Origin of the sequence: Kluyvera sp. EC_51, assembly GCF_019584505.1 — a bacterium.
Classification (GTDB): Bacteria; Pseudomonadota; Gammaproteobacteria; order Enterobacterales; family Enterobacteriaceae; genus Kluyvera; species Kluyvera sichuanensis.
On sequence record NZ_VDAG01000115.1, the window covers coordinates 1 to 57,476 of the forward strand.

Consider the following 57,476-nt stretch of genomic DNA (forward strand, 5'->3'; position numbering starts at 1 on the left):
ACGTTGCATAGGTCGGGTCTCAGTCCAGGGCATAGCGAGTCTCCTCTTCTATGCCAGTTATAACTGTTACCCATGTATCCGGTCTAAAGTGTTACCTATGTTTCCGGTTTGTACCTGCGTTCGCCCGGGCTACAGACGGTGCTGGTAGCCCGGACGAGGCGTGTTACGCCGACTCCGGGATGGTGCACACTGCCGGATGGCGGCGTGAGCGCCTTATCCGACCTACAATAAATAGTATTCCTGTCTCATTGAAATATCCCTTTAGAAATAAACTCGGTGCTGAAAATAAGGCAGTGCTCGCTATCTCTTTATTATGATGAGGTATTTAGATTACTGACTGGAATTAAATGATGGGGGCTAAGTTGGTTAGAAATAAAAGCTGCGCCTATGCCATTCTGACGCTGCCAATAAGTAAGGGAAAGGGCCAGAAAGCGGGCGCCTTCTGGCCGTTGTGTTATTTGGTCAGTGCAACGATACCCAGCGTCAGGCCCGCGAGGGCAGCTGCACCACCGGCGATAGCACCCGCGGTTTCCCAGTTGTCCTGCGTCGTTCCTTTCATGCAGGTGTTGGTGTGAACCAGACGGCCCTGATCGTCATAAACGGGTACACAAGGGGAGTCATGCGCACAGCCAGCAAGCAGCGTTGCCAGCAGTGTCACCAGAATAAATTTTTTCATGATGTTGCCTCTAAATAATCCGTTTCATTACGCCAGAAATATGTCGTATTACGGAATGGCTTATTTTATCACCTGCGCTATAGCCTATAGATAGGGGGATTTATCTCAATTTATGTGGTTCGTAAATATCGTGGAGAAGAGAGGCTGAAAACGGTGGAATTATGCAGAAATGATGCAGAGGAAAATAACGAAATGACGAGTCGCGTAGCGTAACTGATGGTCTGGTGGCCTAACGCATTGAGCCCGCTGAACTAATCTTCCTGACTCACCGGCAAAAAGAAAGGCGCCTACAGGCGCCTTTTATCATGAGTACTCGTATTACTCAGAGTGTTTGGTAAAGCGGCGTTTAACCACCACAAAGAACACCGGCACGAAGAAGATTGCCAGCAGCGTCGCGGTCAGCATCCCGCCCATCACGCCGGTACCGACGGCGTTCTGCGCACCGCTGCCCGCGCCGTGGCTGATAACCAGCGGCATAACGCCGAGAATAAAGGCCAGAGACGTCATTAGAATTGGACGCAGACGCATACGTGATGCCTCGAGGGTGGCCTCGATGATGCCTTTCCCCTCTTTATCCATCAGGTCTTTGGCAAACTCGACGATCAAGATGGCGTTCTTCGCCGATAGACCGATGGTGGTCAACAGACCCACCTGGAAGTAAACATCGTTATTCAGTCCGCGTAGTGAGGCTGCCAGCAGCGCACCGACAACGCCCAGTGGCACAACCAGCATAACGGAGAATGGAATCGACCAGCTCTCATAGAGCGCGGCCAGGCACAGGAAGACGACGATCAGCGAGATGGCATACAGCGCAGGGGCCTGGTTGCCCAACAGACGTTCTTGATAGGACATTCCCGTCCAGTCGAAGCCGATGCCAGAAGGCAGCTTGCTGGCCAGCTGTTCCATTAGCGTCATCGCCTCACCGGTACTTTTACCCGGTGCCGCTTCACCGAGGATCTCCATGGATGGCAGACCGTTATAGCGTTCCAGACGCGGAGAACCATACACCCAGCGTGAAGTGACAAAGGCAGAGAATGGCACCATCTCACCGTTTGAGCTACGGACGTACATGTTGTTGACGTCGCCTGGCAGCATGCGGAATTTTGCGTCTGCCTGAACGTAAACCTTCTTCACGCGACCGTGGTCAATAAAGTCGTTTACGTAGTAGCCGCCCAACGCCGCAGAAATAGTCTCGTTGATGTCAGACAGCGAAACGCCCAGCGCCTGTGCTTTTTCCTGGTCGACATCGAGTTTGAACTGCGCGGTATCTTCGAGGCCGTTTGGACGCACGCGAACCAGCTGATCCGGATGCTGTTGTACCATGCCAAGAAGCTGGTTACGCGCCTGAGTCAGTGCCGTATGACCAAGGTTGCCCTGGTCAATCAGCTCAAAGTCGAAGCCGGTCGCCGTGCCCAGCTCGATAATCGCTGGCATGTTGAACGGGAAGACCATCGCATCTTTAATCTGGCTGAAGGCCATGGTGGCACGCTTGATAACTGATTCCGCGCTGTTTTCATCGCCGCTACGCTCATCCCACGGCTTCAGGCTTACGAACGCCATACCGGAGTTCTGTCCCTGGCCGCTGAAACTGAAACCGTTAACCGTAAAGACGCTCTCAACGTTCGACTTTTCGTTATTGAGGTAGTAGTGGGTCACCGTATCCAGTACCTTCTGAGTACGCTCCTGCGTCGCACCAGCCGGTAGCTGTACCATGGTCAGGAATACGCCCTGATCTTCATCCGGCAGGAAGGAGGTGGGCAGGCGCATAAACAGTACCGCCATCCCCACAACGATCAGCAGGTAGATAAGCAGGTAGCGCCCGGTGGCGCGCAGAATGCCGCTGACGCTATTGGTATAGTGGTTAACGCTCTGATCAAACTTATTGTTAAACCAGCCGAAGAACCCTTTCTTCTCGTAGTGATCTGCAGAAGCTGGTTTCAGCAGCGTGGCGCACAGCGCCGGAGTAAGGATCAGAGCCACCAGTACCGACAGCGCCATGGCGGAAACGATGGTTATCGAGAACTGGCGATAGATAGCCCCGGTTGAGCCGCCGAAGAAGGCCATCGGTACGAATACCGCCGACAGCACCATCGCGATCCCAACCAGCGCACCCTGGATCTGCTCCATCGACTTCTCGGTGGCCTCGACGGGCGATAGCTTCTCTTCGACCATCACACGCTCGACGTTTTCCACCACCACGATGGCATCGTCGACGAGCAGGCCTATCGCGAGCACCATCCCGAACATGGTGAGGGTGTTTATCGAGTAGCCGAACATCGACAGCACGGCAAAGGTTCCGAGAAGCACCACCGGTACCGCAATCGTCGGGATCAGGGTCGCACGAATGTTCTGCAAGAACAGATACATGACGAGGAAGACGAGAATAATCGCCTCAAATAACGTCTTAATCACTTCGTGAATCGAGATGGTTACGAACGGCGTGGTGTCGTACGGATAGACCACCTTCATCCCCTGAGGGAAGAACGGTTGCAGCTCTGCGAGCTTAGCTTTAATCGCATTGGCGGTATCCAGTGCATTCGCCCCGGTAGCCAGCTTGATCCCGAGGCCTGATGCAGGCTTACCGTTAATACGTGCGACCACGTTGTAGTTTTCGCCGCCGAGCTCAATTCGCGCGACGTCACTCAGATGAACGACCGAACCATCCGCGTTCACGCGCAGGGTCACTTTACCGAACTCAACCGGGTCTTTCAGACGCGTCTGCGCAATAATCGAGGCGTTCAACTGCTGGCCTTTCACTGCCGGCGTACCGCCCAGTTGGCCTGCTGCGATCTGGTCGTTCTGCACCTTCAACTGGTTGATAACGTCCACCGGCGTCAGGCTGTATTTGTTCAGCAGGTTGCCGTCGAGCCAGATACGCATCGCATATTGCGCACCAAAGAGCTGCACGTCGCCCACACCGTTCAGGCGACTAATAGGGTCTTTAACGTTAGAAGCAATATAGTCTGAAATATCGTCCTGTACGGTCGTTGGGTTATCAGAGATAAACCCGGCCACCATCAGGAAGCTGCTGCTCGACTTCTCTACGCTGATACCCTGCTGTTGTACTTCCTGCGGCAGTAGCGGCGTTGCCAGAGAGAGCTTGTTCTGTACCTGCACCTGGGCAATATCCGGATCGGTCCCTGATTTAAAGGTCAGGGTGATGGTCACGGAACCCGCAGAGTCACTGGTGGAGGACATGTACATCAGGTTATCGATACCGTTCATGTTCTGTTCGATAACCTGGGTGACGGTATCCTGTACGGTTTGCGCATCAGCGCCCGGATAGGTCGCGGAGATAGCCACCGCAGGCGGGGCGATCGTCGGGTACTGGGCGATAGGCAACTGCAGTATCGCCAGGCCGCCGGCAATCATCATGATGATGGCCAGAACCCAGGCAAACACCGGTCGATGGATAAAAAACTTAGACATTTAATCGGTACCTTATTGCGCAGCCGGAGCCGCGGTATCCTCTTCAGCCTTCACGGTGGCGCCAGGGCGAACCTTCTGCAGGCCGCTGACGATAACTTTGTCGCCGGCTTTCAGACCGCTGGTAATCAGCCACTGGTCGCCAACGGCCTGGGCCGCCACCACGCTGCGCGTTTCCACCTGGTTCTTATCGTTTACCAGCAGAACCGTTGCATCGCCGCGCGGTGTACGGGTGACACCCTGCTGCGGAACCAGCATAGCGTTTGGATTCACACCTTCATCAATACGAGCGCGAACGAACATCCCCGGCAGCAGTACGTGCTGTGGGTTCGGGAAAATCGCGCGCAGGGTGATGGAACCCGTGCTCTCATCGACGGTGACGTCAGAGAACTGCAGAGAACCTTTCAGCGCATAAGGCTGGCCATTTTCCATGAGCAGTTGAACGCTTTTTGCGTCGCCGCCCTGCTGCAAACTTTCTTGCTTGAGGCGCATAAAGTCGCTGCTGGACTGAGTCACATCAACGTAGATCGGGTCAAGCTGCTGTACCGTGGCCATGGCATCAGACTGGCCGTTGGTGACTAGCGCACCTTCGGTAACGCTGGATTTGCCGATACGGCCGGTAATTGGCGAGGTGACTTTGGTGTAGGCCAGATTAATGCGTGCGCTCTCCACGGCTGCCTTTGCCGCCATCACATCCGCATCGGCCTGACGTGCGGTAGCGACCGCCTGGTCATAATCCTGCTGACTGATGTACTGGGTGCCCAGCAGAGGGACATAGCGCTTTACCGTCAGGTGAGCGATTACCGCAGCGGCTTCTGCTTTAGTTTGATCGCCTTTAGCGCTGTCATAGGCTGCCTGGTAGGTTGCTGGATCAATTTGATAGAGAGATTGCCCGGCCTCAACATCGCTACCTTCGACAAAGTTGCGTTTGAGAATAATCCCGCTGACCTGCGGGCGAACTTCAGCAACGCGAAACGCGGAGGTCCGGCCCGGTAATTCTGTGGTGATGGACAATGGCGCGTTGTTCACGGTGTGAACGGTAACCTGAGGTGTTGGCGCATGCGCTTGTTGGCTTCCAGAATTATCGCAGCCGCTAAGTAATGCCGCAGAGATAATTAAGCTGGATAAGAGTGTAACCCTGGCGTGACTCGTCATTGCTGTTCCTTATAGATTGATAGCCAGGTTTGACTAAAAATCTGTGAAAGAAAGGGTGAATAAAAAAAGCAGTTCGTTATCCTACAAATAAACATCGGTGGATGTAAGGGATAGTTATTTTTGGACAATCACCAAAGGCACGGAAACGCAAAAATAGCAGGATTAGAGAATTTACGCAGAGAGAAAAGGAAAAGAATGCATTCATTGTGTGAATGTTAATTAATGATTCATGCATTGAGTGGATTTATTTATTTTAAGTATTTATCAAACTTTTTGGTAAATATTACGGTTAGTCTCAATGGTAAATTGAATTAATTGATTTTCCATCCACCGTGAATGTTGCGGTAAGTGACGCAGGCTATGGCCAGAAAAACGAAAGAAGAGGCGCTCAAGACGCGCCAACTGCTGCTTGATTCGGCAATCGAGCAGTTTGCACTGCGGGGCGTAAGTAACACCACGCTGACCGATATTGCTGATGCCGCTGGGGTAACGCGCGGCGCGGTGTATTGGCATTTTGCCAGCAAAAGTGAATTATTTAATGCAATGTGGGAAGAACAATTGCCGCTGCGTGATTTAATTCATCATAAATTGATACAAATAGAAAGCACTAATCCGCTATTAAACTTAAGAAATAAATTTGTCGTTGGTTTGCAATATATCGCGGAGACACCACGCCAGCGCGCCTTAATGCAGATTCTGTATCATAAATGCGAATTTAGCTGCGATATGATGCCGGAGCATGAAATCAGAGGGAGGATAGGTTTTAGCTATGATGCTATGCGAAATATATTGCAGGCCTGCGTACGTAACAGAATATTACCCATTGATACAAACGTTGAGATTGTATTGATCGTATTACATAGCGCATTTAGCGGTATTATCAAAAACTGGCTAATGAGCCCTCAGTCGTTCGATCTCTACCAGCAGGCTCCGCTACTGGTCGACAATATTATGGCAACCATCTGCGCCCAAAGTCTGTGGGCTGCCCGGCCCGCGCTGGTCGTTAACCAGTAACCGCCCGTCCTCTCAGGCAGGGAAGCCTGAAGATAATTCATCTGGCCTCGCTTGTGCTGTTCTCAGCTTTCGGCTTCTGTCATCTTATTATTCTACTCATCATCCCCGTAACGAGGTGTTTATGAACGTGATTTCCCGTCAGATTGGCGATTTTCTGGTGACGCCGCTCAGCGACGGTAATATGGCCGCGAGTCTCGAACTCTTGTCTGGCATTAGTACCACAGAGGCCGGAGAGATCCAGCGGCAGGCGGGGATTGCTGAGCCCGGAAATCTGCATATCTACGGTTATCTTATCCGCGGACGCGGACGAACGATTCTGGTGGATTCAGGAACCGGTGGCGTCAATAACGTAGGTGGGCAGTTGAAAACCAATTTGCAGGCCGCAGGCGTCCTGCCAGAAACGGTGGATACGGTGCTGTTGACCCACGCCCATCCTGACCATCTGGGGGGCTTGCTGGACGAGGAGGGCCTGATGGTTTATCCCAACGCCGAACTCTATCTACATCCGCTTGAGAAGGCATTCTGGCTGGACGATGCGCGATTTGCGCAGGCCAATGAACGTCAGCAGCGTAATTTTATTCGCGCGCGCCAGACGCTGGCCGCCTACGGTGAGCGTGTGCGCCTGCTGAGCGATGCGCCGATTGCTGAGGGGATTCACCCCGTTCCTCTGCCAGGGCATACACCGGGGCATACCGGGTTCAGAATTGATACTCCAGAGGACAGCTTGATTATCTGGGGTGACATCGTTCACTTCCCCTATATTCAGACCGCGCATCCTGGCGTGAGCATCGCTTTTGATATCGATAGAGAACAGGCGGAAGCGTCGCGTAAACGCATTCTGGCACAGGCGGCAGCGGAACAGTGGTTGGTGGCGGGGATGCACTTCGGTGGATCGGGCTTTGCGCGGGTGATTCCTGAGGCTAAAGGTTACCGAATCGTCTACGCTGAGGCGTAACACTGGCAATAAAACAGGCAATAAAAAAGGCGCTTCCCCATGCCGAGTAGCGCCTTCAAAATCAAGCAATTAACTGATTAGTATCAGTTCATGCCGTATTTTTTCAGTTTCTTACGCAGAGTACCGCGGTTGATGCCCATCATCAGGGCTGCGCGGGTCTGGTTACCACGGGTGTATTGCATCACCATGTCCAACAGGGGCTGTTCTACTTCAGCCAGTACCAGCTCATACAGGTCATTAACGTCCTGACCGTTCAGTTGAGCAAAATAGTTCTTCAGTGCCTGTTTAACCGAGTCACGCAGGGGTTTTTGGGTTACCTGATCCTGAGAGTTAACGGTAGAAACGGTCAGTACGTCAGAATTTACGCGTTGTTCGAACATAGTTCTGTCAGCTCTTTATTTCATTACGCAAGATTTTCGAAGTATGCCTCCAACGCCTCCAGCTGTACGCTGGCATCCTCTATGGCGTTGAATGTGCGCCGAAACTGGTCATTTGGAGCGTGCTCCTGGAGATACCAGGATACGTGTTTACGCGCAATTCGGTACCCTTTTGCCTGACCATAAAAGTCATGCAGTTCCCGAACATGCGAACAAAGCAAGCGCTTAACCTCTGCCAGTGGCAGCGGAGCAAGCAGCTCTCCAGTGTCCAGATAATGCTGGATTTCCCGAAAGATCCAGGGTCTTCCCTGAGCGGCACGTCCTATCATCAGGGCATCAGCCCCCGTATAGTCGAGTACAGCTCTGGCTTTAAGCGGGTCAGTAATGTCACCATTCGCGATAATCGGAATGGAAACTTTCTGCTTAACTGCCCGAATGCTGTCGTATTCAGCTTCACCATTGAACAAACAGGCGCGGGTGCGTCCATGAATGGTCAGGGCCTGAATGCCACAGTCTTCGGCCAGTTGGGCAATCTCTACACAGTTACGGTGTTCCGGCGACCAACCCGTGCGAATCTTTAACGTAACAGGAACGTCCACTGCGCTGACAACCGCCGTCAGGATTGACTTCACCTGATCGGGGTATTGCAGAAGGGCTGAACCTGCAAGCTTGCGATTCACTTTTTTGGCCGGGCAACCCATATTGATATCAATAATCTGGGCGCCACTTTCCACGTTGATACGCGCGGCATCCGCCATCTCTTCAGGCACGCTTCCGGCAATTTGCACGGTGCGAATACCTGGCTCATCAATGTGCACCATCCGAAGGCGGGACTTATCGCTTTCCCAGACCTGTGGGTTAGACGACATCATCTCGGAAACGGTTAAACCTGCTCCCATCTCGTAGCACAACGTCCTGAACGGCCGGTCGGTAATACCTGCCATAGGCGCTGCGATCAGTCGATTTCTGAGCTGGTGTTGTCCGATACGCATGAGTTAAGAAATGACCATACTGTGACTGCAAGGCGGCGTATATTACGCATTTTTTGCACGAGATGAAAGGCCAAACTTTAACCAATCCTCTGAGGTGGATCAAAGAATCGTAGTAAGCGTAAACGGTAATTAGGAATTAGTTATATAAATCATTGCATTAGAAATATATGATTATTTTATCTACGCGCATATTTTTGCGTAACTTCTCATTTTTTCTTCATCAGCAGGAGATTTGGCAAGATAATCTGCTGATTAAATCAGCAGATTATTGTGACATAGTGTGACTATGCTCCCATATTCAGAATATGATCGTGATGCTTTTCAGGCTACTCAACGACCACACGGCCGTTAAGCGGCTGGGTCGGCCGGTTGTTGTCATGATGCATCGTCTGGGCGAATTTTTTCAGCTGCGCTTCGGAAAGGGTCATCGGCTGCTTCAGGACAATCCAGGTCACGCCTTCAGAGCATGGCGGTGTGGTCAGGGAACCGCTGAATCGCCAGTAATGCTTATCGGTAGGCAGAAGCGTATTGAGGTCTAACTGCGCAGGTATACTCACTTCCTGTTCTGTTTTCTCCGGCACTGCGGCCCACAGTGCCTTCAGCGCCGCATTTTCTGCTCCTACGTCAAACATCACCGCCACGACCGCGGTGTTACCCTTTGCATCTTTGTGCACCAGATGAGCCTCCATGGCGTAGTGTTTGCCGTGAACGGTGTTTTCGCTTGGCGCATGGAAGTGGACCTGCTGGAGGGTAAACGGCGTGCCGTCAATCGCGACGGTATCGCTGGTGGTGCTCTTCAGGCCAGCCTGGACGGTATGTCCGTTATTGATGAGCGTGACCGGGCCGTCGGTATAGCGGACGTCCAGCGGCGAGAGATGTGCCGCCAGCGCGGTATCGATGTTAATCGGGGATTGGTTCATGCCGGTCTGGCAGGTTTTGAACTCCTCGCTGAGTGCGCCCCAGTGCTCGGGGGAGCCTTCTCCTTCGTAGCTCCAGTGGGAAGCAAAAACCGAGATGGGCATGATGCTGAGGGCCAGGATCGCCGCCTTGCCAAACGTTGTTTTCATACAATTCGTCCAATGAATAGTTAATGTGAATTTATGTTTTAACTTCAATGAGTTAAGTTTTTATTTTAACGCGTGGCGGTGGGCGATGGTGTACAAAAAGAGGGAAAAATGTGGCCTGCAAAGAGGCCACGGGAGGAGATTACTTCTTACGCCCGGTAATGCGGCACCACTCTTCTTTCTCAACGACAACGTCGAGGTCAAAGAGATCGGCGTAGGCTTCACAGACGCTTTCCGCCTGGCTTGCCAGGATACCGGAAAGCCCCAGCAGGCCGTCTGTAACCGGCAGCACGCTGATTAACGGTGCCAGCTCGCGTAATGGGCCTGCCAGGATGTTAGCGACCACCACGTCGGCTTTCATGGCCTCTGGCTGGTCCTGCGGCAGATACAGCTCCAGACGTTCGGAAACGCCGTTGCGCTGAGCGTTGTCGCGGCTGGCCTGAATCGCCTGCGGATCGATATCGATCCCGATCGCTTTGGCGGCACCCAACTTCAGCGCGGCGATCGCGAGGATCCCGGAACCGCAGCCAAAGTCGATCACCGTCTTGCCGGTTAAATCCAGCCCGTCCAGCCACTGCAGGCACAGAGAGGTGGTTGGGTGCGTGCCGGTACCGAAGGCCAGGCCTGGATCGAGCATCACGTTAACGGCGTTAACGTCCGGCACATCGCGCCAGCTTGGGCAGATCCACAGACGCTCGCCGAAACGCATCGGGTGGAAGTTATCCATCCACTCGCGCTCCCAGTCTTTATCCTCTAGCTGCTCAATTTTGTGGGCGAAGCCTTCACCCAGCAGCGGATGCTGTTCCAGGATGGCAACCACCTCTTTCATGTCGGTTTCTGCGTCGAACAGGCCGATAACGTCGGTATCGCCCCACAGACGCGTTTCACCCGGCAGCGGCTCAAAGACCGGCGTGTCATGCGTATCCTGGAAGGTAATGGAGACCGAACCGGCCTCCATCAGTGCATCGCTAAGATCTTCGGCATTGGCGCCGGTTGTGTTCAGTTTCAGTTGGATCCACGGCATGGCAAAACTCTTTATTTATCAGAAGAAATGACGGCAGCCTGTACGACGGGTTGACCAAAACGGTTCCCGACGACAAACGCCAGCAAACTTAGCAGCAGCGAGGGCACAATCGGATGGAAGCCCAGGTACTGAATATTAAATGTGGCCAGCACGGCATACAGCACGCCGCCGACGATCATCGCGCTCAACGCCCCAGCAGCGTTCGCACGCTCCCAGTACAGGCCGAGCACCAATGGCCACAGGAATACTGCTTCCAGCCCGCCAAAGGCGAGCAGGTTCAGCCAGATAATCATCTCTGGCGGACGCCAGGCGGCGAGCATCATCAGAATACCGAGCACCAGCGTCGTCCAGGTGGAGATGCGCTTAATGCGGTGCTCATTACGAATTTTAGTCGGGCTCGCGCTGAGCCACAGATCTTTAATGATGGTCGCCGACGCTTGCAGTAAGTGGGCGTTCACGTTCGACATAATAGCGGCCATCGGCGCGGCAAGGAACAGGCCAGCCGCCCATGGCGGTAATACCTGCACCATCAGCGTTGGGATCACCAGATCCGGCACGGTCAGGTGCGGCAGCACGGCACGGCCCAGCGCGCCTGCCAGGTGCATCCCCAGCATCAGCACCGCCACAACGATAGTGCCGATGATAATCCCGCGATGCACCGCCTTACTGTCTTTATACGAGATACAGCGTACGGCGGTATGTGGCAGGCCAATCACCCCGAAGCAGACCAGCACCCAGAAAGAGGTCATAAAGGTCGGTGTCAGGATGTCATCTGCGCCGTGCGGCGAGACCAGCTGCGGGTTTATCTGCTCCAGCGTATCCACCGCGTTATGCAGCCCGCCTGCGGCATGCACCACACCAACCAGCAGCACGATGGTGCCAATCAGCATCACCATGCCCTGCATGGTGTCGTTGAGCACGCTGGCACGGAAGCCGCCGAAGGCAGTGTACAGGGCAATGGTAATGCCGAAGATCAGCAGGCCGTTTTCATACTTAATGCCTGCCGCCGTCTCCAGCAGGCGTGCGCCGCCGATAAACTGCACCGCAATCGCCCCGACGAAAGCCACCAACAGACTAATACTGGCAATCCACACCACCGCACGGTTTTGGTAGCGCGCCTGCAGCATGTCATTGAGAGTAATGGCGTTATAGCGTCGCGCCAGAATAGCGAACTTCTTACCGAGTACCCCCAGCGACAACCAGATCGTCGGCACCTGGATCAGCGCCAGCAACACCCAGCCCAGCCCGTATTTATAGGCGGCACCCGGCCCACCGATAAACGAACTGGCGCTGATGTAGGTCGTCGTCAACGTCATGGCCAGCACAAAGCCGCCCATCGAGCGGCTGCCGAGGAAGTATTCGCTGAGGAAGGAACCGGTGCTGCGCTTACGCATGGCATACAGCGACAGGCCGAATACCACGAACAGGTAAAGCACGAGAACGACGATAATCTCAGTTTGCATCTTTATCCTCCAGCGGGATGTCGCGGAAGATAAAGCGGACCATCAGCCAGCACAGCAAAATAAAAACCAGCGGCATCAGCAGGCAGGCCATTTCAAACCAGTGCGGCAGGCCGGTGATACCCTGCGTGGAATCAGGTAAGTAAGCACACGCTAACCACGCAGCAAGATAGAGAAGGGTTAGCCACAGCGCCCAGCGCGCCTCTTTATGGGCCTGAACAAAACGCTTGTCCATTTTTTGTCCCTTGTGGATGAAGAAAGCGGGGATTGTACCGCAAGGCAAAGATGAGGGGAGAGAAAAAGAAAAAAGGCCGGAAAATCCGGCCTTTTGCTGCGATAACAGGATTATTTTTCCTGTAATCCGAGTTTTTTCTCAAGATAGTGGATGTTGGTACCACCATGCTGGAAGTTCTCGTCGGCCATGATACGCATCTGCAGATCAACGTTGGTTTTGATACCGTCGATGATCAGTTCCTGCAGCGCGTTCTTCATGCGAGCAATTGCCACGTCACGGGTCTCACCGTAACAGATGAGTTTGCCGATCATTGAGTCATAGTACGGTGGTACGGTGTAGCCAGCGTAGATATGAGATTCCCAACGAACGCCAAAGCCGCCCGGCGCGTGGAAGCGGGTAATTTTACCCGGGCTTGGCAGGAAGGTGTCTGGGTCTTCGGCGTTGATACGGCATTCTACCGCATGGCCACGGACATGGACTTCTTCTTGCTTGATGGACAGCGGCTGACCGGCAGCGATACGCAGCTGCTCTTTGATAAGGTCAACGCCGGTGATCATCTCGGTAACCGGGTGTTCTACCTGGATACGGGTGTTCATTTCAATGAAGTAGAACTCGCCGTTTTCGAACAGGAACTCGAAAGTACCTGCGCCGCGGTAGCCGATATCCACACACGCTTTCGCGCAGCGTTCGCCGATGTAGCGACGCAGTTCCGGGGTAATGCCCGGTGCTGGTGCTTCTTCGACAACTTTCTGGTGACGACGCTGCATGGAGCAGTCACGTTCAGCCAGATAGATAGCGTTGCCCTGACCGTCAGCCAGTACCTGAATCTCGACGTGGCGAGGATTTTCCAGGTATTTTTCCATGTAAACCATGTCGTTGCTGAAAGCCGCTTTGGCTTCCGCTTTGGTCATGGCAATGGACTGCGCCAGGTCTGCGTCGCTGCGCACGACGCGCATGCCGCGACCGCCGCCGCCGCCAGAGGCTTTGATGATAACCGGGTAGCCGATGCGTTTAGCATGAGCGCGGTTAACATCCATATCTTCGCCCAGCGGGCCGTCAGACCCCGGAACGGTTGGTACGCCTGCTTTCTTCATGGCGGTGATTGCGGACACTTTGTCGCCCATCAGGCGGATAGTGTCGGCTTTCGGGCCGATGAAGATAAAGCCGGAACGTTCAACCTGCTCGGCAAAGTTGGCGTTCTCGGAGAGGAAGCCATAGCCTGGGTGAATTGCAACAGCCCCGGTGATTTCAGCAGCGCTGATGATAGCCGGGATGTTCAGATAGCTTTTTACGGACTGAGCCGGGCCAATACAGACCGTTTCATCCGCCAGCAGTACGTGTTTTAAATCGCGGTCCGCAGTGGAGTGCACAGCCACGGTCTTGATGCCCAGTTCTTTACAGGCACGAAGAATACGCAGTGCAATCTCGCCGCGGTTGGCGATGACAATTTTATCCAGCATCTTCGCCTCGTTACTCGATGACGACCAGAGGCTCGTCAAATTCAACTGGCTGACCGCTTTCTACCAGGATTGCTTTCACAGTCCCTGCTTTGTCAGCTTCGATCTGGTTCATCATTTTCATCGCTTCAACGATGCACAGGGTGTCGCCCACGTTAACTTTCTGACCAACTTCCACGAATGCTTTAGCATCCGGGCCTGGAGTGCGATAGAAAGTACCAACCATCGGGGAACGTACGATGTGACCACTGATTTCAGCTTTAGCCGGAGCTTCAGCTGCAGCTGGTGCAGCTGCTGCAACAGGTGCTTGCGCTTGCATTACAGGTGCTGCGTAGGCCTGCTGCATCACTGGAATACCGGTGTTTGGAGCAGAGCGGCTGATGCGCACTGACTCTTCACCTTCAGAAATTTCCAGTTCGTTGATGCCAGACTCTTCGACCAGCTCGATCAGTTTTTTAATCTTACGAATATCCATGAGTGGGTTCCGTACTCTTTGTTTAGTTTGATTGTGACAGGCGTTTTACCGCCGTCTGTAAAGCGTATGAATAGCCGTCAGCGCCGAGTCCGCAGATAACGCCAGAAGCGATATCAGACAGATACGAATGATGGCGGAATGGTTCGCGCGCATGAACGTTGCTCAGGTGGATCTCGATAAACGGGATGCTCACCGCCAGCAACGCATCGCGAAGGGCAACGCTCGTGTGCGTGAACGCGGCCGGATTAATCAGGATATAGTCAATATTGTCTTTAGCCTGATGAATACGGTCGATGAGGACGTACTCGGCGTTGGACTGCAGGCTGTCGAGCGTGACGTTCAGGGTTTCAGCTTCCGCGGTTAAGCGGCTTACGATCTGGGAAAGCGTCAGCGTGCCGTACTTCTCTGGCTCACGGGGGCCTAACATATTCAGGTTCGGACCGTTCAAAAGCAAAATGCGAAACTTGTCAGTCATTGTGCTGCTATCTCCTGCAATTCTCGGGTAAAAAACAAAATATACCTTCGATGCGCGATTGTCACCTTTTCAGGGGGGTAAAAACCCTGTCAGGAAAACCAAGGTCGCACATTATAACTATTTCGTAGCATTTGGCAGCTAAATACTGGTCTTATCAGGGAAGATTATCAACTGCTATCGTGTAAAGAACGTCTGACTATAAGAGAATTGCGGTAAACCGCACATATCACGAAACTAGCGCCACCACTGGCGAAACTTCTTATAACGGCAGGCTAAAAGCACGATCGCGATGGCCGCGTAGATAACCGGTTGTGGTGAGATAATCTTTACCGACCACAGGAAATGTATCGGCGCGAGGATCGCCACAAGATAGACGAAGTTATGCAAAAGCTGCCAGCGTCGGCCTAATTTTCGCTGCATAGCCTGGGTCGATGTTACCGCCAGAGCCAATAAAATCAGCCAGCAGGCAAATCCCAGCAGAAGATAGGGGCGAGTCACAATTTCCTGACCTAATAGCGACAGATTGCGAATACCCAGTTCCAGAACGCTGTAGCTGGTGAGGTGGATGCTCGCCCAGGCAAAGCACCACAGTCCCAGTAGTCGACGGGTGCGAATCAACAACGGTTGTTTAGCGTAGCGCGCCAGCGGGGAGACCAACAAGGTCGCCAGCAGCAATTTCAGAGCCATCCTACCGGTAAAATGTTGAATGTCCTTTACCGGGTCGGCGCTTAGCTGGCCCTGAGAGACGGCCCAGAACAGCCAGACGAACGGCAAAAATGCCGCAAGATGCAGGAAAACCTTCAGCCAGGTGACCTGTGTCGCCGTTAAACGCATTAAAAATTCTCCCGCAAATTCATCCCACGATAGAGCGAAGCCACTTCATCGGCATAGCCGTTAAACAGCAGCGTTGGTTGACGCTGTACGTCGAGAATGCCGCCAGAACCGATAAAACGCTCCGTCGCCTGAGACCAGCGCGGGTGATCGACGTGTGGGTTTACGTTGGCAAAGAAGCCGTATTCATCCGGCGCGGCCAGGTTCCAGGTGGAATCCGGGCGCTCGCGGGTCAGCATAATGCTGACAATCGACTTGATTCCCTTAAACCCGTATTTCCACGGCACGGTCAGACGAATCGGCGCACCGTTTTGCGGCGGCAGCGCTTTGCCGTAAACGCCGACGGTCAGGAGCGTAAGCGGGTTCATGGCTTCGTCCAAACGCAACCCTTCTATATAAGGATAGGCAAGACCGCCACCGATAAATCGGTCCTTCTGTCCAGGCATGTTTTCTGGGGAGTAGAGCGTTTTAAAGGCCACGTACTTCGCGTTGCTGGTGGGTTCGACGGCGGCGAGCAGTTTATGCAGCGGGAAACCGATCCACGGCACCACCATTGACCAGGCTTCCACGCAGCGCATGCGGTAGATACGCTGTTCCAGCGGGAAGCGTTTGGTTAAATCGTCATGATCGAGCGTCAGCGGTTTTGCCACCTCGCCGCCGATGGTCAGTTTCCACGGATTCATGGGCAGGCTTCCGGCGTTCGCGGCAGGGTCGGCTTTATCGAGGCCGAATTCATAGAAGTTGTTGTAGCCGGTGACTTTGTTTTCTGGCGTCAGCGTCAGCTTGTTCTGCCATTCATCGGGCTTGCTGAAGGTCAATGGCTGCCCGGAAGGCGCTGGTGGGCGATCGTTTCCTTTAAACCAGTCCGTCAGGCTGGAGGCATGCAGTGGAAGTGAGGCAGCAGCGGTGCTGATACCAAGCATCTTCAGCACCTGGCGGCGCTGGAGCATAAAAACAGACTCGGCGGTGACATCTGCTTCAGTTAATTTACGGGCTTTCATGACTTCCTCCGGCAGGCTTTTGGTAAGCATGGCGGAGGAGTCAAATTAACGCGAGTGTGCTTTGAAAAATAAGTGCTTAGTCAATTTTGACCAGGGTGCGGCCCTGAATCTGGTTGCTGATGATTTTATCTGCAAATTCAGGTGCTTGAGAAAGGATTATCTCCGTTGCGCTCTGGGCGAAGAAGGACTCAGGCAAATCGGTAACCAGACGTTTCCAGGCCTCGGCGCGACGTGCTGCCGGGGTCATGACCGAATCCACGCCCTGCAGGCGAACATTACGCAGAATAAATGGCATCACGGTAGTCGGCAACGCAAAACCGCCGGCCAGGCCGCAGGCCGCCACGCATCCGCCGTAGTTCATCTGCGCCAGCACTTTAGCCAGCACTTTATCGCCCACGGTATCGACCGCACCTGCCCAAATCTGTTTTTCCAGCGGGCGGGTTTCCGCGAACTCGTCACGGCCCAGAATACGGCTCGCGCCCAGCGCGCGCAGATAGCTATGGGTGCTTTCACGGCCTGACACCGCTGCCACCTGGTAACCGAGCTTGTGCAGCAGGGCGATAGCGGTACTGCCCACGCCGCCGCTGGCGCCGGTTACCACGATTTCACCGTCTTCAGGACGTACGCCTGCATCTTCCAGCGCCATTACACACAGCATGGCGGTGAAGCCTGCGGTGCCGATGATCATGGCTTTACGACCATCCAGGCCTGCCGGCAGCGGTACCAGCCAGTCGCCGTTCACGCGTGCGCGCTCGGACAGACCGCCCCAATGGTTTTCGCCCACGCCCCAGCCGGTCAGCAGCACCTGCTGGCCTGGGGTAAAGCGCGCATCATCGCTGGTATGCACCGTACCGGCGAAGTCGATGCCTGGCACCATTGGGAAGTTACGGATGATTTTCCCTTTCCCGGTGATGGCGAGCGCGTCTTTATAGTTCAGGCTGGACCACTGAATATCGACGGTGACGTTACCCTGCGGCAGCAGGCTGTCGTCGACGGCCTTCACTGCGGCGATAGTTTTGCCATCCTGCTGTTCTAAGATGAGTGCCTGCATAACCCTTCCTTACATGGACTGATAGTGAAAAAAGTTACCGGGGACTATACTCGGTTATCATTATTTGTTGGCGATTTGGCGCAATAAATTGCCAGATCCTCCAGGTTTGGTAGTATGCCGCCCTGGTTTGATATGTTAGTGCTTACTTCTAATCGTAATGTACTGGCGCAGGCGCCCGACACTCATCGGGGACGATTAACCTACGGAGTTAACACAGGGATGCGATTAACGACGAAGTTCTCAGCCTTTTTTACGCTCTTAACCGGGCTTACCATCTTTGTGACGTTAATCGGCTCCTCGCTGAGTTTTTATAACGGCATACAGTACAAGATAGCCAATCGCGTGCAGGCTGTGGCGACCGTGCTGGATAACCGCCTGGTTAATACGCCGTTCGACAAGCTCGACCATCAGCTTGATGAGATCATGGTGCCGCTCGATATTGTCCGCGTCGATTTCACGCTCAACGGCAAAGCGCTGTTCCACCATAGCCGCGGCAGCAGCTATCAGCCGGCTGGCAGCCACTATCAATTCCGCGAAATGGAAGTCCCGTCGCTCAAACATCCCGGCATGATGATTCATTTGGTCTATCAGGACCCAATGGCCAACTACTTTCGCTCGCTCATGACCACCGCGCCGCTGACTATCACCATTGCCTTTATGGTGCTGGTGGTATTTATCGCCGTACGCTGGCTACGGCGACAGCTGGCCGGGGAAGAGCTGCTGGAGCTGCGCTCTATTCGCATTCTTAACGGCGAGCGCGGGCCGAAAGCCAAAGGCAATATTCATGAATGGCCCGCCCGCACCAGTTCGGCGCTGGATATGCTGCTTTCGGAAATTCAGTTTGCCGGCGAGCAGCGCAGCCGCCTGGATACGCTGATCCGCTCCTATGCGGCCCAGGATTCGAAAACTGGCCTCAGTAACCGTTTGTTCTTTGATAATCAGCTGGCGACGCTGCTTGATGACCAGGAAAACGTTGGCTCCCACGGTATCGTGATGATGATCCGTCTGCCGGACTTCGACTTCCTGCGTGACAACTGGGGCCGTGCCGCAGCGGAAGAGCATGTCTTTACCCTTATCAATCTGCTCTCTACCTTTATTATGCGTTACCCCGGCGCGCTGCTGGCACGCTATCGCCGCAGCGACTTTACCGTTCTGCTGCCGCACCGCACGTTAAAAGAAGCGGACAGTATCGCCGGGCAATTACTCAAAGCCATTGATGGGCTGCCGCTGGCGAAGATCCTCGATCGTGATGACATGATGCACATCGGCATTTGCGCCTGGCGTAGCGGGCAGACGACCGAGCAGGTGATGGAACACGCGGAAGCGGCAGTGCGCAATGCCGTGCTGCAGGGCAGCAACAGCTGGGCGATTTATGATGATTCATTACCGGAGAAAGGGCGCGGTAACGTCCGCTGGCGCACCCTGATTGAGCAGATGCTCAGCCGTGGCGGCCCACGCCTGTATCAAAAACCGGCGGTCAACCTCGACGGCAGCGTTCACCACCGTGAACTGATGTGCCGTATCTTTGACGGTAAAGAAGAGGTGATTGCCGCAGAATACCTGCCGATGGTGCTGGAGTTTGGCCTTGGCGAAGAGTACGACCGCCAGCAGATCACCCGCCTGATCCCATTCCTCGGCTTCTGGCCGGAGGAAAACCTGGCTATTCAGGTAACGGTTGAGTCGCTGATCCGCCCGCGTTTCCAGCGCTGGCTGCGCGATACCTTGATGCAGTGTGAAAAATCGCAGCGCCGACGGATTATTTTTGAACTTGCAGAGGTAGATGTCTGTCAACATATGACGCGTTTACAGCCAGTCGTCCGTTTAATCCATGCATTAGGCGTTCGGGTTGCAGTAACGCAGGCAGGTTTAGCCTTAGTCAGCACCACCTGGATTAAGCAGCTCGACGTTGAGCTGATTAAGATAGATCCGGTGCTGGTGCGAAATATTGAAAAGCGCAGTCAAAACCAGCTGTTAGTACAAAGTCTGGTGGAGGCCTGTAAAGGAACATCGATACAGGTTTTCGCGGCGGGCGTGCGCAGTCGGGGCGAATGGCAGGAGCTGACCAAATGCGGAGTTTTCGGCGGTCAGGGCGATTTTTTTGCTGCTTCCCAGCCACTTGACTCAAATGTGAAAAAATATTCGCAAAGATATTCGGTTTGACCTGCTGTTTAACGTGTTTATCACGTAGAATAACGCGCGCGGTTTTTTCCGGGAGTGTGCATGTCTGCTCGCCGGGAAAAAAGACGCACCATGCATGTGGCGACCTTTGACAGGTACAAATCCAGGATGGAGCGGCAGTGAGTCTTCCTGCACTGAAGGACTCAGGTTGGATTTGTAACAGAGGTAACGAACTGCACTAATTTTCACCGTTGCAGATGATTTTTGCGCCTTGTCGCTGCTGCGTGTGGTTGGTAAAGTAAGCGGATTTTATTTTTCCGCCCCAGCTTTCAGGATTATCCCTTAGTATGTTGAAAAAATTTCGTGGCATGTTTTCCAATGACCTGTCCATTGACCTGGGTACCGCGAATACCCTGATTTATGTAAAAGGACAAGGCATCGTATTGAATGAGCCTTCCGTAGTCGCCATTCGTCAGGATCGTGCCGGTTCGCCGAAAAGCGTAGCCGCCGTGGGACATGACGCAAAACAGATGCTGGGCCGTACGCCAGGTAACATCGCGGCTATTCGCCCGATGAAAGACGGCGTTATCGCTGACTTCTTCGTGACCGAAAAAATGCTCCAGCACTTCATCAAACAGGTTCACAGCAACAGCTTTATGCGCCCAAGCCCGCGCGTACTGGTCTGTGTACCGGTTGGCGCAACGCAGGTTGAACGCCGTGCGATCCGTGAATCTGCTCAGGGCGCTGGCGCCCGTGAAGTGTTCCTGATTGAAGAACCGATGGCCGCAGCAATTGGTGCAGGCCTGCCGGTTTCTGAAGCAACCGGCTCCATGGTTGTGGATATCGGTGGTGGTACCACTGAAGTGGCCGTAATCTCCCTGAACGGCGTGGTTTACTCCTCCTCCGTACGTATCGGTGGCGACCGCTTCGACGAAGCGATCATCAACTACGTTCGTCGTAACTACGGCTCTCTGATCGGTGAAGCAACCGCAGAACGTATCAAGCACGAAATCGGCTCCGCTTATCCGGGCGACGAAGTGCGTGAAATCGAAGTTCGTGGCCGTAACCTGGCAGAAGGCGTTCCGCGTGGCTTCACGCTGAACTCTAACGAAATTCTCGAAGCGCTGCAGGAGCCGCTGACCGGCATCGTGAGCGCAGTGATGGTTGCACTGGAACAGTGCCCACCAGAACTGGCTTCCGACATCTCCGAGCGCGGTATGGTTCTGACCGGTGGTGGCGCACTGCTGCGTAACCTCGACCGTCTGTTAATGGAAGAAACCGGTATTCCAGTTGTCGTTGCTGAAGATCCGCTGACCTGCGTAGCGCGTGGCGGCGGCAAGGCGCTGGAAATGATCGACATGCACGGCGGCGACTTGTTCAGCGAAGAGTAGTCAGCATGAGGTTCAGGGTAGCCAGAAGGCTACCCTCAATTTCACTGACACGAGAATACGCATAGCCTATGAAGCCCATTTTTAGCCGTGGCCCGTCGCTGCAGATTCGCCTTATCCTGGCGGTGCTGGTGGCGCTGGGTATCATTATTGCCGACAGCCGTCTCGGTATGTTCAGTCAAATTCGAACGTACATGGATACTGCCGTCAGTCCTTTCTACTTTGTTTCCAATGGTCCTCGTGAACTGCTCGATAGCGTCTCGCAAACGCTGGCTTCACGCGATCAGCTCGAACTCGAAAACCGTGCACTGCGCCAGGAACTGCTGCTGAAAAACAGCGACCTGCTGATGCTCGGTCAGTACAAGCAAGAAAATGCCCGTTTACGTGAACTGTTAGGTTCACCGCTGCGCCAGGACGAACAGAAAATGGTGACGCAGGTGATCTCAACGGTTAACGATCCCTACAGCGACCAGGTGGTTATCGACAAAGGCAGCGTGAACGGCGTTTACGAAGGCCAGCCGGTGATCAGCGATAAAGGCGTTGTGGGTCAGGTTGTGGCCGTCGCTAAGCTCACCAGCCGCGTGCTGCTGATTTGCGATGCCACTCACGCGCTGCCGATTCAGGTTCTGCGTAACGATATTCGCGTGATCGCCGCCGGTAACGGCTGCACGGACGATCTGCAGCTGGAGCATCTGCCGGCCAACACCGACATTCGTGTGGGTGATGTGCTGGTAACATCCGGCCTGGGCGGACGTTTCCCGGAAGGCTATCCGGTTGGCGTCGTCTCGTCTGTTAAGCTGGATACGCAGCGCGCGTACACGGTGATTCAGGCTCGTCCAACGGCAGGCCTGCAGCGTTTGCGCTATCTGTTGCTGCTGTGGGGTGCGGATCGTAACGGAACTAACCCGATGACCCCGGAAGAGGTGCATCGCGTCGCCAATGAACGTCTGATGCAGATGATGCCTCAGGTGCTGCCGTCTCCTGAAACCATGGGGCCGCAGCTTCCCGCTCCGGCAACCGGGTTAACCACGCCGCCTGCGGGTACGCCGCCACCGCAACCCTCCGCAGGGGGGCAATAGTGGCAAGTTACCGTAGCCAGGGACGCTGGGTAATCTGGCTCTCGTTTCTTATCGCACTGCTGCTACAGGTTATGCCCTGGCCGGACGACCTTATCGTTTTCCGGCCAAACTGGGTGCTGCTTATCCTGCTTTACTGGTCACTGGCGCTGCCGCACCGCGTGAATGTTGGCACGGGCCTCGTGATGGGTGCCATACTGGATCTCATCAGTGGTTCAACGCTTGGCGTGCGTGCGCTGTCGTTGAGCATCGTGGCGTATCTGGTGGCGCTGAAGTATCAGCTGTTCCGCAATCTGGCGCTCTGGCAACAGGCGCTGGTAGTTATGCTGCTCTCGCTCGCGACGGATATTATTGTTTTCTGGGCAGAGTTTTTAGTGATCAACGTCTCTTTCCGACCTGAAGTGTTCTGGAGTAGTGTAGTAAACGGCGTGCTCTGGCCGTGGATATTTCTTCTGATGCGGAAAGTTCGCCAGCAATTTGCCGTTCAATAAGGTCGTTATGGTATCTCTCTATCTTGCTTCAGGTTCCCCGCGTCGTCAGGAACTTCTCACTCAGCTAGGCATGACGTTTGAGAAAGTGGTTCCCGGCATTGAAGAGCAGCGTCGTCCACAAGAGCCGGCGCAGCAGTACGTGGCGCGCCTGGCGCGAGAGAAAGCGCAGGCTGGCGTCGCGTTAACTCGCCACGACCTTCCTGTTCTCGGGGCTGATACGATTGTTGTCCTCAACGGTGAAGTGCTGGAGAAACCGCGCGATACGGCTCATGCGGCAGCGATGCTGCGTAAGCTATCAGGGAAAACCCATCAGGTGATGACCGCCGTTGCGCTGGCTGATAGTCAGCACACGCTCGACTGTCTGGTGATGACTGAAGTGACCTTCCGGACGCTTTCCGAAGAAGACATTGCAGACTATGTTGCGAGCGGCGAACCTTTAGATAAAGCAGGTGCATACGGTATTCAAGGGCTGGGTGGCTGTTTCGTCAGGAAGATAAATGGCAGCTATCACGCCGTAGTCGGCTTACCGCTGGTGGAAACGTATGAGTTGCTGAGTAACTTTAACTCGCTACGTGAAAAAAGGGATACACATGACGGCTGAACTATTAGTGAACGTGACGCCATCGGAGACGCGAGTGGCGTATATCGATGGCGGCATTTTGCAGGAAATTCATATTGAGCGTGAAGCGCGACGCGGAATAGTAGGCAATATCTACAAAGGTCGTGTTAGTCGTGTCTTACCGGGTATGCAGGCGGCTTTTGTAGATATTGGTCTCGATAAGGCGGCGTTCCTTCATGCCTCCGATATCATGCCGCATACCGAATGCGTGGCGGGTGAAGAGCAAAAGCAGTTCACCGTCCGCGATATTTCTGAACTGGTGCGTCAGGGCCAGGACCTGATGGTTCAGGTGGTGAAAGATCCGCTGGGAACCAAAGGCGCGCGTCTGACCACCGACATCACCTTACCCTCCCGCTATCTGGTCTTTATGCCCGGCGCCTCGCACGTTGGCGTATCGCAGCGTATTGAAAGTGAAGCCGAGCGTGAACGCTTAAAGAAGGTGGTCGCGGATTATTGCGATGAGCAGGGCGGCTTTATCATTCGTACCGCAGCAGAAGGGGTATGTGAAGAGGATTTGGCCTCTGACGCCGCCTATCTTAAGCGCGTCTGGACCAAGGTCATGGAGCGTAAGAAGCGCCCACAGACTCGCTACCAGATGTACGGTGAACTGGCGCTGGCGCAGCGTGTGCTCCGCGACTTTGCTGACGCCCAGCTGGATAAAATTCGCGTTGACTCCCGTCTAACCTACGAAGCGTTAATGGAATTCACGGCTGAATATATGCCTGAAATGACCAGTAAGCTTGAGCACTATAGCGGTCGTCAGCCTATCTTTGATCTCTTCGACGTTGAGAATGAAATCCAGCGTGCGCTGGAGCGTAAGGTTGAGCTCAAGTCTGGTGGCTATCTGGTTATCGACCAGACCGAAGCAATGACCACCGTTGACATCAATACCGGAGCCTTTGTTGGCCACCGCAATCTTGATGACACGATTTTCAACACCAACATCGAAGCCACTCAGGCGATTGCGCGTCAGCTGCGTCTGCGTAACCTTGGCGGCATTATCATCATCGACTTTATCGATATGAATAATGAAGACCATCGCCGCCGTGTGCTGCACTCGCTGGAACAGGCGCTAAGCAAAGATCGTGTCAAAACCAGCGTTAACGGCTTCTCACCGCTGGGGCTGGTGGAGATGACTCGTAAGCGCACGCGTGAAAGCGTCGAGCACGTGCTGTGCACCGAATGTCCGACCTGTAGTGGTCGCGGTACGGTGAAAACCGTTGAGACGGTATGCTATGAAATTATGCGCGAAATCGTCCGCGTGCATCACGCTTATGATTCCGATCGCTTCCTGGTGTACGCTTCTCCTTCCGTGGCCGAAACGCTGAAAGGCGAAGAGTCCCACGCGCTGGCGGAAGTGGAAATTTTTGTCGGTAAGCAGGTTAAAGTCCAGATTGAACCGCTCTATAACCCGGAGCAGTTTGATGTGGTTATGATGTAATTACGCAGCCTGCTGCGACCCAAGGAGAGATGCGTGAGGCGATTGCCGGGGATTTTGCTGCTCACCGTAGCCACACTGATTGTCGTTGTCGCGCTGCTGGTGAGCGGCCTGCGTCTCGCCTTGCCGCATCTGGATAAATGGCGCCCTGAACTGCTGAGCAAAATTGAAGCGGTGACCGGGCTGCCGGTGTCCGCTTCACAGCTGCACGCCAGCTGGCAAAACTTTGGTCCTACGCTGGACGTGCGCGATATTCATGTCGCCATGCACGATGGCGGCACGCTGGATATCAAACGCGCTTCCATGGCGCTCGATGTCTGGCAAAGCCTGCTGCACATGCGCTGGCAGTTTCGTGAGCTGACCTTCTGGCAGCTGCAAATCCACACCAATACCCCGCTGCAAAATAACGACGGTGGCGATAGCCTTAAGAGCGATCGCCTTGGCGATCTGTTCCTGCGTCAGTTTGACCACTTTATTCTTCGCGACAGCCACTTAAGCTTCCTGACCCTCTCCGGGCAGCGCGCCGAGCTGGCCATTCCCCAACTGACCTGGGTGAACGATGACAACCGTCACCGTGCCGAAGGGGAGTTGAGCCTCTCCAGCCTTACCGGGCAGCACGGGGTGATGAAGGTTCGTATGGATCTGCGCGATGAAAACGGCCTGCTGAACAAAGGGCGCTTATGGCTTCAGGCCGACGATATCGACGTGAAGCCGTGGCTCGGGCAGTGGATGCAGGACAACATTGCGCTGACCAGCGCCCGCTTCAGCCTTGAAGGCTGGGCTTCGCTGGATAAAGGCGAAATCGCCAGCGGCGACGTTCTGCTTAAGCAGGGCGGTGCCAGCTGGCAGGGCGATCAGCAGGAACATCATCTGGCGGTAGATAACCTCACCGCGCACCTGTCGCGTGAAAAAGAGGGCTGGGAAGTTCGCATCCCTGATACCCGTATTACCATCGACGATACGCCGTGGCCACGCGGTGCGCTGGCGCTGGCGTGGATCCCGGCGCAAGAGGTGGGCGGCCCGAATCATCAGCGTAGTGACGAATTGCGCATTCGCGCCAGCCATCTTTCACCTGCAGGGCTGAACGGCCTGCTGCCGATTGCTGAAAAACTCTCGCCTGAGGTTGCCGATATCTGGCGCACCGCCCAGCCTGCGGGCATGGTCGATACGCTGGCAATTGATATTCCGCTGCAGGACACCGGCAAAACGCGCTTTAACGCGAGCTGGAATGACCTCGGCTGGAAGCAGTGGAAGCTGCTGCCCGGCGCAGAGAATGTCTCCGGGTACGTTACCGGCGGCGTAGAGAATGGTTCGCTGCATGTGGCGATGAAAGACGCGAAGATGCCGTACGAACACGTCTTCCGCGCGCCGTTGGAGATTGCCAAAGGCGCCGCGACCCTCAACTGGGTCAATGACGATAGAGGGTTCATGCTCGATGGGCGTGACATTGACATAACGGCGACGGGCGTTCGCGCCGCTGGTGGTTTCCGCTATCTGCAACCGAAGGACGATCAGCCGTGGCTGGGCATTCTGGCCGGTATCAGCACCGACGACGGCGGGCAGGCCTGGCGCTACTTCCCGGAAAACCTGATGGGGACGAAGCTGGTTGACTACCTGAGCGGCGCCATCAAAGCCGGTAAGGCGGAGAACGCCACCCTGGTTTACGGCGGCAACCCGCATCTGTTCCCGTACGAGCATAACGAAGGTCAGTTCCAGGTCTATGTGCCGCTGCATGATGCGACCTTCGCCTTCCAGCCGGACTGGCCTGCGCTGACCAACCTGAATATCGAGCTTAACTTTATCAATGCTGGTCTGTGGATGAAGGCGGATAAAGCGGCGATCGGCGGCGTAACCGCCAGCAATCTTGACGCGGCGATCCCGGACTACGCCAAAGAGAAGCTGCTGATTGATGCTGATATCAACGGCCCAGGCAAAGCCGTCGGCCCGTATTTCCAGCAGACGCCGCTCGACAAATCCCTCGGCGCGACCCTTGAGGAACTCCAGCTTGATGGCGATGTGAGCGCCCGCTTACATCTTGATATTCCGCTGGACGGCGAACTGGTAAAAGCGACCGGTAACGTCGCGCTGAACAACAACAGCCTGTTTATCAAACCGCTCGATAGCACGCTGCATAACCTCAAAGGCCGCTTTAGCTTTGACAACGGCAACCTGACGAGCGAACCGCTGACAGCGACCTGGTTCAATCAGCCACTGAACGTCGATTTCACCACCAAAGAGGGCGAGAAATCTTATCAGGTGGGCGTCAACATGCAGGCGGACTGGCAGCCAGCGAAAACGGGCGTGCTGCCAAAACAGCTTAACGATGCGCTTAAAGGCAGCGTGCCGTGGAAAGGTAACGTCGCTATTGAACTACCGTATCACGGCAGTGCGAGCTACAAGGTGGGCATCACCAGCGATCTGCAAAATCTGAGCAGTAGCTTACCGTCTCCGGCAGATAAAGCGGCGGGTAAATCGTTGCCCGTGAAGCTCAACGTCGACGGCAACCTGCACAGCTTTGATCTGACTGGGAACGTCGGGCCAGAAAACCATCTCAATAGCCGCTGGCTGCTGGGGAAAAAGCTGACGCTGGAAAGCGCTATCTGGGCTTCGGATAGCCGGACGATTCCGCCGCTGCCGCAAACGCCGGGCGTGGAGCTGAATATGCCGCCGATGGACGGCGCGCAGTGGCTGGCGCTGTTCCAGCACGGCGCGGCCGATGGCGTGAGCTCCGCGGCGGCGTTCCCGGAGAACGTCACGCTGCGCACCCCGTCACTGACCTTTGCGGGCCAGCAGTGGAATAACCTGAGCGTGGTGTCCCAGCCGACGGTAGACGGCACCCGCGTGGAAGCGCAAGGGCGTGAAATTAACGCCAGCCTGACGATGAAAAATCACGCGCCGTGGCAGGCTGCCGTGCGCTATCTCTACTATAACCCGTCGGCGAACCCGCTGGCACAGGCCGCCTCAGACAAGATGCTCAGCACCGCCGCCGCCAGCAGCGCCATTGATTTCCGTGGCTGGCCCGATCTGCAGCTGCGCTGCGCCGAATGCTGGCTGTGGGGGCAGAAATATGGCCGCATCGACGGTGATTTCAACGTGAAGGGCGACACCCTAACGCTTGCCAATGGGCTGGTGGATACCGGCTTTGGCCGCTTAACCGCCGATGGCGTCTGGGTAAACTCGCCGTCCGGGCAGCGCACCTCGCTGAAAGGCAAAATTCATGGCAACAAGATTGATGATGCGACGGCTTTCTTCGGGGTTTCGACGCCGATTCGCGATTCTTCCGTTGATGTAGACTACGATTTACATTGGCGCGATAAACCGTGGCAGCCAGACGTCGCTTCGCTTAACGGCATTCTGAAATCGCACGTTGGCAAAGGGCAATTCACCGATCTGTCGACCGGACATGCCGGGCAGTTGCTGCGTCTGCTGAGCGTCGATGCGCTGTTGCGTAAGCTGCGTTTTGACTTTAGCGACACCTTCAGCGAAGGCTTCTACTTTGATTCCATCCGCAGCACCGCATGGATCAAAGACGGCGTACTGAATACGGATGATACGCTGGTGGACGGCCTGGAGGCGGATATCGCCATGAAAGGGTCGGTTAACCTGGTGCGCCGCGAGCTGGATATGGAAGCCATCGTTGCGCCGGAAATTTCGGCGACGGTCAGCGTGGCGACGGCGTTCGCGGTGAACCCGATTATTGGCGCAGCGGTGTTTGCTGCGACCAAAGTGCTGGGGCCGCTGTGGAACAAAGTGTCGATACTGCGCTATCGCATCACCGGCCCGATTGATAAGCCTCAGATTAACGAAGTGCTACGCCAGGCGCGCAGCGACAAAAAGCCATGATTTGACGCAAGCCTTGAATTGCCTCAATCTCATAAGACAAACACCCGGAATACCGGCCCGAAATGCGTGAGGCGCGCGGGCCATTAACGAGTAGCGAAATAATGAGTCTAAACCTGGTAAGTGAACAATTGCTGGCAGCGAACGGCCTGAACCATCAGGATCTGTTCGCCATTCTTGGTCAACTCACGGAGCGTCGTCTGGACTATGGCGATCTCTATTTTCAGTCCAGCTACCACGAATCCTGGGTTTTAGAAGATCGCATCATTAAAGATGGTTCTTACAATATCGACCAGGGTGTTGGGGTGCGTGCGGTGAGCGGTGAGAAAACCGGCTTCGCCTACGCCGACCAGATTAGCCTGCTGGCGCTGGAACAGAGCGCGCAGGCAGCGCGTACCATCGTGCGCGATGCGGGCAACGGTAAAGTGCAGACGCTGGGTGCGGTTGAGCATCCTGCGCTCTATACCTCGCTGGATCCGCTGCAAAGCATGACCCGCGAAGAGAAGCTGGATATTCTGCGCCGCGTTGACAGCGTCGCGCGCGCGGCGGACAGTCGCGTGCAGGAAGTGACGGCGAGCCTGACCGGCGTCTATGAACTGATTCTGGTTGCCGCGACCGACGGTACGCTGGCTGCCGATGTACGTCCGCTGGTACGCCTGTCAGTTAGCGTGCAGGTGGAAGATGACGGTAAACGCGAGCGCGGCGCCAGCGGTGGCGGCGGTCGCTTTGGCTATGACTACTTCCTTGCCGACCTCGACGGTGAAGTGCGCGCCGATGCCTGGGCGAAAGAAGCGGTGCGCATGGCGCTGGTGAATCTCTCTGCGGTGGCTGCGCCTGCGGGTACGCTGCCGGTGGTGCTGGGCGCGGGCTGGCCGGGCGTACTGCTGCATGAAGCGGTCGGTCACGGTCTGGAAGGCGACTTCAACCGCCGCGGCACCTCGGTCTTCAGCGGCCAGATGGGCCAACTGGTGGCTTCTGAACTCTGTACCATCGTGGATGATGGCACAATGTCCGATCGTCGCGGCTCCGTAGCGATCGACGATGAGGGGACGCCGGGCCAGTACAACGTGCTGATCGAAAACGGGATCCTCAAAGGCTATATGCAGGACAAGCTTAACGCACGTCTGATGGGCGTTGCGCCTACCGGTAACGGCCGCCGCGAATCCTACGCGCACCTGCCGATGCCGCGTATGACCAACACCTACATGCTGGCCGGGAAATCCACGCCGCAGGAGATCATTGAATCCGTCGAGTACGGCCTTTACGCGCCAAACTTTGGCGGCGGCCAGGTGGATATCACCTCCGGTAAGTTTGTCTTCTCCACCTCGGAAGCCTACCTGATTGAAAACGGTAAGGTGACCAAGCCGGTGAAAGGGGCGACGCTTATCGGTTCCGGTATCGAAACCATGCAGCAGGTCTCGATGGTTGGTAACGATCTGAAGCTGGATAACGGTGTGGGCGTCTGCGGCAAAGAAGGCCAGAGCCTGCCGGTTGGCGTTGGCCAGCCAACCCTGAAAGTGGATAATCTGACGGTGGGCGGTACCGCCTGACCTGAAAAAAATGCACCTCATTTTGAGGTGCATTGATGTCTGTTTGTAGGCCGGATGGCGCTTCGCTTGTCCGGCCTGTCACTATTCCTTTCTTCTTCCCCGCATCCCCTGGAACAGCCTCGCCACTTCGACAAAATAGTCGGTCAGATAGTTAATACAGACCTGCACCTTGAGCGGCAGCTTGTCCTTTTCGGTATACAGCGCGTACACCGGGCGAGGATCGGACTGATAGCGTGGGAATAAGATCTCCAGCTCACCGCTGTTGATCTCATTGATCACCCACATCAGCGGCACGTAGGCAATGCCCGCACCGGCCACCAGCCAGCGGGAGATGGTCATCGGATCGTTAGTGACAAATCGGCCTTCCGGCAGCAGCTTGGTCGACAACCCTTCGGGGGCAATCAGCTCAAATTCGTTATCGGGACGCACGCTATATTCCAGCCATGAATGGTTACTCAGGTCCGCCGGCTTTTCGGGCACGCCATACTGCGCGAGGTATTTCTTCGACGCGCAGACGACCATCGGCATGCTGCCAAGGCGTCGGGAGAAGAGGCTGGAATCCTGCAGCGCGCCCACGCGGATCACCACGTCCAGGCCGTCGGCAATCAGGTCCGGCGCCGGAATGCCCGTCACCAGATTCACCGTTAAACCTGGATACTCTTTCAGCATCTCCGCCGTCATGGCAGCGAGGACATTTTGTGCCATAGTTGAAGAACAACCAATGCGCAGCGTGCCAATTGGCGTGTTGTTAAAAGCGTAAAGCTGCTCGTGAACATCCTGAACTTCGAACAGCATGCGGCGGCAACCCTGGTAGTAAATTTTACCGGCTTCGGTTAAGCCAATGCTGCGAGTACTGCGGTTAAGCAGTTTGACCTGCAGCTCATCTTCCAGTTTAGAGACAGTCTGGCTGATGGACGAAACGCTCATTTGTAGCTGGCGCGCCGCGGCGGTAAAGGAGCCTTGCTCGACCACTTTGGCAAACACCGACATCCGTTTTAGTCGTTCCATTGTTCACTCTGGCTTAAAAGTGATTTGCATCACACTATGTAGATAAGGCGATAACAGTTACGTTAAAATACTGTTAGCTGAATAATTAAAGTTCCAATCTCACCTGCACGCTAGTCTAGTAAGGTCAACATGAGCCTGTTTCCTGTCATCGTGATTTTCGGTCTCTCATTCCCGCCGATTTTCTTTGAGCTGCTCTTATCGCTCGCCATTTTTTGGTTGGTGCGTCGCGTGCTGACGCCGACCGGGATCTACGACTTTGTCTGGCATCCTGCGTTGTTCAACACCGCACTGTACTGCTGCCTGTTTTATCTAATATCACGTTTGTTCGTCTGAGGTAGATGTGAAAACACTAACAAGAAAAATCTCCCGCACCGCTATTACGGTGATACTGGTCATCCTGGCGTTCATCGCGATTTTCCGCGCCTGGGTCTATTACACTGAATCTCCGTGGACGCGCGATGCGCGTTTTAGCGCGGACGTTGTCGCTATTGCCCCTGACGTTTCCGGCCTGATTACCGACGTACAGGTCAAGGATAACCAACTGGTTAGCAAAAATCAGGTGCTGTTTATCATTGACCAGCCACGCTACAAGAAGGCGCTGGAAGAGGCCGACGCTGACGTGGCCTATTATAAAGCGCTGGCCGATGAAAAAAGCCGTGAAGCCGGGCGCCGTAATAAGCTGGGCGTCATCGCGATGTCACGCGAAGAGATTGACCAATCCAATAACGTTCTGCAAACCGTGCTGCACCAGCTTGCTAAAGCGCAGGCGACCCGTGACCTGGCGCGCCTCGACCTTGATCGTACGGTGATCCGCGCCCCGGCAGATGGCTGGGTGACTAACCTTAACGTCTATGCCGGTGAGTTTATCACCCGCGGCTCGACGGCGGTGGCGCTGGTCAAACAGCACTCCTTCTACGTGATGGCCTACCTTGAAGAGACCAAGCTCTCAAGCGTCCGTCCGGGCTACCGTGCCGAAATTACCCCGCTGGGCAGCAACCATGTGATTAAAGGCACCGTTGATAGCGTCGCGGCAGGCGTGACGAACGCCAGCAGCAGCGTTGACAGCAAAGGGATGGCGACCATCGACTCTAACCTCGAATGGGTTCGTCTGGCCCAGCGCGTGCCGGTGCGTATTCGTCTGGATGAAGAGACGGGCAACCTGTGGCCTGCGGGTACTACCGCCACGGTGGTCATTACCGGCGAGAAAGATCGCGATGCCAGCCGCATGAGCTTCTTCCAGAAGCTGGCGCTGCGCCTGCGTGAGTTCGGTTAATCGCCATGGGCATTTTTAGTATTGCCAACCAGCACATCCGCTTTGCCGTCAAACTGGCATGCGCGGTGGTGCTGGCGCTGTTTGTCGGCTTTCACTTTCAGCTTGAAACGCCCCGCTGGGCGGTACTGACTGCCGCTATCGTGGCGGCTGGCCCGGCCTTTGCTGCAGGTGGGGAACCCTATGCAGGGGCGATTCGCTATCGTGGGATGCTGCGTATTGTCGGCACCTTTATTGGCTGTATTGCGGCGCTAGTGATTATCATCGCCATGATTCGCGCGCCGCTGCTGATGCTGTTGGTCTGTAGTATCTGGGCCGGTTTCTGTACCTGGATCTCCTCGCTGGTGCGCGTGGAGAACTCCTATGCCTGGGGGCTCTCCGGCTACACGGCGCTGATTATCGTCATCACCATTCAGGCCGAACCGTTGCTGACGCCGCAGTTTGCCGTTGAGCGCTGCAGCGAGATCGTGCTGGGGATTATCTGTGCGATCGTCGCCGATCTCCTGTTTTCGCCGCGATCGATCAAAAAAGAGATCGATAACGAACTCGACGGTATCCTCATCGATCAATATCGCCTGATGCAGCTGTGTATCAAGCACGGCGACAGCGATGAAATGGACAAGGCCTGGCTGGCGCTGCTGCGGCGTACGGCAGCGCTGGAAGGGATGCGCGGCAACCTGAATATGGAGTCCTCACGCTGGGCGTGGGCCAACCGCCGACTGAAGGCGCTGAATACCGTTTCGTTGACCATGGTGACCCAGGCTTGTGAAACCTTCATCATGCAAAACTCGCGGCCTGAGCTGGTCACTGACGCCTATCGCGAGCTGTTCGAAGAGCCGGTTGAGACGGTGCAAGATGTTCATCGTCAGCTTAAACGGATGCGCCGCGTGCTGGCGTGGACAGGCGAGCACGATACGCCGGTCACTATCTACAGCTGGGTAGGGGCCGCGACGCGTTATCTGCTGCTCAAGCGCGGGGTGATTGGCAATGCCAAAATCAGCGCCCGCGAAGAAGAGATCCTGCAAAGTGAAGTGGTGGTGCGCCCGGAATCCGCCGAGCGTCACCACGCGATGATTAACTTCTGGCGCACCACGCTCTCCTGCGCGCTGGGCATTCTGTTCTGGCTGTGGACCGGCTGGACCTCCGGTAGCGGGGCGATGGTAATGATCGCCGTGGTCACCTCGCTGGCAATGCGTCTGCCGAACCCGCGCATGGTGGCGATAGACTTTATCTACGGCACCATCGCGGCGCTGCCGCTGGGGGCACTCTATTTCCTGATCATCATTCCCGCGACCCAGCAAAGCATGCTGCTGCTGTGTATTAGCCTGGCGGTGATGTGCTTCTTTATCGGTATTGAAGTGCAAAAACGGCGGCTGGGCTCGATGGGGGCACTGGCCAGTACCATCAACATTCTGGTGCTGGATAACCCGATGACCTTCCACTTCAGCCAGTTCCTTGATAGCGCATTAGGGCAGATTGTTGGCTGCTTCATGGCGTTTATCGTTATTCTGCTGATCCGCGATAACTCCCGCCTGCGTACCGGGCGCGTGCTGCTGAACCAGTTTGTGTTTGCGGCGGTATCGGCGATGACCACCAATATGGCGCGTCGGAAAGAGAACCATCTGCCGGGGCTCTACCAGCAGCTGTTCTTACTGCTGAACAAGTTCCCCGGTGATATTGCCAAGTTCCGCCTGGCGCTGACGCTGATTATTGCGCACCAACGTCTGCGCGATGCGCCCATTCCGGTGAATGACGATCTGTCGGCATTCCACCGCCAACTGCGCCGCACGGCTGACAAGGTGATCTCTGCCAGCAGCGACGACAAGCGCCGCTATTACTTTACGCGCTTGCTGGAAGAGCTGGGGGTTTATCAGGAAAAACTGCAGGTCTGGGAAGCACCTGAACAGGTAACCCAGCCGGTCGAGCGGTTGGTGTCGATGCTGCATAAATATCAGGGTGCACTCACGAGCAGTTAAGCGTCGTCCGGGCTACCTGCGATTTGTAGCCCGGACGAGCGCAGCGACTCCGGGAGCCCTACCACCATTCCGCGCGATGCGCCCCTAACGGCATGGCCGGCATCGCAAACGCCATCGGTGTTTGTGCAAGTTCCAGCGCGCTGTTGAAGTAGCTTAACTCGCCGAATGGTCCCTGCTCGGTCACCATACAACGGGTAATCGCCGCTTCGCTTGGTGGCGCAATCGTCTGATAATCCGCCTGCTTGCCCAACTGTTGCAGCCACGTCGCCGTCCGGCACAATGACACATCTACCCGCCATGCACCGCCTTCATTACGCTGACGCTCCAGCGCCATCAACACGCCAAGCGTGGCGAGATAGCCGCTGAGATAATCATTCGGATAGGTTGGCCCCAGCACCGGCTGGCCTGCGCCGCCCTGTGCTACCGCCATACCGGTCACGGTCTGAGCAAGCTGCTCGAAGCCCGGCCGTGTTTTCCACGGCCCACGATGGCCGTAGCAGTTCAGGTTAACCGCAATGATTTGGGGATTGATCTGCGCCATCTCTTCATCACTCAGGCCATAGCGGGCAAGCGCGCCGGGACGGTAGCTTTGCACAAACACATCGCCTTCGCGGACCAGCTTCGCCGCCGTCTCGCGACCTTCGGCGGTGGAGAGTTCAAGATACGCGTTGCGTTTGCCGTGGTTGGTATCAACGTCGAACGGCAAAATACGTGGGCGATAAGGGGATGAAAGGTGCAGTACATCGGCACCCATTTGCGCCAGGCCGCGGGTCGCTGTTGGCCCAGCGATCACGTGGGTGGCATCCAGCACGCGCAGCGACTTCAGCACCCGTGGCGTGTCGTAACGGCGGGCTTTCGGTGCGCTATCGGTCATCCGTGTCAGGCGAATCAGCGGCTCCTGACTCACCGCCAGCCCCTGTGGATGTGCCAGCCACTCTTCACGACTGCGGGCAATGGCAGCGCACAGCCCAGCGTCGGCAATGGTCTGCTCCAGCTTTTGCGCCTCCCACTTCGCCACGGCCTGCGCCACGCGGCTACGGTTATTGGGCACGTCGAGAATATCCAGAATGCCATCACGCAAACGCGGGTAGCCGCCGTGCAGGAAAATCCAGCGGTTGTCGGCGGTGAGGTAGAAATCGGTGGTGGGGTAGTCCGGGTCGTTGTACTGCCAGTTATAGCCGTTCTGCTGCTGGAAGGTGACCGCGTGGGTTGAGGCGGCAGCGCTATGGCAATCAACGGTAATTTCCTGCTGCTTACCTCGCAGCACATCGAGCATCAGCCCTTGTAGCGCTAGCGCGGAGGCGGCCGCCTCTCCAATGGCAAACGGCGTCGGATAGACCGGTTCTGTACCGGTGAACGTCACGCGATCGCTCGCCAGATGTGCCAGCCCAAGCTCGTGGCACAGCTTATCAAAAACAGGATATTCACGTTTCACCGCAGGCTCCTTTCCGTTAATAAGACTATCGTTATTCTGACAACTATTACGCTAAAAGCGATAGCTATACTTAGATGGAAACACTTTTCAGGAGGGTGTAATGACCACGCAAGCATGGCAGGACAACGATCTCTTTCAAACGGGCTACCTGGTGAACGGCGAATGGCATCAGCTCGACACCACCTTTGATGTGCTCAACCCCGCGACGGGCGAGGTCGTCGCCAAAGTCGCGAAGGCCGGAAAGCAGGAGACGGAACAGGCGATTGCCGCCGCCGCCCGCGCGTTCCCACTCTGGCGGGGGAAAACGGCGAAGGCGCGATCGGAACTGCTGCATCGCTGGTATCAGCTCATCATCGAACATAAAAGCTGGCTGGCGAAACTGATGACCATCGAACAGGGCAAACCGCTGAAAGAGGCGGAGGGCGAGGTGGACTACGCGGCGAGCTTTATCCAGTGGTTTGCCGAACAGGGAAAACGGGCGAACGGCGAGATAATTCCACCGGCGAAGCCGGGTTCACGCATTCTGGCAACCCGCGAGCCTATCGGGGTGGTGGCGGCGATTACGCCGTGGAACTTCCCGATGGCGATGCTCACCCGTAAGCTTGGCCCAGCGCTGGCGGCTGGCTGTACCGGGGTGATTAAACCCGCCAATAACACGCCACTGTGCGCGTTCGCGCTGCTGGCGCTGGCGAAGAAAGCGGGGATTCCGGACGGGGTGCTGAACGCCGTGGCGGGGAATACGCTGGAGATTAGCGACGCGATTATGGCAAGCCATGACGTGCGAAAAATCTCCTTTACCGGATCAACCTCGGTGGGCAAAACGCTGGTGCGTAACGCTGCGGAAACCATGAAGAAAGTCTCTATGGAGCTCGGCGGCAACGCGCCGTACATCGTCTTTGAAGATGCGGATATTGATGCTGCCGTACAGGGTGCTATCGCCAATAAGTTCCGCAACGCCGGACAGGTGTGCGTGAGCGTAAACCGTTTTTATATTCACGACAGCGTGTATGAGCGCTTCGTCAGCCAGCTTGCCGCCGCCGTGAAGGCGCTGAAGGTGGGGAACGGGCTGGATGACGGCGTGATCGTGGGGCCATTGATTGAGGCCGCGGCGGTTAAAAAAGTGCGCGAACACGTTGAGGATGCTGTAGCGAAAGGAGCCAAAGTGCTAGCTGGTGGGCAGCCGCATGCGCTGGGCGGTAACTTCTGGCAGCCGACGGTGCTGGGTGACTGTCAGGAAAAAATGCTGCTGGCGCAGGAGGAGACGTTCGGTCCTCTGGCGGCCTGCTTCCGTTTTAGCGATGAAGACGAAGTTATTCAGCGCGCGAATAATACGCCTTACGGCCTGGCGGCCTATTTCTACACTCAGAACTTGTCCCGCGTCTTCCGTGTCTCGCAGGCGCTGGAGAGCGGTATGATCGGCATTAACGAATGTGCCGTTTCAACCGAGCTGGGGCCGTTTGGCGGCGTGAAGGAGTCGGGGCTTGGGCGTGAAGGTTCAGTGCTGGGGCTGGAAGAGTACCTCGAGGTGAAAACGCTGCACATTGGGGGACTTTAGTCTGTTGAATAGGGGAGAGGGCGTAAGATGAAAATCTATACTTTTGATTTTGACGAGATAGAGGATCAGGGCGATTTTTATCGGGAGTTCGCCCGTCTTTTTGCCCTCGATCGTGAGTCGATTCGCGATCTGGACGCGCTCTGGAGCGTGGTGACCGGCAATGTAATACCGCTACCGCTGGAGATTGAATTCCTGCACATGGACGATAAGCAGCGACGACGCTACGGCGCGCTGATTCTGCTGTTTGATGAAGCGGAAGAAGAACTTGAAGGCATGCTGCGGTTTAACGTTCAGCGCGGATAAAAAAAGCCCTCGCCGAAAGGCGAGGGCAAGTCGTCGGACAAGACGACGAGGGTTTATTTGTACAGTTCAGCCGTAGCGTGCGAGCTGTCGCCGGAACGGGCTTCGATAATGCGGTAGCTGCTAGCGCCTTCTTTCTCTGCTTTTGCGGCTAACTGGCTACGCATATCCATTGGGTCGCTACCTATCTGTGAAACGGAAACGGTGCCGATGGACTGTAGGTTCTGTGCCTGATCTGCACTCACCTGATGTACTGCGGCGCTTGCGCCGAAAGAGAGTACGGATGCCAGACCAAGGGATGCGATGATAATTGCGCTTTTCATATACTTTACTCCTCACCTTATTTTGCAGCGGTGAGAGGATGCTGATGCTTATTCCTGGGACCGCTGGGGATATTTTTTTTCAATACCGACGTACTGCGTCTTATTTATACAGTTCAGCCGTTGCATGCCAGCGATCGCCAGTACGCGCTTCAATGATGCGGTAAGACGATGCACCTTGTTCTTCCGCTTTCTTGTTCAGCATCTCATGCATATCCATCGGGGTTGAACCGACGGAACCAATGGAAACGGTGCCGATTGACTGACGGGTTTGTGCCTGGTCGCTGTTGATAGAATCAGCGGCGAAAGCGCCAAACGAGATAACGGATAGGATGCTCAGAGCGGCAACGGTAGTTTTGATTTTCATGATACTCACCTCGTCGAATTTTTTTGGAAGGCCTTTGTTTTGTGACCCTCATCACGAAATTAAGTATACACTAATCACATGAAATATTAATACCCCGCTAATTGTTTCTCGTGTAATTACTTGTCAGGAATCGTCATTTTTAGAACATATACGTATAAAAAAACGCATATTTTGGCAAAGTTGTCGGCCAATAATGCGTAAAATCAAAAAGATAGGATAATTTGATGTTTTGTGCGCTTAAGTCGGGATATATTCACTGCATCTATGTGAATGCACAAAGAATCGCACTAAATGTTAACGGAACGGCAGTGAAAACGGCGGGGCGTTGGCGGGAAAACAGACTCCTCCGGAGGAACCAGAGGAGTATCGCGAGGGATTACAGTTCCTGTTCGAACAGAACCTGAATGGCCTCGTAGAGATCTTTAACAGTGAAACCCCGAGCAGGCGTGGTGAAGATCGTGTCATCGCCAGCAATGCTGCCGAGAATCCCTTCCGCTTTGCCCAGCGAATCCAGCAGACGTGCAATCAGCTGCGCTGCACCAGGGCTGGTATGAATGACGACGACGGCGTCGTTGTAGTCAATATCCAGAACCAGGTTCTTCAGTGGGCTGGAGGTGGTCGGCACGCCCAGCTCAGCCGGCAGGCAGTAAACCATTTCCATTTTGGCGTTGCGGGTACGCACTGCGCCAAACTTCGTCAGCATGCGGGAGACTTTGGACTGGTTGATATTATCGAAGCCTTCTTCCTGTAAGGCCTGAACAATTTCGCCCTGAGAGCTAAATTTTTCTTCCTTCAGTAATGCTTTAAAGGCTTTAACTAATTCTTCTTGTTTAGTGGAACTTCGCATAAGTCACCTGACTATGGTGGTGAAATTAACATTATTATGCATATAGGTGAATTTTTATGCAAAACAATTTATCCCAAGGGGCTAGGCCAAATAGAGAAAGGCGGGATTTTAGCAAAAATTAGACCTAAGAAACATGCCTATATCACGGGATCCAAATAAGTTAAAAGTAAATGAATTGTTATTAAATTGCTGTTGTTTTACGCAACATGCTGAGTGTATTGTAATCGATAGTTGATGAAAGTTTGGTTTCGTAGATAGACCTTTTTCTGGGAGTAGTGCGGTAACGCCAGCAATGCTGCTGGAGGCTCCGCATTCTGTAAGCAATTATATTGTAATTATTTACCTTGTGAATTAAGGTCGCCGCAACGGAGTAACAACAGGTATCTCTTGCGTCGGTTATGCGGTCCACGACAGGTTATTACCTGAATGTCATTAACCATAATAAGGAGTTTAGGATGAAAGTCGCAGTCCTTGGTGCCGCCGGCGGTATTGGCCAGGCGCTTGCCCTACTACTAAAGACCCAACTGCCTTCAGGTTCAGAACTCTCCCTCTATGATATTGCCCCCGTCACGCCTGGCGTGGCTGTCGATCTCAGCCATATTCCTACTGATGTGAACATCAAAGGTTTCTCCGGTGAAGATGCGACGCCTGCGCTGGTAGGGGCGGATGTTGTCCTGATCTCTGCCGGGGTAGCTCGTAAGCCCGGTATGGATCGCTCCGATCTGTTCAACGTTAACGCCGGGATTGTCAAAAACCTGGTGCAACAAATCGCAAAAACCGCGCCTAAAGCCTGCATTGGTATCATTACCAACCCGGTGAACACCACCGTGGCGATCGCCGCCGAGGTGCTGAAAAAGGCGGGCGTGTACGACAAAAATAAACTGTTCGGCGTGACCACGCTGGATATCATCCGCTCCAATACCTTCGTCGCTGAACTGAAAGGTAAAAAATGCGGCGACGTCGAAGTTCCGGTTATCGGCGGCCACTCCGGCGTCACGATTCTTCCTTTATTGTCGCAAATCCCAGGGGTCAGTTTCTCCGAGCAGGAGGTGAATGACCTGACCAAACGTATCCAGAATGCGGGTACCGAAGTGGTGGAAGCAAAAGCCGGCGGCGGGTCAGCCACGCTGTCCATGGGCCAGGCTGCAGCACGCTTTGGGCTGTCTCTGGTTCGCGCCTTGCAGGGCGAGAAAGGGGTGGTTGAGTGTGCCTATGTTGAAGGCGATGGCGAATACGCTCGTTTCTTCTCACAGCCGCTGCTGCTCGGCAAAAACGGGATTGAAGAACGTCAGTCTATTGGCAAACTGAGCGCTTACGAGCAGCAGGCGCTGGAAGGGATGCTGGATACGCTGAGAAAAGATATTCAGCTTGGCGAAGATTTTATTAATAAATAGTGTGTGATGCCGGAACGTTCGTTCCGGCTTCTTTCGGGCCGCGTGCCCGCAAACAGGTTGCTCGATCAAACGTTAAATCTGCTAAACTCCCCGCGTCTTATTGGTTATCAACGAGAACGTCGTGAAAAAGATCCAAAGAAAGCAAACTCGCGATCACATTACCCAAATGCTGCGCTATGAGATTCTCTCCGGCAATATTCGTGCAGGAGAAGAGCTGGCGCAGGAGAGTATTGCTGAGCAGTTGGGGCTTTCTCGCATGCCGGTTCGCGAGGCACTGCAGTCGCTTGAGCAAGAAGGATTTTTGATCCGTTTGCCCAATCGGCATATGCAGGTTGCCCATCTTGAGCCCGACCATGTCAGCCATATTTTTCGCGTTATTGCGGTGATGGCTGCAGAGTTGTTTACGCTTATTCCGTCAACGGCATCAGACGTGCTGAGCGCTCGCGCCCAGGCGCTGGCGAGCGGGCAAGACAAAACGCTTGAGCTTGAGTTTCACCTTGCGCTGATTGCTTATGTTAACAATCGCTATCTTGAGAAAGCCTATCAGCAGTTCCTGGATGGCTATATCTCCTATGTGATTCTACATCTGAAGGAAGAGTGCCAGGAGTCAGCGTTGCTGCTGATGGAACTCAGCGCGGCGATAGGCCGGGGCCAACACGACGAGATTGTGCAGGCTACGCAGCGTTATTTCCTCTCTTTAGCGGAAATAATGCGTCAACATATGAAGGATTGGGAAAGTGCAGAAGCCTAAATTAGGGAAAATTAAGCTTCTTTCAGCGAAAGAACAGGTAGCGGCGGTGCTGCGTAAGGCTATTCTGTCGCGGGAATTAGTAGAGGGTCAGGAGATTACCCTGGAAGGGATCGCTGGAATGGTAGGCGTATCCAGCATGCCAGTACGCGAAGCGTTTCAGATTCTGGCCGCCGATGGGTTAATTAAGGTTCGCCCTAATAAAGGCGCGGTGGTTTTAGGGATCAACGAGCAGACGATTCGCGAGCATTATGAGATCCGTGCTCTGCTTGAAAGCGAGGCCGTTGCTAAAGCCTCTCGCCCCGGAACCGATATTTCGCGTATTGCACAGGTGCATTATGCGGCAGAAAAGGCGCTGGCCGCCAATAATTCCGCTGAATACTCAGACCTGAACCAGGCATTTCACATGGAAATCTGGAATGCGGCAGGCAATGAAAAGATGAAAGTACTGCTTTGTAACATGTGGAATGGACTCTCAATGGGCCACAAGGTTACCGAAGAAGAGTATGCCGAAATTTCCATCCAGGAACATAAAAGTATTCTGCAAGCCCTTGAAATTCATGATGAGACGTTGGCCCGGCAGCGTATGCGCGCACACATTATCCGTTCTATGGAGAATATGTTGACGCGCTACGTTGAAGAGCCCACATCCTGATCTTCCCGCCTGCGTATCACCGCAGGCGATAGCCTTCTGACCCTAATTTCATCGTTGACCGTCAGGATCGTATGACGATCTTGACGCAGATCTCAATCCTGAAGCTTTCCTGAAAAACGAATTGACTTAGTTTTTGTATGGGAATAATTTTGCCTCGTCAATATTGGATACAATATCATATATCATTGATAGGATAATTATAAACATGGAACCTATTACCATCACCCTATGCTTACTGGTGTTTGCCATTGCAATGTTCGTTTGGGAAAAAGTGCCGCTTGCGGTCACCTCGATGATCGTCTGCGTGGCGCTTGTTCTCACCGGTGTCCTCGATCTGAAGCAGGCGTTTTCCGGCTTCATCGATACCAACGTCATCCTCTTTGTGGCGATGTTTATTGTCGGCGGCGCGCTGTTTGAAACCGGCATGGCAAACAAAGTCGGCGGCGTGATTACCTATTTTGCAAAAACGGAGAAGCAGCTGATCTTCACCATCATGGTGGTGGTTGGCGTGATGTCCGGTTTTCTCTCCAACACCGGCACTGCGGCGGTGCTGATTCCGGTTGTCATTGGCGTGGCGGCTAAATCGGGATTTACCCGCTCCCGCCTGCTGATGCCGCTGGTTTTTGCCGCCGCGCTGGGCGGTAACCTGTCGCTGATTGGCGCGCCGGGCAACCTGATTGCGCAGTCGGCGCTGCAGAATATTGGCAGCGGTTTTGGCTTCTTTGAGTACGCTAAAGTCGGTCTGCCGATGCTGGTTTGCGGCATGATTTACTTCCTGACTATTGGCTATAAATTCCTGCCAAATCATCCCAACAACGGCGAAGTTGGCAGCATTGGCGAGCAGCGTGATTACAGTCACGTGCCGCGCTGGAAGCAGATCCTGTCACTGGTGGTGCTGATCGCCACGATCCTCGGCATGATTTTCGAAAAACAGACCGGGATTAGCCTTGCGGTTGCCGGTTGTATCGGTGCACTGGTGCTGGTTGTTAGCGGTGTACTGACGGAAAAACAGGCCTATAAGGCGATTGATTCACAAACTATTTTCATCTTCGGTGGCACGCTGGCGCTGGCAAAAGCGCTGGAAATGACCGGGGCTGGCAAGCTGGTAGCGGACTACGTGATTGGCCTGCTTGGGGACAGTTCCTCACCGTTTATGCTGCTGGTCGTGGTGTTTGCTCTGTCGGTTATCATGACCAACTTTATGTCCAATACCGCAACCGTTGCGCTGTTGGTGCCGGTGAGTCTCTCCATCGCCGCAGGCATGGGTGCCGACCCGCGCGCCGTGCTGATGGCAACGGTTATCGGCAGTTCCTGCGCCTATGCCACACCTATCGGGATGCCCGCCAATATGATGGTGCTCTCCGCTGGCGGCTATAAGTTCGTCGATTACGCCAAAGCCGGTATCCCTCTCATCATCGTTTCCACCATTGTCAGCCTGATTCTGCTGCCAATCCTTTTCCCTTTTCACCCGTAATTTACGGACGCTGTTCTGACTAAGGAGTATTTATGAGCAAACGTGAGCAGATATCCCATATGACCGATGTTATGGCCAAATTTGTGGGATATACCGGTAAAGTCTTACCTGATGACGTCACGGTCAAACTGGAAGAATTACAGAAAAAAGAGACCAGTCAGCTGGCGAACGTCATCTTCACCACCATGTTCGATAACCAACGTCTGGCTAAGGAGTTAGATCGTCCTTCCTGCCAGGATACCGGCGTTATCCAGTTCCTCGTGGAGTGCGGTGCGAACTTTCCGCTGATCGGCGAGCTGGAGGCCTTGCTGCGTGAAGCGGTAATCCAGGCGACGGTTGACTCTCCGCTGCGCCATAACAGCGTTGAGACCTTTGACGAATACAACACCGGCAAAAACGTCGGTAAAGGCACGCCAACGGTGTTCTGGGAAATTGTTCCTGATTCTGACCAGTGCAGTATTCACACTTACATGGCGGGCGGCGGCTGCTCGCTGCCGGGGAAAGCGATGGTGCTGATGCCGGGAGCAGGCTACGAAGGGGTGACCCGTTTCGTGCTGGACGTGATGACCAGCTATGGCCTGAACGCCTGTCCGCCGCTGCTGGTGGGCGTTGGGGTGGCCACCTCTGTTGAGACGGCAGCGCTGCTGTCGAAAAAAGCGCTGATGCGTCCGGTTGGGTCGCGCAACGACAATGAACGAGCGGCTTCGCTGGAGAAAATGCTGGAAGACGGCATCAATAAGATTGGCCTTGGTCCGCAGGGCATGTCCGGTAATACCTCAGTCATGGGCGTCAATATTGAAAATACCGCTCGCCATCCTTCTACCATCGGCGTGGCGGTTAACGTCGGCTGCTGGTCGCACCGTAAAGGTCATATCGTTTTCGATAAAGATCTGAATTACACCATCACCTCTCACACAGGAGTGACTTTCTGATGACTAAAAAAATTCTCACCACGCCGATTAAAGATGAAGATTTAGCGGATATTAAGGCGGGCGATATTATTTACCTCAACGGTCATATTGTTACCTGTCGTGACGTGGCGCATCGCCGCTTAATTGAAGGCGGTCGCGAACTGCCGGTGAATATTGACGGCGGCGCAATTTTGCATGCTGGTCCGATTGTTCGGCCAATAAAAGGTTCTGACGATAAATTCGAAATGGTCTCCGTTGGCCCAACTACCAGTATGCGCATGGAGAAGTTTGAAAAAGAGTTTATTGCTAAAACCGGCGTGAAGTTAATTGTTGGCAAAGGCGGTATGGGCAAAGGCACTGAAGAGGGTTGCTCGGAGCATAAGGCGCTGCACTGCGTGTTCCCTGCGGGCTGTGCGGTGGTGGCGGCGGTCTGCGTTGAAGAGATTGAGGATGCGCAGTGGCGCGATCTCGGTATGCCGGAAACGCTGTGGGTTTGCCGGGTTAAAGAGTTCGGTCCGTTAATTGTTTCGATTGATACGCATGGTAATAACCTGTTCGAGCAGAACAAAGTTATTTTCAACCAGCGTAAAGAGATCGTCGCGGATGAAATTTGTCAGCACGTGAGTTTTATTAAATAAGCTAATTGCACGGTAATGGTTGCTGCTTCACATTTGAATAAATGAGGTTTCCGATCGGGGGCGATCCGGAAAATTCACTCTTATTATTCATCGCGTGGGCAGCGCCATTATTGTGCCTTCTTTTTGAAGGCCATTTTATGACTGCTGCCGTACTGCTGGGTGAAGGCTTCACCCTGATGTTCCTCGGGATGGGATTCGTGCTGGCGTTTCTGTTCCTGCTTATTTTCGCTATTCGCATGATGTCCACCGCCATCGCCCGTTTCTTCCCCGAGCCCGCCGCTACTCCCGCGCCGCGCGCCGTGCCCGCCGCGGATGACTTCACCCGCTTAAAGCCGGTGATTGCCGCGGCCATTCACCATCACCGTCTTAACGCTTAAATTCCGGAGGAAACCATGACTCTCGCTATTACCGATGTCGTCCTGCGCGACGCCCATCAGTCCCTGTTTGCCACCCGTCTGCGCCTTGATGACATGCTGCCCATTGCCGCTCAGCTTGATGACGTCGGCTACGGCTCGCTCGAATGCTGGGGCGGTGCCACCTTTGACGCCTGCATCCGCTTCCTCGGCGAAGACCCGTGGCTGCGCCTGCGCGAGCTGAAAAAAGCCATGCCGAAGACCCCGCTGCAGATGCTGCTGCGCGGGCAGAACCTGCTCGGCTACCGTCACTATGCCGACGATGTGGTCGAGCGCTTTGTCGAGCGGGCGGTGAAAAACGGCATGGACGTGTTCCGCGTTTTCGATGCCATGAACGACCCGCGCAATATGAAAGCCGCCCTGCAGGCGGTGCGCAGCCACGGCGCCCATGCCCAGGGCACGCTCTCCTACACCACCAGCCCGGTGCACACCCTGCAGACCTGGCTGGACCTGACCGAACAGCTGCTGGAAACCGGCGTTGACTCTATCGCCATCAAAGATATGTCCGGCATCCTGACCCCGATGGCGGCCTATGAGCTGGTCAGCGAAATCAAAAAACGCTACGACGTACGGCTGCATCTGCACTGCCACGCCACCACCGGGATGGCGGAGATGGCGCTGCTGAAAGCCATTGAAGCCGGCGTTGACGGTGTGGATACCGCCATCTCTTCGATGAGCGCCACCTACGGTCACCCGGCTACCGAAGCGCTGGTCGCCACGCTGGCCGGGACTGCCCATGACACCGGGCTCGACATTAACAAACTGGAAAATATCGCCGCCTATTTCCGCGAGGTGCGCAGGAAGTACCACGCCTTTGAAGGCCAGTTGAAAGGCTATGACAGCCGCATTCTGGTGGCGCAGGTGCCGGGCGGGATGCTGACCAACCTGGAAAGCCAGCTGAAGCAGCAGAACGCGGCGGACAAGCTTGACCTGGTGCTGGCGGAAATCCCCCGCGTGCGCGCAGACCTCGGCTTTATTCCACTGGTGACCCCGACCTCGCAGATTGTCGGCACCCAGGCGGTGCTCAACGTGCTGACCGGCGAGCGCTACAAAACCATCGCCAGAGAGACGGCGGGCATTCTGAAAGGCGAATATGGCCGCTCCCCGGCCCCGGTGAACGCCGCGCTGCAGGCGAAGGTGCTTGACGGCGCACAGGCCATCACCTGCCGCCCGGCGGACCTGCTGAAGCCGGAGCTGGCGGCGCTGGAAGCGGACATCACCCGTCAGGCGCAGGAAAAGGGCATCACCCTTGCAGAGAACGCCATCGACGACGTGCTGACCGTGGCGCTGTTCCCGCAGCCGGGCATGAAGTTCCTCGAAAACCGCCACAACCCGGCGGCGTTTGAACCGCTGCCGCAGGCAGAGAGCACGAAGCCCGCCTCGGCAGAAAAACCGGCCTCCGCCGGTATCTACACCGTGGAAGTGGAAGGCAAAGCCTTTGTGGTGAAAGTCAGCGACGGCGGCGATATCAGCCAGGTGACAACCACGACCGCCGCGCCGGTTGCGGCCCCGGCTCCGGCGGGCGCAGGCACCCCGGTTGCCGCTCCGCTGGCAGGCAACATCTGGAAAGTGGTGGCGACCGAAGGCCAGCACGTGGCGGAAGGCGACGTGCTGCTGATTCTGGAAGCGATGAAGATGGAAACCGACATCCGCGCCGCGCAGGCCGGAACGGTGCGTGGCATCGCGGTGAAAGCCGGGGATGCGGTCGCGGTCGGCGACACCCTGATGACGCTGGCATAACGGAGAGGACGAATGGAAAGTCTGAACGCCCTGTTCCAGGGCATGGGGCTGATGCACCTTGGCGCCGGCCAGGCCATCATGCTGCTGGTCAGCCTGCTGCTGCTGTGGCTGGCGATTGCGAAGAAGTTTGAGCCGCTGCTGCTGCTGCCGATTGGCTTCGGCGGCCTGCTCTCCAACATCCCGGAAGCGGGTATGGCGCTGACCGCGCTGGAGAGCCTGCTGGCCCATCACGATGCCGGACAGCTGGCGGTGATTGCCGCGAAGCTCCACTGCGCGGCGGACGTACACGCCATTAAAGAGGCGTTAGCGCTGGCGCTGCCGTCGGTGCAGGGCCAGATGGAGAATCTGGCGGTGGACATGGGCTACACGCCGGGCGTGCTGGCGCTGTTCTACAAAGTGGCGATTGGATCCGGCGTGGCGCCGCTGGTTATCTTTATGGGCGTGGGCGCGATGACCGACTTCGGCCCGCTGCTGGCGAACCCGCGCACCCTGCTGCTTGGCGCGGCGGCGCAGTTCGGCATCTTCGCCACCGTGCTGGGCGCGCTGACGCTGAACTACTTCGGCGTCATCCCCTTCACCCTGCCGCAGGCGGCGGCGATTGGCATCATCGGCGGCGCGGACGGCCCGACGGCAATTTACCTCTCCAGCAAGCTGGCCCCGGAACTGCTGGGGGCGATTGCGGTGGCGGCCTACTCGTATATGGCGCTGGTGCCGCTGATTCAGCCGCCGATTATGAAGCTGCTGACCAGCGAGACGGAGCGGAAAATCCGTATGGTGCAGCTGCGTACGGTCAGCAAGCGGGAGAAAATCCTCTTCCCGGTGGTGCTGTTGCTGCTGGTGGCGCTGCTGCTGCCGGACGCGGCACCGCTGCTGGGGATGTTCTGCTTCGGCAACCTGATGCGTGAAAGCGGGGTGGTGGAGCGTCTGAGCGATACGGTGCAGAACGGGCTGATTAATATCGTGACGATATTCCTCGGGCTGTCGGTGGGCGCGAAGCTGGTGGCGGATAAGTTCCTGCAGCCGCAGACGCTGGGCATTCTGCTGCTGGGGGTGATTGCGTTTGGCATCGGGACGGCGGCTGGTGTGTTGATGGCGAAGCTGATGAACCTGTTCAGCACCAACAAAATCAACCCGCTTATCGGCTCGGCGGGGGTCTCGGCGGTGCCGATGGCGGCGCGCGTGTCGAACAAGGTGGGGCTGGAGTCGGACGCGCAGAACTTCCTGCTGATGCACGCCATGGGGCCGAACGTGGCCGGGGTGATTGGCTCGGCGATAGCCGCAGGCGTGATGCTGAAGTACGTGATGGCGATGTAATTCGTCATTCTCAGGAGCGGGGTTTCTCGCTCCTGCAAACAATGAGGGATCGATAATGAGTGAGATGATTGCCGTTCGTCAGGCTATGTCAGTACCGTCAAAAGAGACCGTCATGCGCTACGTCGCAGAAGCCCTCGGTCATATCACCACGCTGGAACCATCATTACATTTGCTGCCCTGGGCAGGTGACAACCACCCTGACAGCCCGGCGCTGTTCGCGCAATGCTATGACGCCGGGCTTCGCGCGGCAAACCAGCGCACCCCGCTGACCAGGGACGCTATTCCGCAGGCGCTGAGGCAGTCGGAAGCCGCGTGGGTGCAAGGTATTGGACTATTATGCCTGGCCGCGGGTTATATGTGTGCGCACAAGCAGCCGCTGACGCATAACCGCTTGTGCGACCTGGTTAAGACATTCGCAGTGGAATTTCCCCATTGGGATGATGAACCGCTAAGTGGATTTGCCACGGTGCGCGGCATCGCTTTGCCTGTTTTCCGGCGTCTGCAGCGCGATGGTCATACCCCGCACGTCATCCTGCTACAGACGTTGCTGCATCTGGTGGCCTGGCGCAGCGGTTCGCCGTACGCCAGACAGCAAGCTCAGCGGCTGCTTTGGCTGGGCGGTGTGCTGGGGGAGGAAGGCGAGTTGAATCTGATGGTGCTGGATAAGGAGTTGCGGGAATATCCGGTAGAAGAGGAACGTCTACCTGCACTGCTGATCTTCACGGATTTTCTGGCGCATTTCCCGGCGGGGCCGATTTTTGTTGATTAAGTGTCGTGGCGCTAGCGCCGAAACCGGGTGTTCCCCGGAGTCGGTGCTTTGCGCCTCGTCCGGGCTACAACCTATTAGTTCGACGCCGGATATTCCTGAATCGTCACCTGCATTGTCAGCTTTTTATCTTCACGCATTACCACTACTGGGATCACTGAACCTGGGCGGATCTCCGCGACCTGGTCCATGGTTTCCAGCGCGGAAACCGCCGGTTTACCGTTCACTGAGATAATCACGTCGTTGTTCTGAATGCCTGCCTGCGCGGCCGGGCCGTCCGGGGCGATTTCGTTAACCACAATCCCCTGAATCTGATCGATAGCGCCGCCCTGCGCGCGCAGCGGCGCAATTTCACGACCGCTAATGCCGATAAAGCCGCGGATCACGCGACCGTCACGGATGAGCTTATCCATAATTTTGGTCGCTAGCTGGAATGGGATCGCAAAGCTCAGCCCTTCTGGTGTCTCGCCGTCGTTGCTCTTATCGAAAGAGAGGGTGTTGATACCCATCAGTTCGCCCAGCGAGTTCACCAGCGCGCCGCCGGAGTTACCGTGGTTGATGGAGGCATCGGTTTGCAGGAAGTTCTGTCGGCCGCTTGGGTTCAGGCCGATACGACCGGTGGCGCTGATAATCCCCTGGGTGATGGTCTGACCGAGGTTATACGGGTTGCCGATAGCCAGCACCACGTCGCCGATGTGCGGTACGCGGGTGGGATTAATCGGAATCACCGGCAGGCCGCCGGTGGCGTTAATTTTGAGTACCGCGAGGTCGGTCAGGCTATCGGAGCCAACGAGCAGTGCTTCAAACACCCGGCCGTCCTGCAGGGCGACGATAATCTGGTCCGCATCGTTGATCACATGCTTGTTGGTAATGATGTACCCGCGCTGATCCATAATCACGCCGGAGCCGAGCGTTTTAATCTCCAGCTGGCTGTGGGTGCTGCTGTTCAGGCTGCGGTTATAGACGTTAACTACCGCAGGCGCGGCGCGGCGCACCGCCTGATTATAGCTGGCAGGGGTTTCGTCCGTGCTGCTAAAGCGCTGAGTGGCTAACGGATTCCACTGGCGCAAAGAGGGAACGGTCACAATCAATATGCCGCCAACCAGTAAACCTAGTGCGACGGAACGTAAGAGCTTTAGAAGCATGATACAAGCATCATCGTTGATGAGAAAACTGGGCGAAGCATACCACGAGTTTACCGGACATACATTGCATGCTATGTCCGGTTTCCGAGGATTAGCGCATAAGCAGGTAGATGCTCTCGTTACCGCGCATAACGTTGAGTGCAATCACCGCGGGTTTGGTTTCCAGCACCTTACGCAGCTCGGCAATCGATTCGGTCTGCTGGCGGTTCATGCCGATAATGACATCATCTTTATGCAAACCTACCTGAGCGGCCGGACTGCCTTTCTCGACGTTGGAAATCACTACCCCTTTGGTGCCGCTTTTCGCCTGACCATCGCTCAGGGTTGCCCCTTCCAGCGCTGGGATAATTAGCTGTGCGCTGGCGGTGGATGAGGTGCTCTTATCCAGCGTGACTTCAACTTCCAGTGGTTTGCCGTCGCGCAACAGGCCCAGCTTCACTTTCGAACCTGGTTCGGTCGTGGCAATGCGGGAACGCAGTTCGGCGAAGCTATTCAGCGGTTTACCGTTCAGGCTGGTGATCACGTCACCGGACTTAATCCCGGCTTTGGCTGAGCCTGAGTTTGGCAGCACTTCGCTGACGAAAGCGCCACGCTGCACGTCAAGATTAAACGCTTTCGCGATGTCGGCGGTCATTTCCATCCCGCGGATGCCGAGCAGGCCGCGTTTGATTTCACCAAACTGAATCAGCTGCTGCGCCAGGGTTTGCGCCATATTGCTCGGGATGGCAAAGCCGATGCCGATGCTGCCGCCGCCGGGAGCCAGAATGGCGGTGTTGATGCCAATCAGCTCGCCGTTGAGGTTGAGCAGCGCGCCGCCGGAGTTACCGCGGTTAATGGCGGCATCGGTTTGAATAAAGTTTTCCAGCCCTTCAAGATTCAGGCCGCTGCGGCCCAGCGCCGAGACAATCCCGGAGGTTACGGTCTGACCGAGACCAAACGGGTTACCGACCGCGACGGCGAAATCGCCCACGCGCAGCTTGTCGGAGTCGGCGATGGCGATTTGCGTCAGGTGGCTGGCTTTCTGGATTTGCAGCAGGGCGATGTCGCTTTGATCGTCGCTGCCGATAAGCTTGGCTTCAAATTCGCGGCCATCGTTAAGCTGGACGCTGATCTTCTGGGCGTCGCTCACCACATGGTTGTTGGTCAGCACATAGCCTTTGATGGCATCGATGATGACCCCGGAGCCCAGCCCTTCAAACTGCTGTGTGGGTTCATTTGCCGGGTTACTGCCGTCATCGCCAAAGAATTTCTTCAGCTCATCCGGAACCTGCTGATTCACCGGCGCGGTGCCCTCTACCTTCACGCTCACCACGGCGGGCAGCACTTTCTCCAGCATCGGCGCGAGGCTCGGCAGAGTACCCTGGCCTGGAACCTGCGTCGGCAGCGAGGCCAGTACCGGAGCCGGTACGGCGAGTGATAACCCGATGCTTAACGCCAGTGCACTTAACAGTAAAGTCGATTTCTTCATTGATGCTGGCCCTCATGACCCTGTATGCAAGGACAATACTTCCCGAAAAGACTGATGTTATTGAAGTAAATATAGTCGGCGTGAGCAGAAGAGGACGGGCGCAAATGATGCGCCCGTGAAATATTTATGGAATGCAGATTAATCGCGTTTTGCGCTTCCGCGCAGCAGGCCGGATGCGCCATCAGAATAGTCGCGCGGCATCTGAACCGGCGCCTGGTCGTTACCCGCTTCGGATTCGGCCAGACGGTTACGGAACGGGTTGGCATCTGGAGACATGCCCGGCAGCAGGTTGCTGGAGCTTTTCGCCATGTGCTGATAAATCTGGCGGTAGTCGTCTGCCATGTTATCAAGCAGTTCCGCGCTGCGGGCAAAATGGCTGACCAGCTCTTCGCGATACTCTTCCAGCTCGGCTTTGTTTTTCTCCAGCTCGTACTGCAGCGCCTGCTGCTGACGTAATTTGCTATTACCAAAACGCATGGCCACGGCACCGATGATGATACCGACAACTAACCCAATTAGCGCGTATTCCCAGGTCATGAACATCTCCCGTTGTTTTATAGTTCCATAGGGTATTGGCAGCTTCGGCAGCTCCATGCCAGCGCCCGATAGTGCCACTATAACCGCTAATCCCGTAGAAGTGGAATCCTGACGCATCATCGCGTAGTGTAGAACGGACTTTTTTTAGTCAATCGTGAAGTAAGACATACCGGTTTTCAAAGGAATAACAATTAGATCATGCAAAGCCAGTCCCCCACATCGCGCTATCTTCAGGCTCTTGAAGAGGGCAGTCATCAACCCGATGACGTTCAGCGTGAGGCGGTTAACCGCCTCGACACTATTTACCAGGAACTGCAAAACAAAACGCCCGCACCTGCACCTGCCTCCGGCGGTGGCCTGCGCGCGCGCTTTGGCAAGCTGCTGGGTAAGAAAGAAGCCGACACCCCGCCTGCGGTGCGCGGCCTTTATATGTGGGGCGGCGTAGGGCGCGGCAAGACCTGGCTGATGGATATGTTCTATCAGAGCCTGCCGGGCACGCGTAAACAGCGTCTGCACTTCCACCGCTTTATGCTGCGGGTGCACGAAGAACTGGGCGAATTGCAAGGGCACAGCGACCCGCTGGAAATCGTCGCCGAACGGTTTAAAGCGGAAACTGACGTGCTGTGCTTCGATGAGTTTTTTGTTTCCGATATCACCGATGCCATGCTGCTTGGCGGCCTGATGAAGGCGCTGTTTGCCCGCGGTATTACGCTGGTGGCAACCTCCAACATTCCGCCGGATGAGCTCTACCGCAACGGCCTGCAGCGTGCGCGCTTCCTGCCGGCAATTGAGGCGATTAAAGAACACTGCGATATCATGAACGTTGATGCGGGAATCGATTATCGTCTGCGAACGTTAACGCAGGCGCATCTGTGGCTATCACCGCTGAATGCCGATACGCGTCAGCAGATGAACAAGTTGTGGCTGGCGCTGGCGGGTACCGCGCAGCAGAACCAGACGACGCTGGAGATTAACCACCGTCAGTTGCCGACGCTGGGCGTTGAGAACCAGACGCTGGCGGTGTCGTTCACCACGCTGTGCGTCGATGCGCGCAGCCAGCACGACTATATCGCGCTCTCACGCCTGTTCCACACCGTGATGCTCTACGACGTGCCGGTGATGACGCCGCTGCTGGAGAGCGAGGCCCGCCGCTTTATCGCGCTGGTGGATGAGTTCTATGAACGCCACGTGAAACTGGTGGTCAGCGCCGAGGTGGAGCTTTACAACATCTATCAGGGCGAGCGCTTGAAGTTTGAGTTCCAGCGCTGCCTGTCGCGTTTACAGGAGATGCAGAGCGAAGAGTACCTGAAGCGCCCGCACATGCCATAAATGCTACCCTCTCCCCGTGGGAGAGGGGCTGGGGGTGAGGGCATCAGGCCGCATATCCCCAAACCCCGAAAAACCCGCGTCAAATCTCATAAAGGGGTCGATCTTTGACCCCGACTTCTCTATAATCTTGCGACCCCACGTTACAAGAGAGTTTTTTTCCCAAAACTTTCTCTGCGCCGGCATAGGCTATTCGAAGGGGTAGGTTTGCTGGACAATGTCGTGTGAACCTCAACTGACAAAACGTTTGGGTGTTCACCAACGTGTAACTAATTTATTTGGGTAAGCTTTTAATGAAAACTTTTACAGCTAAACCAGAAACCGTAAAACGCGACTGGTATGTTGTTGACGCGACCGGTAAAACTCTGGGCCGTCTGGCTTCCGAACTGGCTCTGCGCCTGCGCGGTAAGCACAAAGCGGAATACACTCCGCACGTAGATACTGGTGATTACATCATCGTTCTGAACGCTGATAAAGTTGCTGTAACCGGCAACAAGCGTACTGACAAAGTGTACTATCGTCACACTGGCTACGTCGGTGGTCTTAAAGAAGCGACCTTTGAAGAGATGATTGCTCGCCATCCTGAGCGTGTGATTGAAATCGCGGTTAAAGGCATGCTGCCAAAAGGCCCGCTGGGTCGTGCAATGTTCCGTAAACTGAAAGTTTACGCGGGTAACGAGCACAACCACGCGGCACAGCAACCGCAAGTTCTTGACATCTAATCGGGATTATAGGCAATGGCTGAAAATCAATACTACGGCACTGGTCGCCGCAAAAGTTCCGCAGCTCGCGTTTTCATCAAACCGGGCAACGGCAAAATCGTTATCAACCAACGTTCTCTGGAACAGTACTTCGGTCGTGAAACTGCCCGCATGGTAGTTCGTCAGCCGCTGGAACTGGTCGACATGGTTGAGAAACTGGATCTGTACATCACTGTTAAAGGTGGTGGTATCTCTGGTCAGGCTGGTGCGATCCGTCACGGTATCACCCGCGCTCTGATGGAGTACGATGAGTCCCTGCGTTCCGAACTGCGTAAAGCTGGCTTCGTTACTCGTGATGCTCGTCAGGTTGAACGTAAGAAAGTCGGCCTGCGTAAAGCACGTCGTCGTCCTCAGTTCTCCAAGCGTTAATTTGTTTCTGCTTCGGCAGACAACAATTGGCGAAAAAAACCCGCTCCGGCGGGTTTTTTTATGCCCGCAATTCGATGGCCGCTGGGCTCTTTTTCCGCTTTTCCGGAATCCCCTCACCACAAGCCGTTCAAAATCTGGTAGACTATCATCCAATTTTCTGCCCAAATGCGCGCGATTGTTCATTTTTTGTTTAATTCGTGAACGAGAATGTTGTTCAGCGTGCAGATAGGGCTAATCATCTGGCTAGCCGCCGTTGTGGCTGGTAGCAGTAAAAATTCTGAATATACCTGGAGGTTTTCATGGCTGTCGCTGCCAACAAACGTTCGGTAATGACGCTGTTTTCTGGTCCTACTGACATCTATAGCCATCAGGTCCGCATCGTGCTGGCTGAGAAAGGCGTCAGCTTCGAGATAGAGCACGTGGAAAAGGACAATCCACCGCAGGATCTGATTGACCTCAACCCGAATCAAAGCGTACCGACACTGGTGGATCGTGAACTGACTCTGTGGGAGTCACGCATCATTATGGAATACCTGGATGAGCGTTTCCCTCATCCGCCGCTGATGCCTGTTTACCCGGTCGCACGTGGTGAAAGCCGCCTGTACATGCACCGCATCGAGAAAGACTGGTACTCATTGATGAACACGGTGATGAACGGCTCCGCTGCTCAGGCAGACGCTGCGCGTAAACAGCTGCGTGAAGAGCTGCTGGCTATTGCGCCGGTCTTTACCCAGAAGCCGTTCTTCCTGAGCGATGAGTTCAGCATCGTCGATTGCTACCTGGCTCCACTGCTGTGGCGTCTGCCGGTAATGGGCATCGAGCTTGTTGGTGCGGGTGCGAAAGAGCTGAAAGGCTATATGACTCGTGTCTTCGAACGTGACTCTTTCCTCGCGTCCTTAACGGAAGCCGAGCGCGAAATGCGCCTTGGCCGGGGTTAATTGAATGGAAGTATCACAGCTTTCCCCACGCCGTCCGTACCTGCTGCGTGCGTTCTACGAGTGGCTGCTGGATAACCAGCTGACGCCACATCTGGTGGTCGATGTCATGATGCCAGGCGTGAACGTACCAATGGAATACGCGCGTGATGGGCAGATCGTGTTGAACATCGCGCCGCGCGCGGTGGGCAACCTTGAGCTGGCCAACGATGAAGTGCGCTTTAACGCGCGCTTTGGCGGCGTACCGCGTCAGGTTAACGTGCCGCTGGCCGCCGTGCTGGCTATCTATGCCCGTGAGAACGGCGCCGGAACCATGTTTGAACCTGAAACTGCATACGATGAAAATGCAGAAAGCTTCAATGATGATGAAGACGTGGATAACGGTGGAAGCGAAACGGTGATGTCAGTGATTGATGGCGATAAGCCCGATATCAGCGATGACAACGACCCGGATGATACGCCACCGCCGCCTCGCGGTGGGCGCCCAGCGCTCCGCGTAGTGAAGTAAGATGAAAACAGGCCCTTTGGGGCCTGTTTTGTTATGTAGGTTTTATTGGGTACTGTTAGCGCATATAGGCTCTCCCGGAAGGGGATATTCCAGCGAGCGTTATAGAGGTATGAATTGTTAAGATTCACCAGACAGCGTCTGCTGAATGTCATGGTGCCGGAAGTTTTGCGAGCTGCTTTCAAAGAATGCGTAGACAAGTATTTAGCAGGGAAATACAGGCTCCCCATCCATAAGCGTAACGCTTTGGCAGGGGAGCCGGAACGGTTTTACACTTCCAGGTAGTTCATAATCCCGTCAGCCGCTTTACGACCTTCAGCAATCGCGGTGACCACCAGATCCGAGCCGCGCACGATGTCACCACCGGCGAAGATTTTCGGGTTGCTGGTCTGGAAGGCGTTATCAATACCTTCAGGCGCAATGACGCGGCCCTGCGAGTCCAGCTCAACGCTGTGCTTCGCCAGCCATTCCATGCTGTGCGGACGGAAGCCAAACGCCATCACCACGGCATCGGCTGGCACCACGTGCTCGGAACCGGCGACGATCTCCGCGCGACGGCGGCCTTTCGCATCCGGCTGGCCCATCTCGGTACGCGCCATTTTCACGCCGCAGACCTTGCCGTTGGCATTCACTTCCACGCCCAGCGGCTGGACGTTGAACTGGAATTCCACGCCTTCTTCACGCGCGTTTTTCACTTCGCGTTTGGAGCCAGGCATGTTCTCTTCGTCACGACGGTAGGCACAGGTTACGTGCGTTGCGCCCTGACGAATGGAGGTGCGTACGCAGTCCATCGCGGTGTCACCACCACCGAGTACCACCACGCGCTTGCCTTCCATGCTGACGTACGGCTCTTCGGCGGTTTCGCCGAAGCCCATAATCTGCTTGGTGTTGGCAATCAGGAACGGCAGGGCATCGAATACGCCGGAAGCATCTTCGTTCTCCAGGCCGCCGCGCATGGACTGATAGGTGCCCACGCCGAGGAAGACGGCATCGTAATCCTTCAGCAGGTCATCCAGTTGGACGTCGCGGCCCACTTCAACGTTGAGTTTGAACTCAATCCCCATGCCGGTGAAGATCTCACGGCGGCGGGTCATCACCTCTTTTTCCAGCT

54 protein-coding genes (1 of these 54 running past the window's edge) are annotated in these 57,476 nt (G+C 55.4%); 30 read left to right on the forward strand and 24 right to left on the reverse strand.

The features are described from left to right. Positions 1-454: 454 nt before the first annotated feature. The 3 genes from FHC49_RS21975 to FHC49_RS21985 all read right to left on the reverse strand — a co-directional run bounded on the left by FHC49_RS21975 (position 455) and on the right by FHC49_RS21985 (position 5,257). Positions 455-676, reverse strand: a complete 222-nt coding sequence (locus FHC49_RS21975; protein WP_035891258.1) for a lipoprotein — start codon at positions 674-676, stop codon at positions 455-457. Between the two features lie 318 nt (positions 677-994). Next, the gene (locus FHC49_RS21980) at positions 995-4,105 is read right to left on the reverse strand and encodes an efflux RND transporter permease subunit (RefSeq protein ID WP_220440861.1); all 3,111 of its coding nucleotides are present in this window, start codon (positions 4,103-4,105) and stop codon (positions 995-997) included. Positions 4,106-4,117: 12 nt separating this feature from the next. Then, positions 4,118-5,257, reverse strand: a complete 1,140-nt coding sequence (locus FHC49_RS21985; protein WP_185669779.1) for an efflux RND transporter periplasmic adaptor subunit — start codon at positions 5,255-5,257, stop codon at positions 4,118-4,120. 360 nt (positions 5,258-5,617) lie between these two features. Between FHC49_RS21985 and envR the strand changes: the two genes are divergently transcribed. Beyond that, complete coding sequence (gene envR / locus FHC49_RS21990; RefSeq protein WP_185669780.1) at positions 5,618-6,271, forward strand: acrEF/envCD operon transcriptional regulator; 654 nt, start codon at positions 5,618-5,620, stop codon at positions 6,269-6,271. Between the two features lie 121 nt (positions 6,272-6,392). Continuing rightward, positions 6,393-7,226, forward strand: coding sequence for an MBL fold metallo-hydrolase (locus FHC49_RS21995; protein WP_220440862.1), 834 nt, complete (start codon positions 6,393-6,395; stop codon positions 7,224-7,226). An 83-nt stretch (positions 7,227-7,309) separates the two neighbouring features. Here FHC49_RS21995 and fis read toward each other — a convergent pair whose 3' ends face one another. The 12 genes from fis to FHC49_RS22055 all read right to left on the reverse strand — a co-directional run bounded on the left by fis (position 7,310) and on the right by FHC49_RS22055 (position 17,668). Beyond that, the gene (gene fis, locus FHC49_RS22000; protein WP_000462905.1) at positions 7,310-7,606 is read right to left on the reverse strand and encodes a DNA-binding transcriptional regulator Fis; all 297 of its coding nucleotides are present in this window, start codon (positions 7,604-7,606) and stop codon (positions 7,310-7,312) included. Positions 7,607-7,629: 23 nt separating this feature from the next. Beyond that, the gene (gene dusB, locus FHC49_RS22005; protein ID WP_185669782.1) at positions 7,630-8,595 is read right to left on the reverse strand and encodes a tRNA dihydrouridine synthase DusB; all 966 of its coding nucleotides are present in this window, start codon (positions 8,593-8,595) and stop codon (positions 7,630-7,632) included. Between the two features lie 326 nt (positions 8,596-8,921). After that, a complete protein-coding gene (locus tag FHC49_RS22010) occupies positions 8,922-9,662 on the reverse strand; it encodes a carbonic anhydrase (protein WP_220440863.1) in 741 nt (246 codons plus the stop codon). A gap of 139 nt (positions 9,663-9,801) precedes the next feature. Further along, the gene (gene prmA / locus FHC49_RS22015; protein WP_220440864.1) at positions 9,802-10,683 is read right to left on the reverse strand and encodes a 50S ribosomal protein L11 methyltransferase; all 882 of its coding nucleotides are present in this window, start codon (positions 10,681-10,683) and stop codon (positions 9,802-9,804) included. Positions 10,684-10,694: 11 nt separating this feature from the next. Then, the gene (panF, locus tag FHC49_RS22020) at positions 10,695-12,146 is read right to left on the reverse strand and encodes a sodium/pantothenate symporter (protein WP_185669785.1); all 1,452 of its coding nucleotides are present in this window, start codon (positions 12,144-12,146) and stop codon (positions 10,695-10,697) included. Beyond that, entirely contained in the window at positions 12,136-12,378 is a 243-nt protein-coding gene (locus tag FHC49_RS22025) for a YhdT family protein (RefSeq protein WP_220440865.1), read from the reverse strand. Before FHC49_RS22025 ends, panF begins: the two co-directional genes overlap by 11 nt. Before the next feature lie 110 nt (positions 12,379-12,488). Then, positions 12,489-13,838, reverse strand: a complete 1,350-nt coding sequence (gene accC / locus FHC49_RS22030; RefSeq protein ID WP_185669787.1) for an acetyl-CoA carboxylase biotin carboxylase subunit — start codon at positions 13,836-13,838, stop codon at positions 12,489-12,491. Positions 13,839-13,848: 10 nt separating this feature from the next. Further along, a complete protein-coding gene (gene accB / locus FHC49_RS22035; RefSeq protein WP_185669788.1) occupies positions 13,849-14,310 on the reverse strand; it encodes an acetyl-CoA carboxylase biotin carboxyl carrier protein in 462 nt (153 codons plus the stop codon). A gap of 22 nt (positions 14,311-14,332) precedes the next feature. Continuing rightward, positions 14,333-14,785, reverse strand: a complete 453-nt coding sequence (gene aroQ / locus FHC49_RS22040) for a type II 3-dehydroquinate dehydratase (protein ID WP_220440866.1) — start codon at positions 14,783-14,785, stop codon at positions 14,333-14,335. 234 nt (positions 14,786-15,019) lie between these two features. Then, the gene (msrQ, locus tag FHC49_RS22045; RefSeq protein WP_185669789.1) at positions 15,020-15,619 is read right to left on the reverse strand and encodes a protein-methionine-sulfoxide reductase heme-binding subunit MsrQ; all 600 of its coding nucleotides are present in this window, start codon (positions 15,617-15,619) and stop codon (positions 15,020-15,022) included. Then, positions 15,619-16,617, reverse strand: coding sequence for a protein-methionine-sulfoxide reductase catalytic subunit MsrP (msrP, locus tag FHC49_RS22050; protein WP_185669790.1), 999 nt, complete (start codon positions 16,615-16,617; stop codon positions 15,619-15,621). The genes msrQ and msrP overlap by 1 nt, the downstream gene beginning before the upstream one ends. A 76-nt stretch (positions 16,618-16,693) precedes the next feature. Then, positions 16,694-17,668 (reverse strand): MDR family oxidoreductase, encoded by a 975-nt coding sequence (locus tag FHC49_RS22055; RefSeq protein WP_220440867.1) that lies wholly within the window; start codon positions 17,666-17,668, stop codon positions 16,694-16,696. A gap of 219 nt (positions 17,669-17,887) precedes the next feature. Between FHC49_RS22055 and csrD the strand changes: the two genes are divergently transcribed. The 8 genes from csrD to tldD all read left to right on the forward strand — a co-directional run bounded on the left by csrD (position 17,888) and on the right by tldD (position 30,188). Further along, positions 17,888-19,828 carry an RNase E specificity factor CsrD gene (csrD, locus tag FHC49_RS22060; protein WP_220440868.1) on the forward strand — a complete coding sequence of 647 codons (1,941 nt, stop codon included), beginning with the start codon at positions 17,888-17,890 and terminating at the stop codon, positions 19,826-19,828. A gap of 305 nt (positions 19,829-20,133) precedes the next feature. Continuing rightward, on the forward strand, positions 20,134-21,177 hold the full coding sequence (gene mreB / locus FHC49_RS22065; protein ID WP_000913396.1) for a rod shape-determining protein MreB: 1,044 nt from the start codon (positions 20,134-20,136) through the stop codon (positions 21,175-21,177). 68 nt (positions 21,178-21,245) lie between these two features. Beyond that, on the forward strand, positions 21,246-22,253 hold the full coding sequence (gene mreC, locus FHC49_RS22070; RefSeq protein WP_185669793.1) for a rod shape-determining protein MreC: 1,008 nt from the start codon (positions 21,246-21,248) through the stop codon (positions 22,251-22,253). Next, positions 22,253-22,741, forward strand: coding sequence for a rod shape-determining protein MreD (gene mreD, locus FHC49_RS22075; RefSeq protein WP_185669794.1), 489 nt, complete (start codon positions 22,253-22,255; stop codon positions 22,739-22,741). The genes mreC and mreD overlap by 1 nt, the downstream gene beginning before the upstream one ends. 7 nt (positions 22,742-22,748) lie before the next feature. Continuing rightward, the gene (locus FHC49_RS22080; RefSeq protein WP_185669795.1) at positions 22,749-23,342 is read left to right on the forward strand and encodes a nucleoside triphosphate pyrophosphatase; all 594 of its coding nucleotides are present in this window, start codon (positions 22,749-22,751) and stop codon (positions 23,340-23,342) included. After that, a complete protein-coding gene (rng, locus tag FHC49_RS22085) occupies positions 23,332-24,801 on the forward strand; it encodes a ribonuclease G (RefSeq protein WP_185669796.1) in 1,470 nt (489 codons plus the stop codon). Before FHC49_RS22080 ends, rng begins: the two co-directional genes overlap by 11 nt. 33 nt (positions 24,802-24,834) lie before the next feature. Beyond that, positions 24,835-28,641, forward strand: coding sequence for an AsmA2 domain-containing protein YhdP (gene yhdP / locus FHC49_RS22090; RefSeq protein WP_220440869.1), 3,807 nt, complete (start codon positions 24,835-24,837; stop codon positions 28,639-28,641). Between the two features lie 101 nt (positions 28,642-28,742). Further along, entirely contained in the window at positions 28,743-30,188 is a 1,446-nt protein-coding gene (gene tldD, locus FHC49_RS22095; RefSeq protein ID WP_185669798.1) for a metalloprotease TldD, read from the forward strand. An 81-nt stretch (positions 30,189-30,269) separates the two neighbouring features. Here the strand turns inward: tldD and aaeR are convergent, their stop codons facing one another. Further along, positions 30,270-31,196, reverse strand: coding sequence for an HTH-type transcriptional activator AaeR (aaeR, locus tag FHC49_RS22100; RefSeq protein WP_220440870.1), 927 nt, complete (start codon positions 31,194-31,196; stop codon positions 30,270-30,272). A 129-nt stretch (positions 31,197-31,325) separates the two neighbouring features. On the opposite strand from aaeR, the gene aaeX reads away from it, so the two are divergent. Genes aaeX through aaeB form a run of 3 tightly spaced genes read left to right on the forward strand, consistent with a single transcriptional unit; the run spans position 31,326 to position 34,442 of the window. Then, the gene (aaeX, locus tag FHC49_RS22105) at positions 31,326-31,529 is read left to right on the forward strand and encodes a p-hydroxybenzoic acid efflux pump operon protein AaeX (protein ID WP_035891204.1); all 204 of its coding nucleotides are present in this window, start codon (positions 31,326-31,328) and stop codon (positions 31,527-31,529) included. 7 nt (positions 31,530-31,536) lie between these two features. Continuing rightward, positions 31,537-32,469: a p-hydroxybenzoic acid efflux pump subunit AaeA gene (aaeA, locus tag FHC49_RS22110; protein WP_185669800.1), complete on the forward strand. Its 933-nt coding sequence runs from the start codon at positions 31,537-31,539 to the stop codon at positions 32,467-32,469. Positions 32,470-32,474: 5 nt separating this feature from the next. Then, positions 32,475-34,442 (forward strand): p-hydroxybenzoic acid efflux pump subunit AaeB, encoded by a 1,968-nt coding sequence (gene aaeB / locus FHC49_RS22115; protein WP_220440871.1) that lies wholly within the window; start codon positions 32,475-32,477, stop codon positions 34,440-34,442. A 58-nt stretch (positions 34,443-34,500) separates the two neighbouring features. Here the strand turns inward: aaeB and FHC49_RS24820 are convergent, their stop codons facing one another. After that, positions 34,501-35,877 carry a CoA transferase gene (locus FHC49_RS24820; RefSeq protein WP_185669802.1) on the reverse strand — a complete coding sequence of 459 codons (1,377 nt, stop codon included), beginning with the start codon at positions 35,875-35,877 and terminating at the stop codon, positions 34,501-34,503. 100 nt (positions 35,878-35,977) lie between these two features. Between FHC49_RS24820 and FHC49_RS22125 the strand changes: the two genes are divergently transcribed. Both FHC49_RS22125 and FHC49_RS22130 read left to right on the forward strand, forming a co-directional pair. Continuing rightward, positions 35,978-37,432 carry an NAD-dependent succinate-semialdehyde dehydrogenase gene (locus FHC49_RS22125; RefSeq protein WP_220440872.1) on the forward strand — a complete coding sequence of 485 codons (1,455 nt, stop codon included), beginning with the start codon at positions 35,978-35,980 and terminating at the stop codon, positions 37,430-37,432. Positions 37,433-37,459: 27 nt separating this feature from the next. Continuing rightward, on the forward strand, positions 37,460-37,735 hold the full coding sequence (locus FHC49_RS22130) for a barstar family protein (RefSeq protein WP_185669804.1): 276 nt from the start codon (positions 37,460-37,462) through the stop codon (positions 37,733-37,735). Between the two features lie 53 nt (positions 37,736-37,788). Here the strand turns inward: FHC49_RS22130 and yhcN (FHC49_RS22135) are convergent, their stop codons facing one another. From yhcN (FHC49_RS22135) to argR, 3 genes are all read right to left on the reverse strand, one after another. After that, positions 37,789-38,055, reverse strand: coding sequence for a peroxide/acid stress response protein YhcN (gene yhcN / locus FHC49_RS22135; protein ID WP_185669805.1), 267 nt, complete (start codon positions 38,053-38,055; stop codon positions 37,789-37,791). Positions 38,056-38,155: 100 nt separating this feature from the next. Beyond that, positions 38,156-38,419, reverse strand: a complete 264-nt coding sequence (yhcN, locus tag FHC49_RS22140; RefSeq protein ID WP_185669806.1) for a peroxide/acid stress response protein YhcN — start codon at positions 38,417-38,419, stop codon at positions 38,156-38,158. A 376-nt stretch (positions 38,420-38,795) separates the two neighbouring features. Next, entirely contained in the window at positions 38,796-39,266 is a 471-nt protein-coding gene (gene argR, locus FHC49_RS22145) for a transcriptional regulator ArgR (RefSeq protein ID WP_185669807.1), read from the reverse strand. 455 nt (positions 39,267-39,721) lie between these two features. On the opposite strand from argR, the gene mdh reads away from it, so the two are divergent. The 10 genes from mdh to FHC49_RS22195 all read left to right on the forward strand — a co-directional run bounded on the left by mdh (position 39,722) and on the right by FHC49_RS22195 (position 49,322). Next, the gene (mdh, locus tag FHC49_RS22150; RefSeq protein ID WP_185669808.1) at positions 39,722-40,660 is read left to right on the forward strand and encodes a malate dehydrogenase; all 939 of its coding nucleotides are present in this window, start codon (positions 39,722-39,724) and stop codon (positions 40,658-40,660) included. A 121-nt stretch (positions 40,661-40,781) separates the two neighbouring features. Further along, the gene (locus FHC49_RS22155; RefSeq protein WP_185669809.1) at positions 40,782-41,411 is read left to right on the forward strand and encodes a GntR family transcriptional regulator; all 630 of its coding nucleotides are present in this window, start codon (positions 40,782-40,784) and stop codon (positions 41,409-41,411) included. After that, positions 41,398-42,063 (forward strand): GntR family transcriptional regulator, encoded by a 666-nt coding sequence (locus tag FHC49_RS22160; protein ID WP_185669810.1) that lies wholly within the window; start codon positions 41,398-41,400, stop codon positions 42,061-42,063. Before FHC49_RS22155 ends, FHC49_RS22160 begins: the two co-directional genes overlap by 14 nt. A gap of 205 nt (positions 42,064-42,268) precedes the next feature. Then, a complete protein-coding gene (locus FHC49_RS22165) occupies positions 42,269-43,537 on the forward strand; it encodes an SLC13 family permease (protein WP_185669811.1) in 1,269 nt (422 codons plus the stop codon). Positions 43,538-43,569: 32 nt separating this feature from the next. Continuing rightward, a complete protein-coding gene (gene ttdA / locus FHC49_RS22170; RefSeq protein ID WP_185669812.1) occupies positions 43,570-44,469 on the forward strand; it encodes a L(+)-tartrate dehydratase subunit alpha in 900 nt (299 codons plus the stop codon). Further along, positions 44,469-45,086, forward strand: coding sequence for a L(+)-tartrate dehydratase subunit beta (gene ttdB, locus FHC49_RS22175; RefSeq protein ID WP_185669813.1), 618 nt, complete (start codon positions 44,469-44,471; stop codon positions 45,084-45,086). Before ttdA ends, ttdB begins: the two co-directional genes overlap by 1 nt. A gap of 137 nt (positions 45,087-45,223) precedes the next feature. Beyond that, positions 45,224-45,463, forward strand: a complete 240-nt coding sequence (locus tag FHC49_RS22180; protein ID WP_220440873.1) for an oxaloacetate decarboxylase subunit gamma — start codon at positions 45,224-45,226, stop codon at positions 45,461-45,463. Between the two features lie 15 nt (positions 45,464-45,478). Further along, a complete protein-coding gene (oadA, locus tag FHC49_RS22185; RefSeq protein ID WP_220440874.1) occupies positions 45,479-47,239 on the forward strand; it encodes a sodium-extruding oxaloacetate decarboxylase subunit alpha in 1,761 nt (586 codons plus the stop codon). 12 nt (positions 47,240-47,251) lie between these two features. After that, positions 47,252-48,553, forward strand: coding sequence for an oxalacetate decarboxylase subunit beta (locus tag FHC49_RS22190; RefSeq protein ID WP_220440875.1), 1,302 nt, complete (start codon positions 47,252-47,254; stop codon positions 48,551-48,553). A 55-nt stretch (positions 48,554-48,608) separates the two neighbouring features. Then, the gene (locus FHC49_RS22195) at positions 48,609-49,322 is read left to right on the forward strand and encodes a hypothetical protein (RefSeq protein WP_220440876.1); all 714 of its coding nucleotides are present in this window, start codon (positions 48,609-48,611) and stop codon (positions 49,320-49,322) included. A gap of 74 nt (positions 49,323-49,396) precedes the next feature. Here the strand turns inward: FHC49_RS22195 and degS are convergent, their stop codons facing one another. The 3 genes from degS to zapG form a co-directional block, all read right to left on the reverse strand. After that, positions 49,397-50,464 (reverse strand): outer membrane-stress sensor serine endopeptidase DegS, encoded by a 1,068-nt coding sequence (degS, locus tag FHC49_RS22200; RefSeq protein WP_185667781.1) that lies wholly within the window; start codon positions 50,462-50,464, stop codon positions 49,397-49,399. Between the two features lie 91 nt (positions 50,465-50,555). Further along, the gene (gene degQ, locus FHC49_RS22205) at positions 50,556-51,932 is read right to left on the reverse strand and encodes a serine endoprotease DegQ (protein ID WP_185667782.1); all 1,377 of its coding nucleotides are present in this window, start codon (positions 51,930-51,932) and stop codon (positions 50,556-50,558) included. Positions 51,933-52,070: 138 nt separating this feature from the next. Next, positions 52,071-52,469: a Z-ring associated protein ZapG gene (zapG, locus tag FHC49_RS22210; protein WP_035891191.1), complete on the reverse strand. Its 399-nt coding sequence runs from the start codon at positions 52,467-52,469 to the stop codon at positions 52,071-52,073. Between the two features lie 198 nt (positions 52,470-52,667). On the opposite strand from zapG, the gene zapE reads away from it, so the two are divergent. The 5 genes from zapE to sspB all read left to right on the forward strand — a co-directional run bounded on the left by zapE (position 52,668) and on the right by sspB (position 56,368). Continuing rightward, positions 52,668-53,798, forward strand: coding sequence for a cell division protein ZapE (gene zapE / locus FHC49_RS22215; protein WP_185667783.1), 1,131 nt, complete (start codon positions 52,668-52,670; stop codon positions 53,796-53,798). 290 nt (positions 53,799-54,088) lie between these two features. Then, entirely contained in the window at positions 54,089-54,517 is a 429-nt protein-coding gene (gene rplM / locus FHC49_RS22220) for a 50S ribosomal protein L13 (RefSeq protein WP_185667784.1), read from the forward strand. Positions 54,518-54,532: 15 nt separating this feature from the next. Further along, positions 54,533-54,925, forward strand: coding sequence for a 30S ribosomal protein S9 (gene rpsI, locus FHC49_RS22225; protein WP_000829818.1), 393 nt, complete (start codon positions 54,533-54,535; stop codon positions 54,923-54,925). Between the two features lie 299 nt (positions 54,926-55,224). Next, the gene (gene sspA / locus FHC49_RS22230; RefSeq protein ID WP_185667785.1) at positions 55,225-55,863 is read left to right on the forward strand and encodes a stringent starvation protein SspA; all 639 of its coding nucleotides are present in this window, start codon (positions 55,225-55,227) and stop codon (positions 55,861-55,863) included. Positions 55,864-55,867: 4 nt separating this feature from the next. Next, positions 55,868-56,368 (forward strand): ClpXP protease specificity-enhancing factor, encoded by a 501-nt coding sequence (gene sspB / locus FHC49_RS22235; protein ID WP_185667786.1) that lies wholly within the window; start codon positions 55,868-55,870, stop codon positions 56,366-56,368. 266 nt (positions 56,369-56,634) lie between these two features. Here sspB and gltD read toward each other — a convergent pair whose 3' ends face one another. Continuing rightward, positions 56,635-57,476, reverse strand: partial view of a glutamate synthase subunit GltD gene (gltD, locus tag FHC49_RS22240; RefSeq protein ID WP_185667787.1) — the 3' portion only. 577 nt of this gene lie beyond the right edge of the window; the window shows 842 of its 1,419 coding nt (coding positions 578-1,419); its start codon lies beyond the right edge, outside the window; it ends in the stop codon at positions 56,635-56,637.

Excerpts from the sequence above, each read along its gene's own strand:
- panF (WP_185669785.1), bottom strand. The coding sequence starts at position 12,146 with ATGCAAACTGAGATTATCGTCGTTCTCGTGCTTTACCTGTTCGTGGTA.
- zapG (WP_035891191.1), bottom strand. The coding sequence starts at position 52,469 with ATGACCTGGGAATACGCGCTAATTGGGTTAGTTGTCGGTATCATCATC.
- dusB (WP_185669782.1), bottom strand. The coding sequence starts at position 8,595 with ATGCGTATCGGACAACACCAGCTCAGAAATCGACTGATCGCAGCGCCT.
- degS (WP_185667781.1), bottom strand. The coding sequence starts at position 50,464 with ATGCTTCTAAAGCTCTTACGTTCCGTCGCACTAGGTTTACTGGTTGGC.
- zapE (WP_185667783.1), top strand. The coding sequence starts at position 52,668 with ATGCAAAGCCAGTCCCCCACATCGCGCTATCTTCAGGCTCTTGAAGAG.
- msrP (WP_185669790.1), bottom strand. The coding sequence starts at position 16,617 with ATGAAAGCCCGTAAATTAACTGAAGCAGATGTCACCGCCGAGTCTGTT.
- FHC49_RS22195 (WP_220440876.1), top strand. The coding sequence starts at position 48,609 with ATGAGTGAGATGATTGCCGTTCGTCAGGCTATGTCAGTACCGTCAAAA.
- mreB (WP_000913396.1), top strand. The coding sequence starts at position 20,134 with ATGTTGAAAAAATTTCGTGGCATGTTTTCCAATGACCTGTCCATTGAC.
- FHC49_RS21985 (WP_185669779.1), bottom strand. The coding sequence starts at position 5,257 with ATGACGAGTCACGCCAGGGTTACACTCTTATCCAGCTTAATTATCTCT.
- yhcN (WP_185669806.1), bottom strand. The coding sequence starts at position 38,419 with ATGAAAATCAAAACTACCGTTGCCGCTCTGAGCATCCTATCCGTTATC.
- rng (WP_185669796.1), top strand. The coding sequence starts at position 23,332 with ATGACGGCTGAACTATTAGTGAACGTGACGCCATCGGAGACGCGAGTG.
- FHC49_RS22165 (WP_185669811.1), top strand. The coding sequence starts at position 42,269 with ATGGAACCTATTACCATCACCCTATGCTTACTGGTGTTTGCCATTGCA.
- FHC49_RS21995 (WP_220440862.1), top strand. The coding sequence starts at position 6,393 with ATGAACGTGATTTCCCGTCAGATTGGCGATTTTCTGGTGACGCCGCTC.
- csrD (WP_220440868.1), top strand. The coding sequence starts at position 17,888 with ATGCGATTAACGACGAAGTTCTCAGCCTTTTTTACGCTCTTAACCGGG.
- FHC49_RS22080 (WP_185669795.1), top strand. The coding sequence starts at position 22,749 with ATGGTATCTCTCTATCTTGCTTCAGGTTCCCCGCGTCGTCAGGAACTT.
- FHC49_RS21975 (WP_035891258.1), bottom strand. The coding sequence starts at position 676 with ATGAAAAAATTTATTCTGGTGACACTGCTGGCAACGCTGCTTGCTGGC.
- accC (WP_185669787.1), bottom strand. The coding sequence starts at position 13,838 with ATGCTGGATAAAATTGTCATCGCCAACCGCGGCGAGATTGCACTGCGT.
- sspB (WP_185667786.1), top strand. The coding sequence starts at position 55,868 with ATGGAAGTATCACAGCTTTCCCCACGCCGTCCGTACCTGCTGCGTGCG.
- argR (WP_185669807.1), bottom strand. The coding sequence starts at position 39,266 with ATGCGAAGTTCCACTAAACAAGAAGAATTAGTTAAAGCCTTTAAAGCA.
- FHC49_RS21980 (WP_220440861.1), bottom strand. The coding sequence starts at position 4,105 with ATGTCTAAGTTTTTTATCCATCGACCGGTGTTTGCCTGGGTTCTGGCC.
- mreC (WP_185669793.1), top strand. The coding sequence starts at position 21,246 with ATGAAGCCCATTTTTAGCCGTGGCCCGTCGCTGCAGATTCGCCTTATC.
- FHC49_RS22190 (WP_220440875.1), top strand. The coding sequence starts at position 47,252 with ATGGAAAGTCTGAACGCCCTGTTCCAGGGCATGGGGCTGATGCACCTT.
- yhcN (WP_185669805.1), bottom strand. The coding sequence starts at position 38,055 with ATGAAAAGCGCAATTATCATCGCATCCCTTGGTCTGGCATCCGTACTC.
- rpsI (WP_000829818.1), top strand. The coding sequence starts at position 54,533 with ATGGCTGAAAATCAATACTACGGCACTGGTCGCCGCAAAAGTTCCGCA.
- aaeR (WP_220440870.1), bottom strand. The coding sequence starts at position 31,196 with ATGGAACGACTAAAACGGATGTCGGTGTTTGCCAAAGTGGTCGAGCAA.
- ttdB (WP_185669813.1), top strand. The coding sequence starts at position 44,469 with ATGACTAAAAAAATTCTCACCACGCCGATTAAAGATGAAGATTTAGCG.
- tldD (WP_185669798.1), top strand. The coding sequence starts at position 28,743 with ATGAGTCTAAACCTGGTAAGTGAACAATTGCTGGCAGCGAACGGCCTG.
- aaeB (WP_220440871.1), top strand. The coding sequence starts at position 32,475 with ATGGGCATTTTTAGTATTGCCAACCAGCACATCCGCTTTGCCGTCAAA.
- degQ (WP_185667782.1), bottom strand. The coding sequence starts at position 51,932 with ATGAAGAAATCGACTTTACTGTTAAGTGCACTGGCGTTAAGCATCGGG.
- accB (WP_185669788.1), bottom strand. The coding sequence starts at position 14,310 with ATGGATATTCGTAAGATTAAAAAACTGATCGAGCTGGTCGAAGAGTCT.
- mdh (WP_185669808.1), top strand. The coding sequence starts at position 39,722 with ATGAAAGTCGCAGTCCTTGGTGCCGCCGGCGGTATTGGCCAGGCGCTT.
- oadA (WP_220440874.1), top strand. The coding sequence starts at position 45,479 with ATGACTCTCGCTATTACCGATGTCGTCCTGCGCGACGCCCATCAGTCC.
- FHC49_RS22125 (WP_220440872.1), top strand. The coding sequence starts at position 35,978 with ATGACCACGCAAGCATGGCAGGACAACGATCTCTTTCAAACGGGCTAC.
- fis (WP_000462905.1), bottom strand. The coding sequence starts at position 7,606 with ATGTTCGAACAACGCGTAAATTCTGACGTACTGACCGTTTCTACCGTT.
- sspA (WP_185667785.1), top strand. The coding sequence starts at position 55,225 with ATGGCTGTCGCTGCCAACAAACGTTCGGTAATGACGCTGTTTTCTGGT.
- rplM (WP_185667784.1), top strand. The coding sequence starts at position 54,089 with ATGAAAACTTTTACAGCTAAACCAGAAACCGTAAAACGCGACTGGTAT.
- FHC49_RS22130 (WP_185669804.1), top strand. The coding sequence starts at position 37,460 with ATGAAAATCTATACTTTTGATTTTGACGAGATAGAGGATCAGGGCGAT.
- msrQ (WP_185669789.1), bottom strand. The coding sequence starts at position 15,619 with ATGCGTTTAACGGCGACACAGGTCACCTGGCTGAAGGTTTTCCTGCAT.
- FHC49_RS22025 (WP_220440865.1), bottom strand. The coding sequence starts at position 12,378 with ATGGACAAGCGTTTTGTTCAGGCCCATAAAGAGGCGCGCTGGGCGCTG.
- ttdA (WP_185669812.1), top strand. The coding sequence starts at position 43,570 with ATGAGCAAACGTGAGCAGATATCCCATATGACCGATGTTATGGCCAAA.
- prmA (WP_220440864.1), bottom strand. The coding sequence starts at position 10,683 with ATGCCGTGGATCCAACTGAAACTGAACACAACCGGCGCCAATGCCGAA.
- envR (WP_185669780.1), top strand. The coding sequence starts at position 5,618 with ATGGCCAGAAAAACGAAAGAAGAGGCGCTCAAGACGCGCCAACTGCTG.
- aaeX (WP_035891204.1), top strand. The coding sequence starts at position 31,326 with ATGAGCCTGTTTCCTGTCATCGTGATTTTCGGTCTCTCATTCCCGCCG.
- FHC49_RS22180 (WP_220440873.1), top strand. The coding sequence starts at position 45,224 with ATGACTGCTGCCGTACTGCTGGGTGAAGGCTTCACCCTGATGTTCCTC.
- FHC49_RS22010 (WP_220440863.1), bottom strand. The coding sequence starts at position 9,662 with ATGAAAACAACGTTTGGCAAGGCGGCGATCCTGGCCCTCAGCATCATG.
- aroQ (WP_220440866.1), bottom strand. The coding sequence starts at position 14,785 with ATGACTGACAAGTTTCGCATTTTGCTTTTGAACGGTCCGAACCTGAAT.
- FHC49_RS22055 (WP_220440867.1), bottom strand. The coding sequence starts at position 17,668 with ATGCAGGCACTCATCTTAGAACAGCAGGATGGCAAAACTATCGCCGCA.